Annotated in this window: 41 protein-coding genes; 34 read left to right on the forward strand and 7 right to left on the reverse strand. The window is 41.2% G+C overall.

The window, feature by feature from the left end; genetic code table 11:
• Positions 1–577 precede the first annotated feature (577 nt).
• From WJP93_RS03555 to WJP93_RS03565, 3 genes are all read left to right on the forward strand, one after another.
• Positions 578–1,033, forward strand: a complete 456-nt coding sequence (locus WJP93_RS03555; RefSeq protein WP_308732460.1) for a DUF2798 domain-containing protein — start codon at positions 578–580, stop codon at positions 1,031–1,033.
• 160 nt (positions 1,034–1,193) lie between these two features.
• Positions 1,194–3,836, forward strand: a complete 2,643-nt coding sequence (locus tag WJP93_RS03560; protein WP_308732459.1) for a hypothetical protein — start codon at positions 1,194–1,196, stop codon at positions 3,834–3,836.
• A gap of 38 nt (positions 3,837–3,874) precedes the next feature.
• Positions 3,875–4,921 carry a hypothetical protein gene (locus WJP93_RS03565; protein ID WP_308732458.1) on the forward strand — a complete coding sequence of 349 codons (1,047 nt, stop codon included), beginning with the start codon at positions 3,875–3,877 and terminating at the stop codon, positions 4,919–4,921.
• A 68-nt stretch (positions 4,922–4,989) separates the two neighbouring features.
• On the opposite strand, the gene WJP93_RS03570 is transcribed toward WJP93_RS03565, so the two are convergent.
• Positions 4,990–6,573 carry a glucose-6-phosphate isomerase gene (locus tag WJP93_RS03570; RefSeq protein WP_337546927.1) on the reverse strand — a complete coding sequence of 528 codons (1,584 nt, stop codon included), beginning with the start codon at positions 6,571–6,573 and terminating at the stop codon, positions 4,990–4,992.
• A gap of 234 nt (positions 6,574–6,807) precedes the next feature.
• On the opposite strand from WJP93_RS03570, the gene WJP93_RS03575 reads away from it, so the two are divergent.
• On the forward strand, positions 6,808–8,262 hold the full coding sequence (locus WJP93_RS03575; RefSeq protein WP_337546928.1) for a family 43 glycosylhydrolase: 1,455 nt from the start codon (positions 6,808–6,810) through the stop codon (positions 8,260–8,262).
• Positions 8,263–8,318: 56 nt separating this feature from the next.
• Here the strand turns inward: WJP93_RS03575 and WJP93_RS03580 are convergent, their stop codons facing one another.
• On the reverse strand, positions 8,319–10,343 hold the full coding sequence (locus WJP93_RS03580; RefSeq protein WP_337546929.1) for a TIM-barrel domain-containing protein: 2,025 nt from the start codon (positions 10,341–10,343) through the stop codon (positions 8,319–8,321).
• Between the two features lie 188 nt (positions 10,344–10,531).
• Between WJP93_RS03580 and WJP93_RS03585 the strand changes: the two genes are divergently transcribed.
• The 10 genes from WJP93_RS03585 to WJP93_RS03630 all read left to right on the forward strand — a co-directional run bounded on the left by WJP93_RS03585 (position 10,532) and on the right by WJP93_RS03630 (position 24,069).
• Entirely contained in the window at positions 10,532–11,413 is an 882-nt protein-coding gene (locus WJP93_RS03585; RefSeq protein WP_337546931.1) for an AraC family transcriptional regulator, read from the forward strand.
• Between the two features lie 44 nt (positions 11,414–11,457).
• Positions 11,458–13,239: a histidine kinase gene (locus WJP93_RS03590; protein ID WP_337546934.1), complete on the forward strand. Its 1,782-nt coding sequence runs from the start codon at positions 11,458–11,460 to the stop codon at positions 13,237–13,239.
• Positions 13,217–14,662: a response regulator gene (locus WJP93_RS03595; RefSeq protein ID WP_337546936.1), complete on the forward strand. Its 1,446-nt coding sequence runs from the start codon at positions 13,217–13,219 to the stop codon at positions 14,660–14,662. Before WJP93_RS03590 ends, WJP93_RS03595 begins: the two co-directional genes overlap by 23 nt.
• A gap of 141 nt (positions 14,663–14,803) precedes the next feature.
• On the forward strand, positions 14,804–16,441 hold the full coding sequence (locus WJP93_RS03600) for an extracellular solute-binding protein (protein WP_337546937.1): 1,638 nt from the start codon (positions 14,804–14,806) through the stop codon (positions 16,439–16,441).
• Positions 16,442–16,535: 94 nt separating this feature from the next.
• Positions 16,536–17,471, forward strand: a complete 936-nt coding sequence (locus WJP93_RS03605) for an ABC transporter permease subunit (RefSeq protein WP_337546938.1) — start codon at positions 16,536–16,538, stop codon at positions 17,469–17,471.
• Positions 17,472–17,492: 21 nt separating this feature from the next.
• On the forward strand, positions 17,493–18,401 hold the full coding sequence (locus WJP93_RS03610; protein WP_337546940.1) for a carbohydrate ABC transporter permease: 909 nt from the start codon (positions 17,493–17,495) through the stop codon (positions 18,399–18,401).
• 27 nt (positions 18,402–18,428) lie between these two features.
• Positions 18,429–19,331, forward strand: a complete 903-nt coding sequence (locus WJP93_RS03615) for a family 43 glycosylhydrolase (protein ID WP_337546942.1) — start codon at positions 18,429–18,431, stop codon at positions 19,329–19,331.
• Between the two features lie 472 nt (positions 19,332–19,803).
• Positions 19,804–21,234 carry an RNA-binding domain-containing protein gene (locus WJP93_RS03620; protein ID WP_308732540.1) on the forward strand — a complete coding sequence of 477 codons (1,431 nt, stop codon included), beginning with the start codon at positions 19,804–19,806 and terminating at the stop codon, positions 21,232–21,234.
• 374 nt (positions 21,235–21,608) lie between these two features.
• Positions 21,609–22,604 (forward strand): uroporphyrinogen decarboxylase family protein, encoded by a 996-nt coding sequence (locus WJP93_RS03625; protein WP_337546945.1) that lies wholly within the window; start codon positions 21,609–21,611, stop codon positions 22,602–22,604.
• 4 nt (positions 22,605–22,608) lie between these two features.
• Positions 22,609–24,069: a Sapep family Mn(2+)-dependent dipeptidase gene (locus tag WJP93_RS03630; protein WP_337546947.1), complete on the forward strand. Its 1,461-nt coding sequence runs from the start codon at positions 22,609–22,611 to the stop codon at positions 24,067–24,069.
• Positions 24,070–24,151: 82 nt separating this feature from the next.
• Here the strand turns inward: WJP93_RS03630 and WJP93_RS03635 are convergent, their stop codons facing one another.
• Positions 24,152–24,892 (reverse strand): DUF697 domain-containing protein, encoded by a 741-nt coding sequence (locus tag WJP93_RS03635; protein ID WP_337546949.1) that lies wholly within the window; start codon positions 24,890–24,892, stop codon positions 24,152–24,154.
• 585 nt (positions 24,893–25,477) lie between these two features.
• Between WJP93_RS03635 and WJP93_RS03640 the strand changes: the two genes are divergently transcribed.
• The 15 genes from WJP93_RS03640 to WJP93_RS03710 all read left to right on the forward strand — a co-directional run bounded on the left by WJP93_RS03640 (position 25,478) and on the right by WJP93_RS03710 (position 47,233).
• Positions 25,478–26,473 carry an ABC transporter permease subunit gene (locus tag WJP93_RS03640; RefSeq protein ID WP_337546951.1) on the forward strand — a complete coding sequence of 332 codons (996 nt, stop codon included), beginning with the start codon at positions 25,478–25,480 and terminating at the stop codon, positions 26,471–26,473.
• Between the two features lie 16 nt (positions 26,474–26,489).
• A complete protein-coding gene (locus WJP93_RS03645) occupies positions 26,490–27,410 on the forward strand; it encodes a carbohydrate ABC transporter permease (protein ID WP_066559688.1) in 921 nt (306 codons plus the stop codon).
• A gap of 69 nt (positions 27,411–27,479) precedes the next feature.
• Positions 27,480–29,051, forward strand: a complete 1,572-nt coding sequence (locus WJP93_RS03650; RefSeq protein WP_337546953.1) for an ABC transporter substrate-binding protein — start codon at positions 27,480–27,482, stop codon at positions 29,049–29,051.
• A 102-nt stretch (positions 29,052–29,153) separates the two neighbouring features.
• Positions 29,154–30,155, forward strand: coding sequence for a LacI family DNA-binding transcriptional regulator (locus WJP93_RS03655; RefSeq protein WP_337546954.1), 1,002 nt, complete (start codon positions 29,154–29,156; stop codon positions 30,153–30,155).
• 26 nt (positions 30,156–30,181) lie between these two features.
• Positions 30,182–32,641 (forward strand): glycoside hydrolase family 2 TIM barrel-domain containing protein, encoded by a 2,460-nt coding sequence (locus tag WJP93_RS03660; RefSeq protein WP_337546956.1) that lies wholly within the window; start codon positions 30,182–30,184, stop codon positions 32,639–32,641.
• Between the two features lie 110 nt (positions 32,642–32,751).
• A complete protein-coding gene (locus tag WJP93_RS03665) occupies positions 32,752–34,935 on the forward strand; it encodes a beta-galactosidase (RefSeq protein WP_337546958.1) in 2,184 nt (727 codons plus the stop codon).
• A gap of 82 nt (positions 34,936–35,017) precedes the next feature.
• Positions 35,018–35,911: an AraC family transcriptional regulator gene (locus WJP93_RS03670; RefSeq protein WP_337546959.1), complete on the forward strand. Its 894-nt coding sequence runs from the start codon at positions 35,018–35,020 to the stop codon at positions 35,909–35,911.
• A gap of 417 nt (positions 35,912–36,328) precedes the next feature.
• On the forward strand, positions 36,329–37,957 hold the full coding sequence (locus WJP93_RS03675) for a hypothetical protein (RefSeq protein WP_337546961.1): 1,629 nt from the start codon (positions 36,329–36,331) through the stop codon (positions 37,955–37,957).
• A gap of 157 nt (positions 37,958–38,114) precedes the next feature.
• Complete coding sequence (locus WJP93_RS03680; protein ID WP_337546963.1) at positions 38,115–39,074, forward strand: ABC transporter permease subunit; 960 nt, start codon at positions 38,115–38,117, stop codon at positions 39,072–39,074.
• 19 nt (positions 39,075–39,093) lie between these two features.
• Positions 39,094–39,996: a carbohydrate ABC transporter permease gene (locus WJP93_RS03685; protein ID WP_337546964.1), complete on the forward strand. Its 903-nt coding sequence runs from the start codon at positions 39,094–39,096 to the stop codon at positions 39,994–39,996.
• A gap of 63 nt (positions 39,997–40,059) precedes the next feature.
• Positions 40,060–41,841, forward strand: a complete 1,782-nt coding sequence (gene uidA, locus WJP93_RS03690) for a beta-glucuronidase (RefSeq protein WP_337546965.1) — start codon at positions 40,060–40,062, stop codon at positions 41,839–41,841.
• A 169-nt stretch (positions 41,842–42,010) separates the two neighbouring features.
• The gene (locus WJP93_RS03695; protein ID WP_337546966.1) at positions 42,011–43,108 is read left to right on the forward strand and encodes a GntR family transcriptional regulator; all 1,098 of its coding nucleotides are present in this window, start codon (positions 42,011–42,013) and stop codon (positions 43,106–43,108) included.
• A gap of 121 nt (positions 43,109–43,229) precedes the next feature.
• Positions 43,230–44,996, forward strand: coding sequence for an indolepyruvate ferredoxin oxidoreductase subunit alpha (iorA, locus tag WJP93_RS03700; protein WP_337546967.1), 1,767 nt, complete (start codon positions 43,230–43,232; stop codon positions 44,994–44,996).
• Positions 44,993–45,580, forward strand: coding sequence for an indolepyruvate oxidoreductase subunit beta (locus tag WJP93_RS03705; protein ID WP_337546969.1), 588 nt, complete (start codon positions 44,993–44,995; stop codon positions 45,578–45,580). The genes iorA and WJP93_RS03705 overlap by 4 nt, the downstream gene beginning before the upstream one ends.
• Positions 45,581–45,598: 18 nt before the next feature.
• A complete protein-coding gene (locus tag WJP93_RS03710; RefSeq protein WP_066559709.1) occupies positions 45,599–47,233 on the forward strand; it encodes a class I adenylate-forming enzyme family protein in 1,635 nt (544 codons plus the stop codon).
• Between the two features lie 92 nt (positions 47,234–47,325).
• On the opposite strand, the gene WJP93_RS03715 is transcribed toward WJP93_RS03710, so the two are convergent.
• Genes WJP93_RS03715 through WJP93_RS03725 form a run of 3 tightly spaced genes read right to left on the reverse strand, consistent with a single transcriptional unit; the run spans position 47,326 to position 50,394 of the window.
• Positions 47,326–48,408: an ABC transporter permease gene (locus tag WJP93_RS03715; protein ID WP_337546972.1), complete on the reverse strand. Its 1,083-nt coding sequence runs from the start codon at positions 48,406–48,408 to the stop codon at positions 47,326–47,328.
• Positions 48,395–49,723: an ABC transporter permease gene (locus WJP93_RS03720; RefSeq protein ID WP_337546974.1), complete on the reverse strand. Its 1,329-nt coding sequence runs from the start codon at positions 49,721–49,723 to the stop codon at positions 48,395–48,397. The genes WJP93_RS03715 and WJP93_RS03720 overlap by 14 nt, the downstream gene beginning before the upstream one ends.
• Positions 49,720–50,394, reverse strand: a complete 675-nt coding sequence (locus WJP93_RS03725) for an ABC transporter ATP-binding protein (RefSeq protein ID WP_308731243.1) — start codon at positions 50,392–50,394, stop codon at positions 49,720–49,722. The genes WJP93_RS03720 and WJP93_RS03725 overlap by 4 nt, the downstream gene beginning before the upstream one ends.
• 223 nt (positions 50,395–50,617) lie before the next feature.
• Here WJP93_RS03725 and rfbA point away from each other — a divergent pair, with 223 nt between their 5' ends.
• The 3 genes from rfbA (at position 50,618) to hisC (ending at position 53,223) form a co-directional block, all read left to right on the forward strand.
• Entirely contained in the window at positions 50,618–51,499 is an 882-nt protein-coding gene (rfbA, locus tag WJP93_RS03730; RefSeq protein WP_337546976.1) for a glucose-1-phosphate thymidylyltransferase RfbA, read from the forward strand.
• Positions 51,477–52,058, forward strand: coding sequence for a VanZ family protein (locus WJP93_RS03735; RefSeq protein WP_337546978.1), 582 nt, complete (start codon positions 51,477–51,479; stop codon positions 52,056–52,058). The genes rfbA and WJP93_RS03735 overlap by 23 nt, the downstream gene beginning before the upstream one ends.
• Positions 52,059–52,155: 97 nt before the next feature.
• Positions 52,156–53,223, forward strand: coding sequence for a histidinol-phosphate transaminase (hisC, locus tag WJP93_RS03740; protein WP_337546979.1), 1,068 nt, complete (start codon positions 52,156–52,158; stop codon positions 53,221–53,223).
• Between the two features lie 81 nt (positions 53,224–53,304).
• Here the strand turns inward: hisC and WJP93_RS03745 are convergent, their stop codons facing one another.
• The gene (locus tag WJP93_RS03745; protein WP_337546980.1) at positions 53,305–54,087 is read right to left on the reverse strand and encodes an AraC family transcriptional regulator; all 783 of its coding nucleotides are present in this window, start codon (positions 54,085–54,087) and stop codon (positions 53,305–53,307) included.
• A gap of 272 nt (positions 54,088–54,359) precedes the next feature.
• Between WJP93_RS03745 and WJP93_RS03750 the strand changes: the two genes are divergently transcribed.
• Both WJP93_RS03750 and WJP93_RS03755 read left to right on the forward strand, forming a co-directional pair.
• Positions 54,360–56,111 carry a heparinase II/III family protein gene (locus tag WJP93_RS03750; protein ID WP_337546982.1) on the forward strand — a complete coding sequence of 584 codons (1,752 nt, stop codon included), beginning with the start codon at positions 54,360–54,362 and terminating at the stop codon, positions 56,109–56,111.
• Between the two features lie 113 nt (positions 56,112–56,224).
• Positions 56,225–57,331 (forward strand): glycoside hydrolase family 88 protein, encoded by a 1,107-nt coding sequence (locus WJP93_RS03755; RefSeq protein WP_337546983.1) that lies wholly within the window; start codon positions 56,225–56,227, stop codon positions 57,329–57,331.
• The last annotated feature ends 340 nt before the right edge of the window (positions 57,332–57,671 follow it).

Consider the following 57,671-nt stretch of genomic DNA (forward strand, 5'->3'; position numbering starts at 1 on the left):
GTTTAACGTCAGGCTCTCCAGACGACAGGATGTTTCATTTGATAGTTACAATGGTGTTACTGTTCACGGATCAGACAATGTTTATGGCAAAGCCCTGAGGCGAATGGCTTTCACGAAGCCGAACGTTGAAGCAGGACTTTCAAAGTAACATAAGATAATAAATAACGTAACAGGTGCCTGCGGAAAAGAGAGGCTGACGAAACCATTGCGCCGATGGGCTTTTTTCAACCCATCCGTGAACTGTAACACAATGATTATTACTATGATATTCATTGTCAGTCACGTTCTTCATCCGTCAACTGGCATTTTCCTTTAATTTCTCAATGTGCAAGTTCAAAGAATGTGATTTTTTCCCGATTTAATAGTATAAATTTTTTAATTAAATGTGCCTTTTATGCTGTTAGATCTGTTATATTCAGAAGATATAGACATTAAAGATTTAGAAAAATATTTCTTGGCTTCATCCCAGGGGCAAGTCCCTGGGTTTTTGCCTAAAAATTTTATAACGAACAACACATGACGCAATTGCCGCCACGCAAGTTGTTTGTATCATTTTATCATACGGAGGGATTTTATTATGCCAAAAAATAAGTTTCAAGATGTTATTTTCACAGCAATCATGGCGACCATTATGGTTTACGGAATGATCGTTTATAATGTTGCGCTCAATATGGGAGGTGTGAGAGGGGAAACCTTTATAGCAGCACTTCACGAGATGCCGATAATGGTTCCAATTGCATTCATTTTAGAATTTTTTGTAGTAGGGAAACTTGCTAGAATGCTTGCATTTACTGTTATGAGACCAGATGATCGTCCGCAGTTTATTACCTACGCAATTTCAATTTGTATTTGCTGTATCATGTGCCCGATAATGAGCCTGATCGCAACGATTCTTTTTAAGGATACAAAGGACTTCCCAACATGGGTACAGACCTGGGGCATGAATTTTCCGATGGCCATTTTGTATCAGATGTTTTATTGCGGCCCGCTAGTACGACTGATTTTCCGTGCAATTTTCAGAGAAAAGAAATAATACTACTATAGAAAAAGGAGCCTGTCATGGGTATGCATCAATTTTACGCATACTTATGGCAGGCTCTTATGTTTGAGTAAAAATATCACTAGATGAAAATGAAAAGTGTGATATACTGAGATTACAAAATTTTACGAAGCAGAAAGGATTGCACAAGTAGATGGAACCGCGTTTAATGGATGTGCTACAGGGAAAGGAAGATAATTATATTTTACCCTTTTTCTGGCAGCATGGAGAATCAAAGGAATTATTAGAAGAGGGAATGCAGCGAATTTATGATAGTGGTATAAAAGCTGTTTGCGTCGAATCACGTCCACACCCAGATTTTGTAGGAGAAGGCTGGTGGAGAGATTTGGATATAATTATGGCAAAGGCAAAGGAATTAAATATGCGTGTCTGGGTTTTAGATGATGCACACTTTCCTTCTGGCTTTTGCAACGGAAAAATTGCACCAGATTCGCCATATGGTAAAATATATTTGACACAGTATGGTGTTGATATTGTTGGACCAAAGCAGGGAAGAAGTGTGCTTATTATACTGGAACAAGGGGAAGAATTAGTTGCAGTGACGATGGGAAAACGTGATCGTGATAATCAGGATAGCCTGACAGAAGTAAAGGATTTGACAAGTCAGGTGTCGGATGGAAGAGTGTTTGTAGATGTGCCGAATGGACTTTGGTGTGTCAATGTAATAAAAACAACTCGAAAAGGAACTGGAAGAAAAAATTATATTAATACGATTGATCATGATGCTGTGCGTTATTTTATTGATCAGATATATGAGCCTCATTATGCACACTATAAAGATGATTTTGGAAAAACATTTGCAGGATTTTTCTCTGATGAGCCTGAAATCGGAAGCTTTGGCGGCGAATATGGTCATGATGCTAATATTGGAAAATTCAATATGAAGATGCCGTGGAGTCAGACATTGCATGAAAGACTAAAAGAACTGTGGGGATCTGAGTTTGCAGAAAATTTAATGGCACTTTGGACAACACCTGATAGAAATTCAAACGAAAATAAAAGTGGATTGTGTCGTATGCAGTTTGCTGATATTGCAGCTCGTTTATATGGAGAGAACTTCTGTGAACAGATTGGAGATTGGTGTCGTCAACATGGTGTGGAATATATTGGTCATGTAATTGAAGACGGAGGAATGCATGCACATATGGGAATTGGAGCAGGTCATTATTTTCATGCGCTTTGGGGGCAGGATATGGCTGGAATAGATGTTGTGCTTCAGCAGATTCGTCCAGGATTGGATGACTGCAAATTCCATAGTGTTGGAGGAAATCTTGGCTATCATGGCGAGTTATATCATTATGCACTTGCAAAACTGGCAGCATCTCTTGCACATATGGATTCTAAAAAAAAGGGAAGAGCGTTGTGTGAGGTATTTGGTGCATATGGATGGGCTGAGGGATTGAAACTTATGAAATGGCTGTTGGACCATATGCTTGTTAATGGTATCAACTATTTTGTTCCACATGCATTTTCAATGAAAGACTTTCCAGATCCGGATTGTCCGCCGCATTTTTATGCACGTGGAATGAATCCACAATTCCCGTATTTTAAAAATTTGATGGAATATTGTAATCGTGTCAGTCATTTGATTTCAAATGGAGTACATATTCCTGCTGTGGCAGTTGTATATCCAGCTGAACAGGAATGGGCAGGAGAATATCTTCCAGTAGAGGCAATTGGAAAGCAATTGCTTAGAAATCAGATTGATTATGAGATTTTGCCAACCGATGTACTGTTGACAATGACAGTAGTGGAAGGAAAGCTTAAATGGGAAAATGAGCAGGTTCCAGTGCTTATTTTATCAGGAAGCAGATGTATTACAAAAATGCTGGCAGATTGGCTTTGCAAGGCAGCCGAAAAAGGTCTCAAAATAGTTGTAGTAGGACAAAAACCACTTGCAATGGATAATAATGGTATTTTAAGAGAGTGGACTAGTCAGATAAAAGACAATTTGACAATTTGTGAACAGGAAGATTTAGCAGATATATTATATTCATTTGGAGTTGATGAAATTAAAACAAAAAAATATGAACCGTGGCTACGCTATTATCATTATAAGCATCAAAACGGAGAATTTTGGCTATTTATGAATCAGTCAGAGACGGAAGAAATTAACACATCACTTTGTTTTGAAGATGGGATGATGGATTCACACAAAATGGATAAAGAATGTATCTGTTGGTATCAGGCATGGGAAAATACTGTTGAACCTTGTGAATGGGATGAAAACAATGATTTAAGTTTGCAGCTTGTGCCAGGTGAGATGAAGGTTTTGTATATGGGTGATTGTACACCTTATGCTAAAATTCTCGCAGAAAAACAGGAGATAATGAAGTTGAAAAAAGCAACTGATTTGCAGACTGGAAAAATTGAGATTACGCCAGCTGCATGGAAACTTTGGATAAAAGAGACGGGAACAGAAAAATATGTTTTGCAGGAGAGAGAAAAAACTGGAGATTTCTGCCGCAAACATCCTTATTTTTGTGGAGTCATGCGATATGAAACAACTGTATTTTTACCAAAGGTTAAAAGTTGCGAGTTAAATCTTGGGGAAGTATATGAAACTGCACATGTGCTTGTTAATGAAAAGGAGGCAGGTGTAAGGGTAGCTTTGCCATATAGTTTTGAGATTGGTAAGTTGCTTCATGAAGGAGAAAATCGTATACTTGTAGAAGTCGCAAATACATTGGCAAATAGACAGAGAGATTTCTTCTCAATGACAATGCCAATAGAGCCATCTGGTTTAATTGGACCAGTAACACTAGATTATTTTTAAAAACTACATAGATCATTAGATGATCAGGAGAGGTATATATGTATTACACAACATTAGAGACTTATAAGAAAAAATATCAAAACAGGTCGTTAACACACGCATATAGTGCGAAAACAAAAGGGGAACATGAGGCATGGAAAAAGAGTTTACGTGACCGTTTAAGGGAAATTACTGGCATGAATAAATGTGTGTATTGTGAACCAGATGCACAATATCTGCGCACTGATCGCGTAAACGATTTGATTGCGGAATATTGGGTTATAAAAACTGAGCCTGAAATTGAGATGCCATTTTATTTGCTGCGTCCAGATCAGCAAAAACCAGATTTTGAAAAGAAAAAACATCCGATATTGATTGTTCCGCATGGACATGGTGGAGGAAAGGAAAGCACTATTCAATCTCAGACTGCATTTATTCGTGATGCACTCGAGGATGGTTTTTTGGTAGTTTGTCCAGATGAACGAGGAAGTGGTGATCGCAGAGAGTTTCCAGAGCAAGGAGACGAACCAGAGAAAATCCGTATGAATTCACATCGTGAACTACTTCAGGTTTGCATTGGATTTGGACAAAGTGTAATTGGAATGGCAGTTTGGGATTTGATGCGACTTGCAGATTATTTACTTGCACTTTCAGAAAGTAATGGCTTTTTAGCTTGTGCAGGTATGTCAGGAGGCGGACAGCAAACTGTATGGTTTTCTGCTATGGATGATCGGGTAAAGGCAGCGATTACAAGTGGATATTTCTATGGATTTAAAGAATCACTAATTGAACTTCCACAAAATTGTGCTTGTAATTTTATTCCACATATGTTTGAAACAGCAGATATGGGTGAATTAGGGGCATTGATTGCACCGCGTCCGTTCTTCGTGGAGAGTGGAGAAAAGGATGGACTAAATGGAAAATCAGGATTGAATAATGTTATCACACAATTAGACGTTACTCGTAAGGCATATCATATTTTTAATGAAAATGCATATCCAATTCACAGTATACATTCAGGTGGGCATCAGTGGGTTGGAACAGGAATGAGGACGTTCTTAATAAAAGCAATGGAAAAAGAACGAGCTAATATTATTTCAATCTAAGAAGATAATCAGGATAATTCATAAAAGAAGACCAGCGAGAACTCCCGCTGGTCTTTTTTAAACGCAAATTAGATATTTAACAGATCACTGTAAGCCTTTAAAGCACCGTCTGTTTCATGTGCAAGAACGCGCTTTGCAAGAACCTTTCCAAGCTGTACACCTTCCTGATCGAAGCTGTTTAAGTTCCATACGAATCCCTGGAACATGATCTTGTTCTCAAAGTGAGCAAGAAGTGCACCTAAGGAAGCAGGAGTCAGCTTATCACCGGTGATGATACTTGATGGACGATGTCCCTTGAAGTTCTTGTTTAAGTTGTCATCTTTCTTTCCGCAAGCGAATGCAACGATCTGAGCAGCAACGTTTGCGCACAGCTTCTGCTGGCTGGTGCTGTTTTCGATGTCAACATCAACACCTAACTGGCTGTTTCTAAAGCCAATGAACTGTAGCGGAACGATGTCAGAGCCCTGATGAAGCAGCTGATAGAAGGAATGCTGTCCATTTGTTCCTGGCTCACCAAAGATAACAGGACCGGTTGGGTAGTCAACTGGCTCACCGAAGCGGTTTACGGTCTTACCATTTGACTCCATGTCACACTGCTGTAAATGAGCAGGGAAACGGCTTAATGCCTGAGAGTACGGTAAAACAGCAGTAGCCGGATAACCCTGAACGTTTCTCTCGTAAATACCAATCAGTGCATCGAGCATATCTGGGTTCTGGAAGATGTTCTTGTTTGCTGCGAGCTTGTCTTCCTCGGCAGCACCGTCAAGCAGCTGTGCGAAAACTTCTGGTCCAAATGCAAGAGACAGGATTGCACCGCCAACACCAGAAACGGAAGAGTAACGTCCGCCGATGTAGTCATCCATGAAGATAGCAGTCAGATAAGAATCACTCTTTGCAAGAGGAGATGTCTCACTTGTAACAGCTAACATATGCTTGGATGGATTTAATCCAGCCTTTACAAGTGCGTCCTTTACGAATGCCTCATTAGTTAAAGTCTCAAGTGTTGTTCCAGACTTGGATACAACGATAAATAAGGAATGTGCAAGATCAACGCTTGCTAAAACTGCTGCTGCGTCATCTGGATCAACATTGCTGATGAACTTTGCTTCCATCTTGAAGGTGTTGTTTGCCTTTGCCCAGTTCTCAAGTGCGATATAAAGAGCACGAGGACCAAGATCACTTCCGCCGATACCGATCTGAACAACGGTGGTGAACTTCTCGCCATTTTCATTGGTGATCTCACCTGCGTGAACCTTGTTTGCAAAATCAGCTGCCTTCTTCTGCTGTGCTACATAAAACTCGCGCTTGTCAACGCCGTCTGCAACAACAGCCTTTCCAAGCTGTACACGAGCAAGGTGATGAAGAACCATACGGTTTTCTCCAGTGTTGATAACGGCACCGTTGTAAAGCTCCTCAAATTTTTCAGAAAGCTCAGCCTCGTTAGCCAGCTTTTCAAGAGCGGCAAGAACAGTCTCGTCAACCTCTTTTGCAGCGTAATTGTAGCATAATCCAGCTGCCATCGGTACGCTGTATTTTGCGACACGCTCAGCTCCGTTTTCTCCAGACATTGCCTTGGCGATATCGACATGATTTTTCAGTTTGGAAAGCTCGCCATAAGAAGCAAGTGTATCCAGATTTTTCCATGCTGCCATAATAAAATCCTCCTTATATAGGTGGCACCGTACATGACGCGTTGTATGTGGTCATGCCAAAGGCCATCTCCAAGACTGATTATACATAAAAACATCAAGGATTTCAACTTGCTTTTTACTTGCGTTTTTAATTTGTGTGTGATAAGCTGAGTGCAGAGACTGGCAGCAATCCAAGAAGATCGTACAGATAAAGATTGCTCTTGGTTTTATCGGAAATTGAAAGGGAGAAAAACAATGGAGGAGAGAAAAAAAGAAGTTCTTAGGGTGTATAACAGAAAGACGGTAAAAGGACAGTATCCGAATGGGTTAGCATATAGCGTACATCTGTCGGTAAAGGAAAATGAAGAGGAGTGTCCGCTGCACAACAATTATGGTTTGGTATTTCCAAAAGCATGGGTGAATGAGGATAATGTGATTGTACCAAGCTTTGTTGGCAATTTAAAAGTAGCAGCAGTAAAAAAGGATGGGGCAGTTACCTATTTAATTACGGGAGAAGACTGGAAATCTGATGGAAGTGTGAACAGCGAAAACAAGGGATCTTTTTGGAGTTGGAGCACAGCTGATTTTCTGACTTTTGACGAATGGGGGATTTGCTCAGGGGCACAGCTGTGTGAAAAAACAGGCTTGACGCTTGAGGCAATTCGAATGACCGATCAGATTGCAATACCGGATGAAATGGCACAATGTATAAAGCATCATTGGAATGCACTTCATGCAAAAAGGCAGATGACAGAGCCCAAATTAAAATTCCCACTTGCGCGGGGACTTGCTGATCCGGTGGTTTTGTTATGGAAGGATGACTATTATTTTATTGCAACGAACGACAATGAGAATGACATTGGTTTCTATGTGAGAAAAGCGCATGAGCTAGAGGATTTGTTTGCAAAAGATGTAAAGACGTATAAGATTTTGGATAAGGATACGGAAAATGGGTTTGTTCAGCTGTTTTGGGCACCGGAATTTCATGTGCTGAATGGAAGTTTGTATTTGCTGTTTACAGTCAGTGATTCTGAATGGAATCCGCAGTGCCATATTATGAAGTTAAAAGAAAATGGCGACATCTTAAATCTGAAAGATTGGGAAAAGCCAATCCGTGTAAGAAGGGCAAATGGAGGCCTTTTGTCAGAAAAAGGCATTAATATTGATATGACACCTGTAAAGTCGGGAGAACGCTATTTTTACGTGTGGTCTCATCGAAAGAACATTGGAACACCGCTTGATACAGGCTCGATGTTAATGATTGCCGAATTTGATCCAGTGCATCCAGAACGGCTGATTAGCGAACCTAAGTGCTTGTCCAGACCACTGTATGGCTTTGAAAATACGGAGCATACAATTAATAATGAAGGACCGTATGCATTTTATTACCATAACAAAATTTATTTGGCCTATTCGGGAGGCGATGCGAGAGGATACCTGTATGCAATCGGCATGTTGACGGCAAATGATGGAGATGATCTTTGTGATTTGTCTGTGTGGGAAAAAGCGAAGACACCGGTAGCTAGCTTTGCAACCATTCCAGGCGAGTATGGTCCGGGGCACAATTCATTTTTCTGGGATCGGGATCAAAATTTGTGGATCGCCTATCACGCGGTTACAAGCTTTGAGGAAAAGATTGTGTCAAGTGGAATGAGACGTGTCTATTTTGAACAGGATAAAACACCGAGATTTGATGTCATCGTTGAATAAGGAAACAATAAAAAGTGGAGGAGCGAATGAGCTTCTCCACTTTTTGTATGAAAAAATTAAATGCGTTTAAATACTGGCATCGAATCAAGCGGTGCGTCTGCGGTGATTATCTGGCCACCATTGTAAACCTTATGGTCTCTTGTATCTTCCCACTTTCCGGATGGCAGATAAACCTCACGCTCAAACTGATTTAAGTGGAAGATTGGAGCAACCAGGTAGTCGCTTCCAAACATGTACTGATCCTGCAGCTCCCAGCACTTTGAATCCTCTGGGAACTCATAGAACATTGTACGAATTAATGGAGAGCCGTTTGATGAAGCTTCTTCGTAGAGCTGCTTGATGTAATCATGCATCTCGATACGGATATCATAATATTTCTTCATGATGCGGTAATTTTCCTCACCGTAGCTCCATAGCTCATTTGGCTGTCCTGTATGAAGGTAGCCGCCGCCCCAGTCGCGTGTATCAAGCGGTGGAATGTTGTAAGGACCACGATCACCGTGCATACGAAGAACTGCGGAGTAAACAGCAAACTCATACCAGCGAATTAAAAGCTGCTGGAAATCTGGATCATTTACATCATCAGTCATGAAGCCGCCGACATCAGTTGTCCACCACGGGATTCCGGCAAGACCCATATTTAAGCCTGCCTGAAGTTGGTCATAGAATGCCTCAAAGGTACTAGGAACATCGCCAGACCATACAACATTGCCGTATTTTTGGCTGCCGGCCCATGCACAGCGAAGTAAATTAACAACAGTGCCGTCGCCAAGATCCTTCATGTTGTCATAGAAAACGCGGCTGTACAGCTGCGGATAAATATTAGAGCAGGAGAGAGCAGGACCTGCAATGTAGCGGTAATGGTCGAAATCGTATACACCGTAATCAGGCTCGGAGTTGTCAAGCCAGAATGCATCGATGCCAAAATCATAATAATTTTTCTTGCAGATTTCCCATACGTATTTTCTTGTTTCAGGATTAAATACATCAATCTCAACACAGTCACCCTGATAGTCGTAAGTTTGTGCTGCACCGCGCTCAGTGCGGATCAAAAGACCGCGATCCATCATTGGCTGGAAGTTTTCGCTCTTTCTGTCAACTGATGGCCATACAGAAACTATTACCTTAATGCCCATGGAGTGGAGTTCATCTACCATTGCCTTAGGATCAGGCCAGTAGGTGGTATCAAATTTCCAGTCACCCTGAACAGTCCAGTGGAAGAAGTCGATTACGATCTGGTCAATATGGATGCCTTCCTTCTGGTACTGACGTGCAACGCTAAGAACTTCATCCTGTGTGCGGTAACGAAGCTTGCACTGCCAAAGTCCCATACGGTCCTCAGGAAACATCGGTGCGCGTCCTGTCACGGCTGTATAATTTTCCAAAATCTGCTTTGGTCCGTCAGCAACTGTAAGCCAATAATCCATCTGCTTGGTGGAACGTGCAGTCCATTCAGTATAGTTCTTTCCGAATGTAACCTGTCCGACAGCTGGATTGTTCCACAGCATACCATAGCCGAGATTTGATACAGCAAAAGGAACACTTATCTGGGAATTTCTCTGAGCAAGCTCAAGGGTACATCCCTTTAGATCCATATATGGCTGCTGATATTGTCCCATACCGAAGATCTTCTCACCGTCATTGCTGTCAAATTTCAGATTCAGACTGAATTCGCTTCCGCCGATGATGCCCTTCCACTCGCGGTTTACAGTTTTTAAGCAGCGGCTTTCGCGGCTTAATGTGCCATCGTAGCTGCGATAATACTCGCGTAAAAACTGTCTGCCGTCACGGTAAAATGTGATAACACCTGCAAAGTTAACAACTGCGCATATGCGTCCATTTGTGATAGAGGCAGACTCACGCTTATCAATAGTGCCGTCACCAACCCAGTGGTCAACTTCGTGACACTCAACCTCAGCATGTGAGCTCTCTGGTGTTTCTGTAAGTGCCCAATCTTGATTTGATAATTCTGGAAGCATGGTTGCACGAACACGAAGAGAATTTTTGCCCCACGGCTCAATACGAAGCATTTCGCCGCCGTTTCTGGCTATTAGAACGCCATTTGCTGTTTCAAATTGCATAAAAAACCTCCTTATAAATAGTGCGATAAGTATCGCAAATTTCTTCTGATTGTATTATACTAACAAAAGAAAGAAAATACTTGACCATTTTTCACAGATTCTGACACAAAATTGATTTTACAGTTCACACGTTGTGTGCGATTTTGCGAATGAGCGTCTTGTGAACTGCAACAAAGGAGGAGAAACATATGAACCAACTAGAATTTGCTCGTATTCATGAAATGCAGTTTCACGGAGACATTCGATTTCATCTGCGTCTTCATGAAATGACAAAGGAACCTCTCTGGCCAGAGCCAGTACCGCCGCATTGGCATGAGGAGTATGAATTTCTGGTGATTACAAGAGGTACTGGAACGGCTTGTCTTAATACAAGAACAATGCATATTGAGCCTGGGGATATTTTATTTATTAATGCTGGGATTGTACACTCCTTTAGGGGAGATGAAAAAAATCCACTGGCTTTTTATGCGCTTGATTTTGGAAGAGAGCTTATAAGCAGCTATGGCAATGATGACATTCAGCAAAAATATATCAGCCGTCAGGCAAATGGTGAGCTTATTTTCAGAGACCATTTCAAAAAGGATGATGCTATGTGGCCGCATATCGAAGAACCGCTTGAAGAAATACGTGCTCTTTGCAGCCAGGAAATGGCAAAAAATGAGCTGCTGATTAAATCAAATCTGCTTCGTATATGGCATTATCTGTGCTTGGATGCAGAAGCAACGTCATTTACTCTAAAGAAAAAGGATGATGAACGAGTGCGTATGATCAAGCAGATTTTGCAGTATATACAGGAAAATTATGCAAGGAATTTAACTTTGTGTGGCCTTGCAGCATATTTCCATATGAGTGAGGGACAGTTTTGCCGTTTCTTTAAATCACAGATAGGAATGACTGCAATTGAGTATTTAAATTATTATCGTATCGGTGTGGCTTGTGACATGTTAAAGGATGGCATTTTGCCAATCAGTGAGATTGCGACAGAATGCGGCTACAATAACATTAGCTACTTCAACAGGACATTTAGGAGGTACATGCACTGTACACCAGGAGAGTATCAGAAACGGTAATTGAGACTAATATTTTGGAAATAAGTATTGAGAGGAAGAAAAAAATGAAAAACATAAAAAGTAAATTTAAAGCATTACTTGATTGTTTGGGAAAAGTCCGTTTTTTGACTATGTATTACTGGATTTTAGCGATTACGATTCTTTTATTTGTGGGATCGTTGTCAGTAACAAATGCAATTGCCAAGAAGGGTGTAAAGAGAGAATATCAGGAGTATAATGAATCACTGTTTAAGCAGGCACAGGCAGAGATGGAGCGAAGCATTCAGGAATTGATTCAAATTGCGTATAATATTATGTCAGACAGAGAGGTAAATGCATATCTGAATACAAAATCATTGAGTGAGAGAAGCAGGCTTTTGGAAGAGGTGATTCGTCCGGAGTTCAGCAGCATTCAGGCGATTAAAAGCAGCATTGAGACTATTTCTCTGTATGATGGAGATGGAAAGCTAGTCGCAAATATGGGTACTTTCTATAAAGATATGATTCCAGAGACAACAGAGGATGCTATTACCTTTTCAAGCTTGATTCAAATTGGAACGAAACGCTATTTTGGTATTTCAATCCCTCTGTATAATATTAATAAGACACAGATTAAGGGACGATGTGGAGAATGCTTTATTTTGATAAATATGTTATATCTTGATGAAATGCTTGAAGGTCGTCTTCCAACGAGTGATTCCAGCTTTGTATTAAAAGGCGGAGATAATCAGGTTATGGTGCAAAGAGGTTTGGTGGCTGATACTTCTATAAATGGATCTGGTGAAAATGAAGAATTTGATCGAGGATGGAGCATTTATAAGGGGGGAATTAAAAAAACAAGCTGGGATTTGATTCTTAGTGTTCCAAATCATACACTGTATCAAAATTTAAACTATATGCAGCGAATAAATGGCATTACTTATGTGATTATAGGATTGCTGTTACTGTTATTTTTTGTTGTGATCTATGTGAGTATTCTTCGCCCAATACGTGAGCAGACATTGTTTATGAATTATTATGCAAAAAACAGAAAAAGCCGTATGGAAGTAAAATCACATAATGAAATGGGAATTTTGGCAGAAAATCTTAATGCAATGCTTGATGATATTGACATGTTGACAGAGGAAAATTTAAAAAGCAAGGAGCAGGTGCTAGAAGCCAATTACCAAAAGAAACAATCGGAGCTGTTGGCATACCGCAATCAAATTAATCCGCATTTTATGCATAATACATTTGAATGCATCAGAGGAATGGCACTTTTGTATGAGGTTCCGGATATAGCAGAGATTTCTGAAGCATTGTCTCGCTTTTTCTCTTATAATGTGCGAGGAAAGGGCTATGCAACGATTCGTGAAATTGCAGATCATATTCATGATTATGCATCAATTATTGGGTATCGTTTTATGAACAAATATACTATTTCAATTGAAATTGAAGAGGATGTGATGGAGCAGTGCATGCCAAAAATGATTATACAGCCATTAGTTGAGAATGCTGTATTTCATGGATTAGAGCCAAAGGAAGAAAGCGGAACAGTCGGTGTTTTTGTGGGAAAGGAAAAAGAGCGGCTTGCCATTCGTGTGTGGGACAGCGGATGCGGTATGGATGAAAAAGAGCTGGAAACGCTTAAAAATAAGCTTAAGGAATTTGACAGGACGAGTCTTCTTCCTATGCAAAAGCATGGAATTGGTATGGTCAATATTTATCGAAGACTTAGGCTGTTTTATTCAGATCAGTTAGAATTTAATGTAACAAGTAAAAAAGGCGAAGGAACGAGGATAGAGATTCTTGTTCCGCTTGACAGGAAAATGGAAGGAGAGGAACATGTATCAGGTATACTTGATTGATGATGAGCCATGGGTGCTGATAGGGTTAGAACGCCTTATTTCATGGGAGGAATATGGATTTTGTGTAGTGGGAAAATCGACATCAAGCAAGGAGGCATGGGGTCAGATTACACAGTTAAAGCCAGATGTAGTGGTTACTGACATTCGTATGCCAGGTTTAAATGGACTAGATTTGCTTGGAAAGATACGGGAAGAAAATTTAAATACAAAGGTAGTGCTTGTGAGCGGTTTTGCTGAATTTGAGTATGCGCGTATTGCAATTCGGGATGGCGCATTTGAATATTTAGTCAAGCCAGTGAGTAAGGATCAGCTGTCAGATTGCATGAAGCGGCTTAGTAAGGAGTTAACAGCTCTGAAAGCAGAAACAGATACCCTAGCGGTGTCGGAAATGATCGATATGATCTCCAAATATAAAAACGCAAGCAGTGCATGGGCATTTCTTTGTGATATGCATAAGGCAAAGATCAACAAGCGACGCTTTTATATGGCTTGTCTGTATCGCTTTGAAGATGATCAGAAATTGATTTGCGCAAAAAATATTTCAGAGACGGTATTTGATGCAAGTATTGTTCCGATTGCAAAAAATGAATTGTTTGCTGTAATTGGAAGTGATTTTTGCGAACTGCCACAGTATCATGCAAAGCGTATTCTTGATTATGTTCAAAAAATGTGTGATGCATCTTCAACTTTAATTTTCTGTGGATGCAGCCAGATTTATGAGGAAGAAATTCAAGTATATAAAATGTTTGGACGAGCAAAGAATGCCTGTGACAGTGCGCAATTTGTAAATCTGGAGATGATGGTAGATCACAAGGAAGTTGAGTGGGAAGGAAAAAATGAACTGCTTCGTCAGATAAGGTATCAAAAAAGCAGTATATCAGAATCAATTGAAGCACTTGAGCATTTAGTGATTTCGGGAGAAATTTTGATTGATGAGCTGTGGAAGTATTTTGTACAGATGAACCGCATCTATGCAGAGTCACAAAATGGAAAGTATATAGATGAGCGAGAGTGTGAGAGTGCTGAGGAGCTTCTTGTGGAGTACAAAAATGCTAGTATGTTTTTTGGAATGCTGAAAAATAAATTAGTTTTTGATGAAGCTGCTAAGCTTATGGAGCAAATTCGTGAATATATTGACTGCCACTATATGGAAAATCTTACTGCGGCGGCGCTGGGAAACGAGATTGGTATCAGTCAGGGCTATTTAAGCCAGCTAATTAAGAAAGAGACTGGAAAAACGTATTCAGAACTGATCCAACAAAAGAAATTGGAAAAAGCAAAGGAGCTGCTGCGATATTCAGAAAAGACAGTGGGAGAGATTGCACAGGAGACGGGATATTCAGATTATTATTATTTTACAAAGACATTTAAACGCCTGACTAAAATGACACCTAGCGAGTACCGCAAAAAGTATGGATTGTAAAAAATCACAGTTCTTAGCAGAAAAATGAAAGAGTAATCAAATTACCATACAAAAAATGAAAAAATACATATTAAAAAGTTGAGGAAAATGTATAATCTAGAACAGAAACAAAGAGACCTTGAAAAAGGAAAGGAGATTTTTATGAAAAAGAAATTGGTATCATCAGCGATTCTTGCAGCAGCACTTGCTGTAACTTCTGTTGTTCCGGCATTTGCAGAAGGTGACACTAGCGAAGTGTATTGGTATTCAGATGTGGCAGGATATGGTCCGGCAAATTGGAATACAGATTCCTCACCAGCACTTGATTACATCAGAGACAATATTGGACTTACATTTAATCTGGAGCAGCCGCCGACAGATGCAGCGACAAAGCTTGGACTTATGTTAGCAACAAATGATCTTCCAGATATCATTTCTATCACAAACAGCGACAGCATGAAGGACTTGATTAATGCAGGAGCTGTATGGGATATGCAGGAATTTTTAGAGAAGTATGATCCAGATTCATGGCTGCTAGAGGGTTATCCAGAAGATCACAAGCAGGCTCTGATTGATCGTTTTGGCGGATGGTACAGCCTTGCATCTCATATTGAGACAGCGGATAACAGAAAGGTATTTCCACCAGATGATGAGTGCTGGGTAGATGTAGTAGAAAAAGGAACAAACAGCTGCATCATGTTTGATAAGAGCATTATGGATGCACTTGGTATTACCGAGGAGATGGTTTCCACAGAGGAAGGCTTCTATGAGGCTTGCGAGCTTGTAAAGAACTCCGGCTACACAACAGAGAATGGTGAGAGTGTTATTCCAGTTGCACTTCATGCAGATGGATGGATTGATACATCACTTGATGGTATTCTGTCATGGAATTTTGGTGCTGTTCCAGTTGATGAGGAAGGAAATTATCGTCATAAGGAGCTAAGCCCGGGATATAAGAATGCACTTAAATTCATAAATAATTGTATCCAGAAGGAATATCTGGATGTAAATATTCTGACACTTGATGAGGCTGCTTTAAAGACATATCTGGAAGCAGGAAGAGTATTCTGCTGGATTGGAAATCAGGCACAGATCAATAAGGAGAATACAAGCTGGGTATCTTACGGTGCAATCGCGCCAGAAAATGAAGCAAAGGGTGCACTTCCGATAAATCAGTCAGCAGGAACAGGTTGGATTCAGACATTTGTTTCTAAGAGCTGCGATGAGCCTGAGAAGGTGGCAGAGTTCTTAAGCTGGGTTACAAGTGAAGAAGGTCTGATGATGGATTACTATGGAATCGAAGGAGAATATTACACAGTTGATGATAAGGGAATTGTAACAAAGACTGAAAAGGGTGAACAGGAATTAAAGGATTTATATGAGAACAATATCTTATTCTGGCCATTTGCTAATACCTCTTTTGAGCGTCATACAGAGCCAGTTCCGGATCCGACAAGCAACCGTGGTGTTGAGATTGCACTGATGCCTGCATTTGGTAGGGAAGAGACTACTTATATTTATGATTCTTCTTTAGTTGATTTCCCAGATACTGTTCTGGAGCCATCAAGTGATCTTGGAATCAAGCTGTCTCAGGTAAAGAGTTATCTGGAGTCTCAGAAGGCAAAGATTGTTACTGCAAAGACAGATGAGGAATTTGAGACAGAGTACAACAATATGGTATCTACGCTGGAAGATTACAGCATCGCTGACATTGATGCAGCTTACGATGAAGTATATAAGACAAACTGCGAGAATACCGGAAATAAAATTGAAGATATCAATGCAGACTTGTACAAATAATTAAGAAATAAATAACGGAGAGGGAGGATGCAAAGAAATTTGCATCCTTTTTCTATAAATTTTTTATAAAAGCATGTGGGAAATGAGGCTAGCTATGAATAAAAAGAAAAGTTTTACATTGGGAAAAGATCGTGCAACACAGTTCCAGCTGCATACGCTGATGCTGCCGGGAACGATCTGCATCATACTGTTCAGCATTCTTCCATTGTTCGGATTAATTCTGGCATTTAAGAATTATTCAGTTGTGGAGGGCGTTGCGGGAATTTTTACAAGCAAGTGGTATGGATTCCAGAATTTTAAAATTATTTTTGGAAACCACGATTTTACCAGAATGTTAGTAAATACACTTGGAATTAACCTGCTTGGCAATCTGGTAAATATTCCAGCGGCATTGTTTTTTGCGCTTTTGATCAATGAGATTGCATCTCCATTTTTGAAAAAATCTGTTCAGACGCTGACCTACATGCCGCATTTTATTTCATGGGTTGTATTTGGTGGTATTGTTATCACACTGTTAAGTTCAGATGGACCAATCAATAATTTCCTTGTAAATACAGGAATATTTAAAAATCCAGTTGTTTTTATGGCACAGCCGAAAAAATTCTGGGCAATTGCGATTATATCCAACTTAATTAAGGAGCTTGGATGGAGTACAATTTTGTATACGGCAGCTATTGCTGGTGTAGATCAGGAATTGTACGAGGCAGCAGAAATTGATGGTGCAGGACGTTTCCGCAGAATGATCAGCATCACAATTCCATGTATTAAGGGAACTGTGATGATTATGGTAATATTTGCAGTTGCCGGTATTTTAAATAACAACTTTGATCAGATTTATGTACTTCAAAATTCCTTTAACCTGGAGCGAAGTGAGGTAATTGATACTTATATTTATAAGATTGGTATTCAGCAGCTTCAGTTTGGAATGGCAGCAGCAGTTAACATTACAAAATCCTTCTTCTCTCTGGCATTGTTGTTACTTGCAAATGGAATTGTAAGCAAGCTGTCAGATGGATATGGTTTATTCTGATGAAAGGATTGGGTTTTCGGCATGAAAGTAAAAAGCAACAAATCAAAAACATTCAATTTGATTCTTGGAATCTTTATGATTCTTATTACAATTATAACTTTATATCCAGTATGGTTCTCTCTGATTAATTCACTTAACAGTGCAAGTGCTATTGCAAAGCATGGTTATGCAATGTTGATTCCAGATGAATTTTCGACAGCCAGCTGGCAGGCAGTGTTAAAGAATAATGAGATTGTAAAAGCTTTTTTGGTAACACTGGCAAGAACAATTATTGTAACAGCAGGACAGACAGTGATAACATCTATGTTTGCTTATGGATTCTCCAGAAACTATTTGTGCGGTAAGAAGTTTTATGCCACAATTGGATTTATCAGCATGTATTTAAATGGTGGTGTTATTTCCTACTTCCTGTTGTTTACAGGAATGAAGATTTATAACACCTTCTGGGTTTACATCATCCCAAGCTTATTTGGCGGATTTTATAATGTAATCATCTACAATGCAAACTTCAGAGAAATTCCAGTGTCACTTGTAGAATCTGCAAAGCTAGATGGTGCAAGCGAGTATTCAATTTTCTTTAAGATCTTTATGCCTCTGTCAAAGCCAGTACTCTCAGCACTTGCAATTTTTACTGCTGTTGGAACATGGAATGATTACACACAGACCTTGTATTACACAAGATCAACAGATCTTCAGACATTATCCTACTATATGCTGACCGTAATTAAGTCTAGTCAGACTGCAGAGAATATGAGCAAAATGGGAACTGCGGCTTCTTCTGTTTTAAGTACAATGTCGGAGCAGGCAAGCAATTATAAAACAATTGAATTGGCATGTATGGTATTATCATCTATTCCGCTTATTGTTATGTATCCGTTTGCACAGAAATTCTTTGAAAAAGGACTTATGGTTGGTTCCGTAAAGGGTTAAAACTTTTGCAAAAGAAAGGAAAAGAATATGGAAACAAAAATGGAAAAGGGGTTTCCAGCACCGTTGTTTCGCGATCCTATTTTTGATGGAGCATCAGACCCAACGGTGATTTGGAACAAAAAGGAAGCGTGCTACTATATGTTTTATACCCAGAGGCGTTCTACATCGGTGCAGGTTGGATTTTCATCAATCCATGGAAGTAAGATTGGAGTGGCAACGTCAACAGATAAAAAAGGCTGGCTTTATCGCGGTACATTAGAAAATCTTGATATTGAGCATGGTCATAATACCTTTTGGGCACCAGAGATTTTTGAGGCAAATGGAACATATCATATGTATGTATCCTATATTACAGGAATCCCAACAACATGGGAGTATCCAAGACACATTCTCCACTATACATCTGAAAATCTTTGGGACTGGACTTATCAGTCAACATTGCAGCTGTCATCTGAGCGCGTGATTGATGCATGTGTGTATGAGGTTTGTCCGGGTGTTTACAAGATGTGGTATAAAGATGAAAACCATGACAGCCATATTTATGCAGCACAGAGCACTGACCTGTATCAATGGGAGGTAGTTGGAGAGGAAATTTCTGACTGTTCACAGGAAGGACCGAATGTATTTGAGCTTGGTGGAAAGAAATGGATGATATGTGATTGCTGGAAGGGTCTTTCAGCGTATGTATCAGATGATTTTACTAATTGGAAACGTTGCCCAGGTAATCTTCTTGTAGGGCCAGGCAAGGATCCATCTGATCAGACAAATGGTCATCATGCCGATATTCTAGTAGAAAATGGTGAAGCAGAGATTTATTATTTTACTGGACAGTATCCGGAAGACTGTGCGGATGTAGGACTTCGTGCATTGACTGCTGTGCAGGGGTGTAGGCTGTATGCAGAGGATGATAAGCTTTGCTGTGTGAGATGATCGGGAATTAAAAGAAATGCAGGAATACCTGATTGCAAAGCAGACAGTTCAGCATATTTTTGGAATTGACTGGAAAAATGAAGAAGAAAAAAGACAGAAAGAACAGGAACAGCAAGCACAAAATCATACTCGCTGATAGCTGCTACGGCGAATGAAAAAATTGTGCAGACGCCGTCTGCACAATTTGAAAGCCACGGTCTGAACCCCCATTACTCGGAGAAACAGATCGTGGCTTCTTTTTTTATGGAAGTGTGAATCTCCAGCAAAAGATTAAGTGTATGAATTTGCTTAATGATCTTTTGTAAGATTTTGTATGAACCCTGTTGAATAGTTAAAATTTCACAGGTTGTTCTCTTTTTGAATATAACGGTTCTCTGTTCAAAGGGGATAGCCTGTGGTAAAATATTATAAGGATAATGCCTATGTGTTACTTTAGAGAGATACGGGCAAACTAAATATGGGAGGTGGCAATATGACCATAGAGGAAATTCTTGCAGGGGAATCCAAGAACGTAGAGTTCAAGGTGCAACGCCCGGATAAGAGTATCAAATACATGAAAACTGTTGTTGCTTTTGCAAATGGCAAAGGCGGGCGGATTGTATTTGGCATTGATGATAAAACCAGAGAAGTAGTTGGAATTTCGGAAGATGTTGTTTTTCTGGAAATCGACGCAATTACCAATGCGATTTCAGATAGCTGTGAGCCAACAATTATCCCAGATGTGTATTTGCAGAACATAAATGGAAAAACAGTAATTGTTGCCGAAATTAGAGCTGGACGACAGAAACCATATTATATTAAAGCGGATGGTTTGGAAAATGGTGTGTATATTCGTGTGTCTGGCACTACTCGTCCAGCTGATCGTGAGATGTCTAGAGAATTGTACTATGAATGCGAGGGACACGCTTTTGATTCTGTGATTCGCAGAGACTTGAAGGTGACAGATGAAGATATAGATACGCTTTGTAGGCAAATGAAGAAGGTTGCTATTGCAAACAGCAAGTCTGATCTTCAGAGAGCAGCCGTAAAAGATGTGACAAAAAATGTTTTGATCAGTTGGGGCATTTTGAAAAGAAGTGAAGATGGAAATGTCTATCCAACCAATGCGTATGTTTATCTGACAGGGCAAGGCGGCTTACGTTCCATGATACAATGTGGTGTGTTCAAAGGAACAACCCGTGCAGTATTTTTGGATCGCCGGAATTACGAAGGACCACTTTGGGAACAAGTAGACGAAGCGGTAAAATTTGTTCTGCGAAACATCCGTATGGGCTGCCGGTTGGAAGGTGTGTATCGTCAGGATATTTATGAACTACCACCGGATAGTATCCGTGAGTTGATAGTAAATGCGATTATGAATTGCAGTTACATTCAGGCTTCAAACATTCAGGTGGCAATTTATGATGATCGACTGGAAATTACATCTCCGGGTGGTCTGCTTCCTGGTGTTACGATTGATCTGATGAAAGAGGGATTTTCAAAAATCAGGAATCGGTCGCTCGCCAATGCTTTTGCATATATGAATCTTGTTGAAGCCTGGGGCAGTGGTATTCCGAAACTTATGCAAGCGATGAAGGAATATGGTTTGCGTGAGCCGGAATTTATCGACATGGAAGTTGCGTTCCGAATCAATCTTTATCGAGGTCAGAATGTGGTCAATGATCTCAATCGTGACCTCAATGACCTCAATCATGACCTCGTTGACCCCAAAGTTGACCTCGAAACTCGATTAGAAGAAGTGATTCGTAAATCTCCTGAGCTTACCTATAAATCACTTGGAGAAATACTTGCTGTTTCAGCGGCAACGGTGAAACGTACTATGGCAAAAATGCAGCAGGAAGGCAAGATCATCCGTGAGGGGTCTAATCGAAAAGGAAAATGGATACTAACAGATAAGAAGTAAATGACATAGGATTTATGGGATGAATGACACGACAAGAAGTTATTGGATTTGAGCTTTGAACTGACTGCACCAAAGAAAAAAGGACACAATAGCATAAAGAAAAGAGAAGCCTACATAGCCGGTAGAATGAATCGGTTATGTGGGCTTTTTATACGCTTGATTAAGGAAGGCATTTTGCCAATCAGTCTGGGGGTCTATTCCATTTTTACATCAGAAACACTGCCCTTTTGAACAAAATAAACTGGCAAAAGCAAGAATAATAAGCGATTTTGCACAGAAACAAACGGAAAATGGATGGAAATGGAAGAAGTGCTTTGTTATAATTGTTTCAAACAAAAAAGTTAAGGGGCAAAAAGGCCAGAAAGGGAAGAATAATGACAAAGAAAGAACGTGTACTTCATGCATTTCACAATGAACCGGTGGATCGTGTTCCAATCGCATTTTGGTATCATTTTTCACCAGACGATGATTTTGGACAGGAGACGATTGATGAGCATTTGAGATTGTACCGTGAGGCAGATTTTGATCTGATTAAAGTTATGTGCGATGGATATTTTAATTATCCAAATCCGGGAATTGCTCAGATTAAGAACCCAGAAGACTGGTTTAACTTAAAACCGATGGGAGCAGATCATCCATATATCCGTAAGCAGATTGCTCGCGTAAAAGGTGTAGTTGAAGCGGTAAAGGATGAGTGCTGCGTATTTTATAATGTATTTTGTCCAATGTCTTTGATGCGCTTTGGTACAAGCGAGGAGCTTCTTATGAGCCATTTAAAGGCAAATCCAGAAGCAGTATGTCATGCATTTGAGGTAATTGGAGAAGATATTCGATCTCTGATTAAAGGTGTGATTGAAGAAGCAGGATGCACTGGTATTTATTATTGTGTTCAAAATGCAGAGGAGTTTCGTTTTACGGCAGAGGAGTACAAGAAAATCGTAACGCCGGCTGAGTTAGCTGTTTTAGAGTATGCTAATACATTAAGTGACAACAACATTTTACATTGCTGTGGCTGGGCAGGAGATAAAAATCGAATTGAAGTATGGAAAGACTATCCAGCAAGAACTGTCAATTGGGCAGTTTATGTTGAAGATTTGAGCTTGAAAGATGGCAAGAATTATTTTGGTGGACGTTGTGTGTTAGGAGGATTTGACAACCGCAAGATGGGCGTTCTTTATAGTGGAAGCAAGCAGGCCGTAAAGGATGAAACAAAACGTTTGCTTGAGGAAACAGGAACAGTTGGAGTAATTCTTGGAGGCGACTGTACAGTACCTAGTGATATTGACCATGAGCGTTTTAGCTGGGTAAGAGAGGCTGCTGATGAGTTTATGGGACTTTTGACTGATAAGAGTATTCGTTCGGGAAGGTGATTGGATGAGTTTGGGAGAGTTGCAAAGAGAACAGATGACAGATGAGGACAAGGAGATTGCATTGTGGGTTTCTGATAAAATGCCGCAGCTAGTTAAGGATCTGACTAGAATTTGCCGCATCCCAAGTGTGGCGGTCGTGACAGAAGACAAAAAGCCGCCATATGGTCCAGAATGTGTCAGAGTATTAGATGAGATGCTGCAGATTGGCAAGGAGTATGGACTGGACACAAAAAATTTTGACTCTTGTGTCGGTAGAATCCGATATGGAGATGGAGAAAAGTCTATTGGAATCTGGAGCCATCTTGATGTTGTCCCAGTAGGAGGCTACTGGGAGCATGACCCGTTTGAGCCTGTTGTGGAGCAGGGATATATGATTGCCAGAGGTTGTCAGGATAATAAAAGTTCAGCGGTAATGGCGCTATATGTTCTTTTATATATGAAGGAACACAAAATCAAGCTTCCGTATAGCCTTGATGCATATATGGGTACGAGCGAAGAGGTTGGCATGTTTGATATTGATCATTTTGTGGCTCATTATCAGTGTCCAGAGCTGTCTCTTGTACCAGACAGCGGTTTTCCAGTATGCTGTGGAGAACGCGGAAGTTTCAATGGTGAGCTTACGGCAAATGACAGCGTTAGTGAAAGGCTGATTTCTTTGTCATGTGACTGTGGTTTGTATTCTGTTCCTAATATTGCGGAGGCTGTTGTCAGGGATGCACCGCGTATTAAAGAGCTTATATCATCAAGGAAATCATCAGTAACGGTGGAACAAATGCAGACAGAAAATGGAAAGTGTGCTTGGAAACTTACAGCTTGCGGCATAACAGCTCACGGTGCATCGCCAAAATCCGGAAGCAATGCATTGACGATTCTTTGTGAAGCGATTTGTCGATATGAACTCGCCTCAGAGAATGACTGCAAAGTGTTGTCATGGATTACTTCGATTAATAAAGATGGTAATGGAACACAGCTTGGTGCATTTTTTGAGGATGAAATTTCAGGACCGACTATATTGACTGTGACACAGGGATGGATTAGGGATGGTCACTTGGTATTTGGCTTTTTGTCAAAGTATCCGGCAGGCTGTAAAGAAGATCTTGCAGTGATAGCAGAAAAGAAAGCAAATGAAAATGGATTTTCGCTTAGTGTAACAAGAAATACAAAGCCAACATTGTTTGATCCGAAGCATCCAGCAGTGACTATTATGACGGACACCTACAATCGCTTGACAAAAAATCATGAGAAGCCATTTGTTATGAGTGGCGGAACTTATGCAAGAAAGCTTCCAAGAGCCTTTGCATGCGGAACAGGTATGCCGCTGCCGCCAGCTCCAGAGGGACTTTTCCAAAAAGGACATGGAGATTATCATCAGCCAGATGAGGCCATCTCGTTAAAACGTGTTGAGATGGCACTTGTGATTTATATCAAGGGAATCCTTGAGATTTGCAGAAAAGTAACATTATGATAGCAGAGTCAAAAGGTCAGAAATACGATACAAAAGGATTTTTGATCTTCTGACTTGCCAAAAACACAAAAATCCCACCGCTTTAGGTAAGCGGTGAGATTTTTGTACTTTTAAATACTTTTTTTACAGATGCAGCAGCGGCTTCTTTTGCGCCTTGCACTGTTTTTTTAGCAATTGCAATCACATCTTTATGTAATTCACATTTTTTTAGAAAATCAATTGCTTCCTTATAGGAGTCTTTTCGTGCCTGCGGCATTTCAATTGGTCCATCAGCACTGAAAAGATATTTTTTTGTTAAAATACCAACACGGATTGTCATAAATGCATTGACGGTACCTTGTGCGGCAGAGGCAAAGACAAGGCCGGGAAGCTTCATAGCAGCGTTTCCAGTCACAAGTGGAAGCAATTCTTCAAGATCCATCTCCTCAAGACCGCCTGCTAAAAATGTTGCCTTTAAGATGCGCACATAGAGTCCAAGGAGTGATGCACCGCTTGGGCGATAGCCGCAGGATTCTACTATGGTGCGAATCAGGTGGAGATTGACAGAAAGCATAGAAAACATATCGTAAAAAGCTGTCTGAGAGATTGCTGTTGTAACAAAAGCTGTCTTTGCGGCACTTTTTATCTCGCTGTCTATGACAGGAGAGAACTTTTCTGTAAAAAAGTCAATCAAAAGATCATCGGCCTGATTGCCTTGTTTTAAGAAATCCTCAAGCGGCGCAGTTTCTTCATTTGTAAGTTCGGTGTTTTTCTTTAAGTTATCGGTAAGCTTGCGGCACCAGTAAAAGCGGGCACGTCCATCACGGTAGCGAAGCATGTACATAGAAAAGATGGGGCGCCTCCAAACACTTACAATAGGCCATATAATACCTGCACCCAAACAGGCAAGAACAATTAGCCCGTACAGCCAGGCAAGAATGGGACTGACAGAATTAAGCTGCTGCCAAAGAGAGATTAGACCGCTGAGCAAAAAGAGAAACAGTAAAAGAAAAAGTGAGACAGCGGGGATTATGACAGAAAGAGTTTGTGTCCTTTTAGAACGCTGCATTTGTAAAAAGCTCCTCTCCTGAATCAATGTGTATTTTGTCATATTGATTCATGCTGTAATAATGATGTGGTTTATTATACACCAAAATGGAAAGAATATAAACAAAAAAATAATGCATTTTGTGGCAAAGTGTATTTTGAGTAAACACATTGATAGTGAATATTTACTTGTTGCGCAAAGAAAATACAAAAGTTGCGCAAAAAAAACCGCCATAAATTATAAAAATTAAATAAAGCAAAAATAAAAACGCTGTTTATTGTGCAAATAGACAATAAAAGCAAATGAGAATATAATGAATACATAGTCAAAAACAACAAAGACAAAAACGACACAAAAAACTAGAACAAAAAATGCAGTAAAATGCGCAAAAAAAGCCGCAGAAGCGGCAGAATGGAGGAAGCGATGGGAAAAGAAAAGAAAACGAGTCAGCCAGCTGTAAAAAGTGAACCTTTCTTTAAGGTAATCAAAAAGCATTGGATGCTTCTTTTGATGCTGGCACCAGCTGTATGTTATGTAATTGTATTTTCCTACATACCAATGACAGGAGTCATTCTTGCATTTAAGCAGTATCAGTATAAGGGAGGAATTTATAATTCTCCATGGATCGGACTTCAGAATTTTAAATCACTGATGATTGCTGGAAAGTTGGGCATGGTAACGAGGAATACGCTTTTATACAACATTGCCTTTATTTTACTTGGTGTTGTATTTGAGATGGGAAGTGCAATTTTGATCAATGAGCTTACGAGTAAGTATTTCAAGAAGATTGCGCAGTCCTTCATGTTTCTCCCATATTTCATCAGTTGGGTTGTAGCTGGTGCGATTATGTACAACTTCTTCAACTATGAGCGTGGTATCGTGAATCACGTAATCAAGGCATTTGGAGGAACTCCGTTTGATTTGTACAATACTCCACATGCATGGCCGTTTGTACTGATCTTCTTAAAGATTTGGAAACAGACAGGATATGGCTCCGTTGTTTATCTGGCAGCGATCACAGGACTCGATCAGGAAATGTTTGAGGCTGCATCCATCGATGGTGCGAGTGCATGGAAGAAGATCCGTTATATCACCATTCCTTGTCTGAAGCCAACCATGGTAATTTTGGTGCTGTTGGCAATCGGAAATATCTTTAGAGGAGATTTCGGACTGTTTTATCAGACAGTAAAATCAAATGCACTTCTTCAGCCGATGACTGATGTAATTGATACATATGTATTCCGTCTTTTGATTACAAACAGCGATATCGGTGTATCAGCAGCAGCTGGTTTGTATCAGTCAGTTCTCTGTTTTGTTACCATTATGGTCTGCAATGCGCTTGTAAAGAAGGCAGATCCTGATTACGCACTGTATTAAGAGGGGAGGAAGCATAATGGCTAAGAATTTTGATGAAGAACTCACAGGCGGAAGACGAGTTCGTGGAAAAGATGATATCGCAATTCGTGCGGTCGGCTATATATTGATTGGTGTGTTTGCCCTGATCTGTGTGATTCCGTTTTATCTGATTATTGTGGCATCCTTTACCGATGAGGCATCACTTATTCGAAATGGTTATCCGTTAATTCCAACTGATTTCAGTATTGAGAGTTACCGGCTGTCACTGAAAAATCCAACAAGTATCCTGATGGCATATGGTGTAACGATTGGAGTAACATTCTTTGGAACATTACTTGCTGTTTTGCTGGCATCCATGACAGGATACGTTCTTTCAAGAAGAGACTTCCCGTGGAGAAACAAGTTTTCATTCTTCTTTTTCTTCACAACACTGTTCAACGGTGGTCTTGTTCCGTGGTATATTCTTTGTGTGCGCTACCTGCACATGAAAAACTCCATCTGGGCATTGATTCTTCCACTTATGTTCTCTGTATGGAACATGATTATTGCAAAAACCTTTATGAGCGGAATACCAGCAGCAATTACAGAATCGGCAAAGATTGACGGCGCAAATGATATCGTAATCTTTATAAAGCTTATCCTGCCGCTTAGTAAACCACTAATTGCAACACTTAGCTTGTTCTCAGCACTGGCATACTGGAATGACTGGTATAACTGTATGCTGTATATCACAAAAGATAACATGTTTACACTTCAGTATTATCTGCAGAGAATGCTTGGAAATGCCGAGGCGATGCGACTTGTCGCGGAGAAATCGGGTATCGCGCTTGATACAGTGCCACTTGAGAGTATGAAGATGGCTATGACTGTTGTTGCAACGGGACCAATTGTTTTATTGTATCCATTTGTACAGCGCTATTTTGTAAAGGGTCTTACAATCGGTGCAGTAAAGGGCTGATAAATAAAAAACATAAACAAAACTCAAAAAACTCAAATAGAAAACATAACAAACAAGGAGGAACTTATTATGAAACGAAACGCAGTATCACTCACAATGGCAGCAGCTATGCTTACAGGAATGCTTGGCAGTGCACCGGCATTTGCAGCAGATCTTTCCAATCTTCCAGATAAGGTGGGAGAAGGCACTATCACCGCAACACCAGAGATGTACGCAGATACCGACTTAAGCGATTCATATACCGTAAATATGTATCTGATTGGTGATACACCGAATGACTGGGATATGGTAGAGGAAAAGATCAATGAGTATCTGGAGCCATTCAACACACAGTTGGACGTTACTTTCATGAGCTGGTCTGATTATAAAACTATGTACACACTTGTTTTAGCAGGTGGTGAGCAGGTTGACTTAATCTTTACTGCTCCGTGGTGTTACATGTATACAGAGGCTGCTAAGGGTTCTTTCTATGATCTGAGCGAGGACTTCATCAATACTTATATGCCGCTTGCTGCAAAGTATCAGGCAAAGGAAAGCTGGGATGAGACAACACTGGCAGGAAAAACAATCGCTGTACCTTCTAATGTTGCACAGCCACAGGGAAAGATCGTTGCAGTACGTCAGGACCTGATGGAAAAGTATGATATGACCGAGTTAAAGAACTGGGATGATTACAAGCAGTACATGCTGACAATTGCCGAGAAGGAGACACCGGAGAGTGGTATTTATGCATTGGCAGCATCTGGTGATAACAACGAGCTGTGGGATGTATACCGTCAGCAGACTAACACAATGCTTGCACTTGATTCCAACTACATGGATTTCATTTATGAGTACAAAGAAGGCGAGCTGCCAAGCGCAGATGATATCAAGTTTGTCTATGAGTATGAGCCATTTAAGGAGTACGCACATGACATGAAGGAAATGGCAGATGCTGGCTGCTGGAGCCGCAGCGCACTTACAAATACTGTAACAGATGATGACGCATTTGGTGCTTTACAGGGCGCTTCTATTGCATGGAATGCATCTGTATTTACTTATATGAAGCAGGCTGAAAAGTCCGAGGGCGTTGAGTGTATGGCATATGATCTGACGACTGACAATCTTGTAAATGCAGAAGCTTACTCTAATAACGATATGGCAATCACAGCAGGATCCGAAAATCCGGAGCGTGCTGCAATGGTTCTTGATCTGTTAAAGTTTGATACCACATTAAATCGTCTGATCATCTTAGGTGTTGAGGGTGTTCACTATAGCATCGATGATGCTGGCAATTACACCAAGTTAGATAAGACTGGAGATTATGCTCCGAACTGTATATCAGCAGCATGGGCAGTTAAGAATGGTGATTTGACAGAGGCTGGTACTCCAGAGCGTGAGTTAGCAATCACTGATGCATGGAAAGAGCGTGTTGTATCCAACCCGACAATTACCTTCGTATTTGATGATGCGAACATTAAGCCATATGAGGATGCTGTTATCTCTGTATTGAATGACTATGTTCCAATGCTTGAGCTTGGTCTTGTAGATGATGTAGATGCAACCATCGATGAGATGAATCAGAAGTGCTATGATGCAGGTCTTCAGAATGTAATGGATGAGTTTACATCTCAGTATAATACATGGCTTGAGACGAGATAAGAATCGTTAGACTAGAAAGGAGTCGGCCAAATGGCCGGCTCCAGTTTTTTTGAATGATTTATTAGTTACCAGTTTTTACAATAAGACAGCGGGAGGAGAGAAATGACAATAGAGCAAATGGCAGAGCAGCTGGGTGTATCGAAAAGTACCGTATCCAGAGCGCTGTCGGGAAAAGGAAGAATTGGGAAGGAAACAAGGGAGCGCGTGCTTGCGCTTGCAGGAAGCGAAGAGCGAAAAAAGAAGAAAGTACCGGAAAAAACGGGAAATATAGCAGTTGTTATGCCGACAGATGCATATCGCACAGGGGGAGAGTATTTTCATGAATGTTTGATTGGAATTTGTGAGGAAGCATCTGCACGTGACTATGATATTATGATTACAGATGTAACAGGAAATGATTATTCTGGTGTAGATAGACTGATTCGTAAAAATAAGATTGATGGAGTAATTCTGACAAGAACTATGGAGCATGATCGGACGATTCAAAATCTGGCTGCAATGCAGTTTCCTGTAGCAGTGACAGGAAGTGTGGATAATGATTTTGTAATTCAGGTCGATGTAGATAATGAGCGTGCGTCAGAAGATCTGACTACGTATCTGATTTCAAGAGGATATCGTCGCTTTGCAATCGTGCTTGATTATATGGAGTATGCTGTAAACAGAAATCGTTACGATGGATTTTGCAGAGCGCTTTATCAAAAAGGAATTCCGTATGAGTGGAGTCCGCTGGAGTTTGGAATTACAAAGTATGGAATTATTCAAAATCTCGTGCGTGAGCTGATGGCAAAACGAATTGACTGTGTAGTCTGCGGAGATGATATTATCTGCACAAGTCTGCTCTCAGCATTTTTAGCAGAGGGCTATAGAATTCCAAGAGACATTGGAATCGCATCCCTTTATAATAGTTCAAATCTAAGCTGCTTCTCGCCAGCGGTTACGACAGTGAATGTCCAGACAAGAAGAGTAGGGCGAATGGTTTGCAATCAGCTGCTTAATGCATTGACAGGAAAAGAATATCAGAAAAAAAGTTATGTCGATTATGAACTTCTGGTTCGTAAATCAACTGATCGGATTGATATGGAGCAGGAATGTGAATCATTATAAAATTAAGAAAGGGCATGATTAGAAATATGGAAAAATATAGATTACATACTGGGTGGACATTCTGCCTGGATGAGAGAAATGAAAAAGAGGAAACAGCACCATCTGAGGGATTTCGCGCTGTAACGCTGCCGCATGACTGGAGTACAGACTATCCGTTTGATCCAGAATCAGATACATGTGGATCTGGCGGTTATGCGAAGGCTGGAATAGGCTGGTATAAGAGAACAATCACCATTTCAGAGGTTGATATTAAAAACAGACAGATTATTTTGTATTTTGAGGGCGTTTACATGAAGAGCAGCGTCTTTGTAAACGGCACCTATGCAGGTGGTCACATCTATGGTTATACTCCATTTGAGGTGGATATCACTGCGCTTGTGCATGAAGGAGAAAATGAGATTCTTGTTCGCGTGGATAACTCTATGCAGCCGGGATCACGCTGGTATTCTGGTTCTGGCATTACAAGAGATGTGTGGTTGGAAAAGCGTCATCCAATCCACATTGCTCGCTATGGAATGTATTTGACAACAGATGAAGGAAATCTTAATATCAGCACAACGCTTCACACATCAGAATGTATGAAAGATGATGATTCATTAAGTCTGACATTTATGTTAAAAGATCAGGATGGAGAAGAGGCTGCAAAAAAAGATATCACATTGAAAAATGATTGGACAGAAGCTGATTTGGATGCGGCTATTTTATCAGGAATGGACGCAGATGTGCCGAAGACGCTTTGCCAATTGACAACGTCACTTTCTATTAAAATCGAAAATCCAGTGCTTTGGGATCACGAAACACCGTATTTATATGAGCTGACAACCATTTTAAAGAAAAATGACACTGTAATTGATGAGCGCACTGATAAAGTGGGATTTCGCAATATCGAATTTGATGCAAAGAAGGGATTTTTAATCAATGGAAAGCATGTAAAGCTAAACGGTGTTTGTCTGCATCATGATGGAGGATGTGTCGGTGCTGCAGTGCCGCCAGAAATTTGGAGACGCCGCCTCGAAAAGCTAAAGGATATGGGTGTTAATTCTGTGCGCTGTTCACATAATCCGCCGGATGAAGCACTTCTTGATCTTTGTGATGAGCTTGGATTTTATGTTATGGACGAAGCATTCGATGAGTGGAGATTGATGAAGGCAAAGGAAATTGGCTCAAATACTCATGAAAGTCATGGATATTCTATGTATTTTGATGCGTGTCATGAATGGGATTTAAAGACAATGCTGTATCGTGACCGTAATCATCCGGGCATCGTGCTTTGGAGCATCGGAAATGAGATCCCAGAGGAAGTTGTAGTGGGCGGAGAGGAGCTTGCAGTCGAATTGAGCGGCTACTGCCATACTATTGATCCGACCAGAAAGGTGACTCTTGCCCATGACCAGATTGCGGCAGAACCATATTCGGCTCGCGATGCATTTATGGATAAAATTGATGTAGTCGGCTACAATTATGTAGGCAGATGGAGAGAGCGCGCAGAGCTTTTGTATGATGCAGACCGCGAGGAGCATTTGGATCGCTGCGTGATCGGAACAGAAAATCCATCGGCTGGCTATATTCGAAGTGACTACAACTTTGAGGTGGATCCGGGATCTTTTTGGAACAAGCCATATTATACAGCGGCAGTGACTGTAGGCAAGCTGCTTCGCTATACGATGGTTCATGATTTTGTTGCCGGCGATTATATGTGGACAGGCATTGATTATCTGGGTGAAGCAAACTGGCCTCAGCGTTCAGCAGGCTGCGGCTGTCTGGATACTTGTGGTTTTGAAAAAGATGCATTTTATTTTTATAGAAGTGTGTGGAACCAGAAGGAAAAATTTGCATATCTGTGCCCGCATTGGAATTTAAAGCTGGAAAAGGGAACAGTGCTCCCGGTCATTTGCTATACGAACTGTGAGGATGCAGAGCTTTTTGTAAATGGCCGTTCTTTTGGTATGAAGTCAAAGGGATTTCCATGCTACGGAATGACTGAGCGCTATGGTCATTTTGACAGATATAGAAGACCAGCCAATACAGATGATCTGTTCTTGAGCTGGGATGTTCCATATGAGCCTGGAAAAATCGAGGTAGTCGGATATCACGATGGAAAAGAAGTATGCTGCTATAATGTGGAGACAACAGGTGAGGCAGCTGCAATTAAGCTGACAGTTGATAAGACAAGTGTAAATGCCGATGGAAGAAGTGTTGTGCAGGTTGAGGTTCGCATTGTGGATAGTGAGGGCCGTCTTGTTTTTGATGCATGCCCAGAGCTAGATTTTACACTGGAGGGTGATGCAGAGATCATCGGAATTGATAATGGTGATCCAGCGTGTCATGAGCAGTGGAAAGAAACCAAGGGCCGTCATGCATTTAATGGAATGGCTTATGCAGTAATTCGTGCAGGACAAAGTAAAGGAGAACTGACACTGACAGTACAGGCATCAGGTATTGATGCAGCTATTGGAAAAGCTAGTGTGACAATTAGTCAAAAATGAAAGACCGCAATATTTTGAAAGAGAAAAGCAAGTAAACGTAATGCTTTTTTTCTAATATGGTAGTATAGTCAAAGCAATAATGAAGAACCTATAAAAGAAAGGCGGATAACATGGACACAACTTATGGTTTTACAAATAAATATCTGACGAAGGATGAAAAGCCGTGGTTTCCGGTTATGGGCGAGATTCATTTTAGCCGCTACCGTGCAGATTTATGGGAGGAATCTCTTCGCAAGATGAAGGCGGGTGGTCTGTCAATTGCATCCGTCTATATCATCTGGATTCATCATGAAGAAGAGGAAGGAAAATTTGATTTTACAGGAAACAGAAATCTTCATGATTTTTTGGAGGCAGCAAAGAAGGTGGGAATCTCTGTATTTCTTCGACTTGGTCCGTGGGTACATGGTGAGGCAAGAAACGGAGGTTTCCCGGATTGGCTGCAAAAAAAGCAGGATGAAATTGATTTAAGAAGCAATGATCCTGCATATCTTGCATATGTGAGACGCCTTTGGGAGAAGGTTTATGAGCAGGCAAAAGGTTTTTTGTATCAGGATGGCGGCCCTGTGATTGGCATGCAGATTGAAAATGAGTATGGTCATGTTGGCGGATACAATGGAGAAAAGGGTGAGCAGCATATGCGCACACTTACAGCAATGGCACGAGAGATCGGCTTTGATCTGCCGCTTTGCACGGCAACAGGCTGGGGCGGTGCTGCGACTGGAGGACTTCTTCCGGTAATGGGCGGCTACTGCGAAGCACCTTGGGATCAGCGCATTACCGAGATTGAGCCAAACACAAATTATGTATTTAGTCATATCAGAAACGATGCACTTATTGCAAGTGATCATCATGTGGACGATACAGTTACATTCAATCAGGATGATTTTCCGTATCTTACAGCAGAGCTTGGTGGCGGCTTACAGGTGACAAAGCATAGACGTCCTATTGTTTCTGGAAATGATGTGGGTGCGATGTCGCTTACAAAGCTTGGAAGCGGTGTTGGACTGCTAGGATACTACATGTATCATGGTGGCAGCAATCCAGATAGCAAGCTTTCCACACTTCAGGAGAGCCGTGCGACAGGATATTCAAATGATCTTCCAGAGATTAACTACGATTTTAATGCACCGATTCGCCAGTACGGAACGATCTCTGACAATTACCGTGAAATTCGTCTGCTTGCATACTTTTTGCAGGATTTTGGCGCTGATTTAGCTGTTCTGCCAGCTGATATTGATCCAGACTTTGTTAAGCCGGGAGATACACATACACTTCGCGTGTCAGTTCGTCATGATGATACACATGGCTATGTATTTGTTAATAACTATCAGAGACGATTGACAATGGATGATCATAAGGGTGTTGTGTTAGAAGGAAAGACTGCTGGAGCACCTGTTGTTTTCCCTGCAACCGATATCGAGTCTGGTGAGTATGCATTTTATCCGTATAATATGAAGCTTGGCGAGCATCTTCTTGTAAGTGCGCTTGCAACTCCTCTGTGTAAACTGACTGTCGACGGTGAGAATGTCTATGTATTTTATGGCGATAAAGATCCTCAGTTTACTTGGGGTACAACACCGGCAAAGGTATTGATGCTCACAAGAAAGCAGGCATTATCGGCTGCAAGAGTTTCGTTAAAGAGCAGTGAGAATCAAGCAACACAGGAATATCTGATCTTCTCCGACAACTTTGTCTGGGAAGAAGATGGCAAACTGACCGTGGTTGGCGGTGAAAAAACGGAAATTCGTACCTTTCCAAAGTTAGAAGAGAATGTGATTCCAGAAGGATTTGTAGAGTCAGGAGTAGAAGGTGATCTTACCATCTATACAAGAGACCTCACTCAGAGTGGTTCAAATACACAAGGTGTAACCGTAACCTTTAGCGAGTCTGCACAGACATCAGAGTCTCTTTCAGGAAAGCTTGTCAACAGCTGTGGAAAGCCACAGGCATTAAATGGCGATGAGAAGATCTATGAAATCAGTGTCCAGTATGCAAATGCTGGAAAACCACTGACAGGGAAAGAACGCGCAGATGGATATGACAGTATTCTCATCTTCGACTATGCATGCGATACGATGGAATTGTATGTAGACGGTCGAAAGATAAATGACTATTTCTATACTGGTCAGAAGGCACTGCTTAGTCTTGGATACTTTGATTTTCCAACAAAGATTACAGCTGTGCTTCATCCTCTGCATGAGGGCGCTCATATTTATCTTCAGGAGTGGCCAAAGATGGAGAATGGAAGTGCCTGCCGAATCGAGGCGATTGAGGTAGACGAGCAGATATTATAGTTAATTTGCCTTTTTCTTTGAAAATTTGTATAATGACCATAGCAATGGCAAAGTGCAAATTTTCGAGGAAAGGGGTTTTTTTATGGATGCATATATAGCTAGGAAGACCTGTCAGACCTATGAAGTAGATGATTTTCAACACAATTTTGAAGTCAGTCGAAATCGCAGTGAAAATTTAGAAAGTCAGCGATGGGGATTACATATCCACTCTACCTACTATGAAGTGCTTGTGTTTGTCAGTGGAAATGTAGACTTCTGGATTGAGGGAAAACGGAAAAAGCTTGAATATGGCGATGTCGTGATTGTCAATCCGCGTGAACTCCATCGGATTTATGTGTATGATACATCTTTGTATGATCGCATTGTAATTCATGTGTCAGACAGTACATTAAAGGATATGTCGACAGCACAGACGAATATATTACGGGTATTTCATAAAAATAAGGCGCATATTCTTCATTTTTCAAAAGAAGAAATGGAACAGTTTTTAAGCAATCACCATCAGATGCCCAACCTTTGGAACAAAAAAGAATTTGGTGCGGATATCTTGGGAGATGCGTGGCTTCAAATTTTAATGATCCAGATTGCACAAAAGATGCGCCAGGCAGAGGGCGAGGGAGAACAGGAAGTCACGATTGGATTAGTTGGAAGGACGCTTGAATATATCAATGCAAATTTGACAAAGGACATTTCTGTTCAGGACATTGCCGATGCACAAAACGTCAGCCGCTCTTATCTTAGCCATGCATTTAAGAAGAGTACCGGTTATGGATTGTGGAATTATGTGATAACCAAAAGATTGGTTTATGCGCAGAAGTTACTATGGGGTGGATCTTCTGTGACGGAGGCATGCTATGAGAGTGGATTTCGCGATTATGCCCACTTTATTAAGAGCTTTACAAAGACGTTCGGATGTTCACCAAAACAGTGTAAGAAAGAGGATTCAGACGTATATATGATGAAATTAAATCTTTGATCCGTTAGTGATCAGTTAGTTGTATTTGGAGGCAAGGCTGAAACAAGTTTGCAAAAGACAAACTGTTTGAGCCTTTTGTTTTTAGCCAAAATGTTTTTTTAAGAGCACAAAAACACATATTTTGCACTGAAAAAGCAAAGTTTTATCTAAAACAGCTGATATAATAGAATCAAACAAAACGTTTTGGAAAAATCGAAGTATGTTTGTGAAACATACACAACTGCAACAATTGCAACAATAAAAAACAAAAAATATATGACAAGAAAGTGCTCAAAAATATAAAAAACAGAGAAAATTTTTGAACACGAGATAGTAATGTCTGAGGAAGATAAATGTTGTCTGGTGCTTTCTGCCAGAAAACGAAAAATTTTTGTCGGATAGAGGCCAATTCTTGTCGAAGCAAAGGGAGGAAGAAACATGAAAAGAAATTTGAAAAAGGTGTTCGGTATCGTGACGACAACAGCAATGGCAGCGTCCGTGTTTGCAATGCCTGCAGCAGCAGAAGAGAAGACAAGCAGCATCACTTATCCTCTTGAGACAGATATTGAGAGCGTTTCCTGGTATGCACAGGAAGGTATTGTGCCTCACGAAAAATTTAAGGATGCATCCGAATCTCCATTCCATATCGGTCTTGCAAAGCATCTGGGCGTAACGATTGACTGGAGCTTCCCAACAACTGGTTCTGATGCCAATACATTCACAAATACGTTGATGGCAGATCCGTCAAGTCTTCCAAATATCATGCAGTGCTATGTAATGGATAATGCATCTCAGTATATTGATGATGGCATTATCTGGGATTTAACCGATTATATTCAGGAGTATGCACCTGATTATTATGCATTCCTTCAGACAAACCCAGTATATGATAAGGCTATGAAGGATGATGAGGGTCGTTACTATACATTTGGATTCTTCCGTGAGGACGGTGGTTGGAATGACAGCTACGAAGGCCCGGTTGTTCGTAAGGACTGGCTGGATGAGTGTGGTCTTGAAGTTCCGAAGACTATCTCTGAGTTCGAGAACGTAATTCGTGTATTCAATGAGAAGTATGGTGCAACATTTGATACCTCCTGCAGCGTGCGTTTCAACGATATGGGAATTTCTGGTGCATTTGGCGCTTACGCAGGCGTTACTGTAAATACAAATTATGGCTACTATGTAAAGGATGGCAAGGTAGGCTTAGGTGCAGCTGAGGATGAGTGGCGTGATTATGTCAGCTGGTTAAACAAGATGTGGGAAGAGGGTCTGCTCGATCAGGATATGCTGACTGAGGATGACACAACAATCAAGGATAAGATTCATAATGGCAAGTGCGGAATCAGCTACACTTCTATGGGACAGTTGAATATATGGAACAAGGAAGAGGAAGCAGCTGGCAACGAGGGAACATGGATTGGTATTCCATATCCGACAGCAGATGATGGTTCCTTATCAAGTATCTTTGGTGGTCCTGGAATCGGAAAGCACACCACTGTTATCACAACAACAGCAGATGAAGATACCATGAAGCTTTGCTTAGAGATGCTTAATTATGCATATACAGAAGAGGGTATGCTTTACTGGAACTATGGCGATGAGGGTGTATCATGGGAGTATGATGAGGACGGTGTTCCACAGTTCACAAGCCTTGTAAAGGATGATCAGGATACTGACCCTATGACAAAGTACAATGGCGCGACATGGGGCAGCTGCTGTATTCAGGCTACAAACCTTTTGTATCAGAAGAACAGCCAGAGCGCAATTGATGCAAATGATGCTTGGTATTACATCTATGATGATGAAGAGAAGAACAGAGAAGTTACCAGCGGTTGGAGATTCCCAGTTGGTGTAAGCTTCACAGTAGAAGAGTCTGATGAGCTGGATGAGATCGCTCAGAATATTCCGACTTTCGTTTCTGAGAGCTTTGCTTCCTTCTTGACTGGATCTCAGGATATTGATGATGATGCAGTATGGGAGCAGTATAAGAATGATCTGGAGTCCTACAACCTGTCTCGCGTTCTTGAGATTCGTCAGGCTGCATATGACAGATATCTGGAGCGTTAATCTAAGACTTAATTTTATTACAGAATAGGTCGGATGAGTAAAAGTGTATTTTGAAATGAAATAGAGTGCCTTTTCCGGCAGTGGAAAAAGTAATTTTCCACTGCCGGTACTATTAGGAGAAAAATTAGACTTTTGCAAATCCGAAAAGGAGGCGCTTATGAAAGCAAATGCAGTAGTGAAAAGGCCAAAGCCACCGTTATCAAAACGACTAAAAAGAGACTGGAATAAAAATAAATGGAAGTATATTATGTTGCTTCCGGTTTTGATTTATCTGTTACTTTTCTGTTATAAGCCGATGTATGGACTCGTAATCGCATTTAAGGATTATAAGATTACCAGAGGAATTGAGGGATCAAATTGGTCCAATCCGTGGTATAAATGGTTTTTGAATTTCTTTACAGATCCGTACTTTGGACGATTACTGAAAAATACATTTTTAATTAGTGGTCTTACGATTTTGTTCGGCTTCCCAGCACCAATTATTCTGGCGCTTATGATTAATGAAGTAAGAAACAGTGCATTTAAGAGAACGGTTCAGACAATCACCTATATGCCATATTTTATTTCTATGGTTGTTTTATGTGGACTGTTAAAGACCTTCTGTATGCAGGATGGTATGTTCTCTCAGATCGTGGAGATGTTCGGAGGAAGAGGACAAAACTTCTTGGCAAATCCGAGATATTTTAGAACCATCTATGTATTATCCGATATCTGGTCTGGTATTGGTTGGAACTCCATTATCTATCTGGCAGCTCTTTCAAGTATTGATCAGGAGCAGTATGAGGCAGCCCGTGTAGATGGTGCAAACCGTTTCCAGCAGATGCTTCACATTACACTGCCAGGTCTTGTTCCGACCATTATGATTCTGTTTATCCTTCGTATGGGTAATATCTTGAATGTCGGCTACGAGAAGATTCTTCTTCTGTACAACTCAGCAACCTATGCAACTGCCGATGTTATCTCTACCTATACCTATCGTCTGTCATTTGGTGGAAGTGGAAACCCGATGTATTCGAAGTCAACTGCAATCGGATTGTTTAATACAATTATTAATGTCTGCTTCTTGATGCTGACCAACCTGATCAGTAAGAAGGCAACCGATGCAGGCTTATTCTGATGAGAGGAGGAATTTAAAAATGAGAACAAAAGTAAAAAAACAAAAAATGAAGACCTCCTTGGGAGATAAGATATTTGTCATTATCAATAGTGTGATTTTGATTTGTCTGTGTATTATCACTCTGTATCCGATCTGGTATGTACTCTGTGCATCATTGACATCGAATACTTATCTCGTTTCCCATCCGGGTATTTTGCTGTGGCCACATGAAATGACATTTGGTGCTTATAAGTTGGCATTTTCTCATCCACTTCTTCTTTCTGGATATACCAATACGCTGATTATTCTGGCAGTATCATTGCCGATCAATATTTTGATGACATTGTTTGCCGGATACTTTATGGCATCAAAGGATGTTATGTTTAAACCGCTTCTTCAGGGCTTGATTATGTTTACAATGTTCTTCTCAGGCGGTATGATTCCTGCTTATTTGAATATTCGTGATTTGGGACTGTACAATTCTTTATGGGCATTGATTCTTCCTGGTGCGCTGAGTGTGTACAATTCCATTATCTGTAAGACAGCGATTGAGTCAGTTCCGGAATCTTTAAAGGAATCTGCCTATATCGATGGTGCAAATGATGTAATTATTCTATTCCGTATCATTGTTCCGTTAATTAAGGCAACTCTGGCTGTACTTCTTCTTTACTATGGTGTTGGACATTGGAATGCATGGTTTAATGCATCTATTTATTTGAAGGATAATGAGAAGCTTCCGATTCAGAATATCATGAGAGCAATCTTGATTGCAAACTCCAATGTTTTGAATTCAGCAGCTGCAGAAAATGATCAGGTCAATCAGTTTGCAGAGGCAATTAAGTATTCAACCATTATTTTGACAACTGTTCCTGTACTTTGTATCTATCCATTTATTCAGAAATACTTTGTAAAGGGCGTTATGATCGGTGCAGTAAAAGGTTAACGAACAAATGCTCCTTTTGGGTGATTGCCTGAAAGGAGCTGTTTTAGAAAGGAGAAAAAACAAATGCTATATCCAGTTGATAATGAGATCCGTCAGGTAAAGAGCTTAGACGGCATCTGGCGATTCAAAAAAGAAAATCGCATGGAAGAAGGTTTTGAGGAAAAGTGGTATGAAAAGCCACTTTCGAATTTTATCGATATGCCAGTTCCAGCAAGCTACAATGATATCACAACCGATAAAGAGTTACGCGATCATGTCGGTTGGGTGTGGTATGAGACCGATGCTGTGATTCCTCGTGCGTGGACAAAGGATCAGCGAATTGCAATTCGTTTTGGCAGTGTTACTCAGCATGCAGTTGTCTATTTAAACGGTGAGGAAATTGCACGTCATAAGGGTGGATTCCTTCCATTTGAGGCAGATATTACAGACAAGGTACATGAGGGAAAGAATCGTTTGACTGTTGCAGTCAGCAATCTGCTTGATTGGAGCTGTATTCCAAGTGGTGAGTACAAGTTCGTAAAGGATTGGCTGTATCCAGAAGGTCACTGGGAGCAGGATTATTTCTTTGATTTCTTTAATTATTCTGGTATTCACCGCCCGGTTCGTCTCTACACAACGCCTCTGTCATATGTATCAGACGTTACTGTAAAGACAACAATCGAGGGTACGGACGGAATTGTATCATATGAAATCGAAACAGCTGGAGCTTCTAGTGAGCAGCCAGTACATGTTGTGATTCGCGACGAACAAGGGGAAGTAGTTGCGCACGGTGAGGGTCAAAAGGGAAAAATTATTATTAACGATGCTCATCTGTGGGAACCAGGTGCAGCATATCTGTATCAGTTTGATATTACATATGGGGAAAATTCTGCTGAAAATACAGATCATTACACACTGCCATTTGGTGTGAGAACAATTGAAGTTACTGAAAAAGAGTTTAAGATCAATGGAAAGCGCTTCTACTTCAAGGGCTTTGGTAAGCATGAGGACAGCGATATCCGTGGAAAAGGCTTGGATCAGGTGTTGAATGTAAGAGATGCCGAGCTTCTTAAATGGATTGGCGCCAATTCGTTCCGTACCTCCCACTATCCGTATTCAGAGGAAATGATGCAGCTAGCAGACCGTCAGGGCTTTGTGATTATAGATGAGGTTCCGGCAGTTGGTATGAATCTGTTTATTCCGAATGCACCGGATGTCTTTACACCGGAGCGCGTCAATGAAAAGACATTGGAGCATCATAAGACCGTTCTAAGAGAGCTGTATCAGCGCGATAAGAATCATCCATGTGTTGTAATGTGGAGTGTGACCAATGAGCCTCATTCAAGTGAGGAGAGTGCGCGGACGTATTTTACAGAGGTAGTAAAGCAGATTCGCTCACTTGATGATACACGTCCAGTTACAGGCGTTATGTGTGTAGATGTGCAGGAAGACAAGATCTCTCAGCTGTTTGATGTTGTCTGCATCAACCGTTATTTTGCTTGGTATCTGCAGACTGGCAAAATTGAAACCATCTATCCAATGATGAAAAAGGATCTTGAAGATTGGCATGCAAAATATCATAAGCCAGTAATTGTTACTGAGTACGGAGCAGATACAATTGCCGGAATGCATAAGCTTCCAGAGGTAATTTTCTCAGAGGAATATCAGGTATCCTATCTAGAGGAAAATAATCGTGCAATTGATTCCTGCGATTTCGTAGCAGGTGAGCATATTTGGGCATTTGCAGATTTCATGACGAGCTTCGGTCTTCGCCGTATTGATGGCAACAAGAAGGGAATCTTCACAAGACAGCGTCAGCCAAAGGCAGCAGCATTTGCAATTAGAAAGCGTTGGCTGGAAAAATAAACAGCGCAAGTTAAAAAGGAAAAAGAATAAGATATAAGAATGAATAAAAGAAGCGCCAAGGACAGGCAAAATCGTAAGGTTTTAGTTTGTCTTTGGTGTTTTTTTGTTGCAAAAAGAAAGGACAAATGATAAGCTAGAAAAAAAGTGATTGTTTGAAGGAGAAAATAATATGGCAAACCCAGACAGCCAGGAATCTAAATACTGGAAGTTAATGAGTGAACTGAAACAAAAAATAGTAGATGGTACTTACCAGGCAGGTGATAAAATGCCGTCGGAGAATGAACTGGCTGCTTTTTATCAGGTGAGCCGTCATACAGTTAGAAAGGCACTCGCAATTTTGGAGCATGAAGGCTATATTTATGCTGTTCACGGCAAAGGAACATTTTGTTCGGAGATGGGACGTCATACAAAGACATCTCGCAATATTGCTGTTGTGACGACATATCTGTCAGATTATATTTTTCCGTCTGTTATTCAGGGAATTGATCAAGTTATGACAGAGAATGGATACAGTATTATCTTAAAGAATACAAAAAATTCCTCCAGCGCAGAAGGAAAATGCCTGGAGGAGCTTCTTTCAAAGGATATAGAAGGTCTGATTATTGAACCAAGTAAGAGTGAGATTTACTGTCGTCATATTGCTCTGTACAAAAAATTAGACGAATTCCATATCCCATATGTGTTTATTCAGGGAACAATGGAACAATTAAGTGACCGCCCATATGTGATGATGGACGATTTTAAAGGTGGATATTTAATCACAAAATATTTGCTCTCCTTGGGACATCGGAAAATACTTGGTATGTTTAAGGCAGATGACAGGCAGGGAATAGAAAGGCATCGCGGGTATGCAAAAGCGCTTCAAGAGTACGGAGTTTTCTACGATCCCGACAGGATCATTTGGTTTCACACAGAAGATCGAGCTGTTAAACCATTTGCAAGACTGCGTGCAATGGCAGCGTCAGGAATAAAGTTTGACAGCGTTGTCTGCTACAACGACCAGATTGCAATCAAGACAATTCAGACATTGTCTCAGCTTGGCATTCGCGTCTCAGAGGATGTATCAGTAACGGGATATGACAATTCCTTTCTGGCAGAAAATTATCAAGTTGGCCTGACAACCATCGCTCATCCACACGAGAGATTAGGTGAGATCGCAGCAAAGCTCTTACTCGATTTAATGCAGGAAAAAACACTCTCCCTCGCCGACCGTCAGATCGTCATCGAGCCGGAGTTAATCGAGAGAGAATCTTGCAAACCTAGGTAAAAATTTCAATACCACTTTACGCAAGCCGCGAAAAGTGGTATTATTGTATCTAACGGCATTTACTGATTTAAAGTGCAATAGTTTACTGCGTCAATGCGGCAATGAAAGGAAAAATAGATAAATGAGACAGCTAATGTTAGGAAACAAGGCACTCGCAAGAGGTCTGTATGAGGGCGGCTGCAGTATTGTATCAAGCTATCCGGGAACTCCGAGCACAGAGGTGACAGAGGAAGCGGTCAAGTTTGAAGAAATTTACTGCGAGTGGGCACCAAATGAAAAGGTTGCGCTAGAGACAGCGTTCGGCGCATCGCTAGCAGGAAAAAGAAGCTTCTGTGGTATGAAGCATGTAGGTTTAAATGTTGCAGCAGATCCGCTTTTTACTTGCTCCTATACCGGAGTAAACGGTGGATTGATTATCTGTGTGGCAGATGATCCAGCGATGCATTCATCTCAAAATGAGCAGGATTCTAGACACTATGCAATCGCAGCAAAGGTGCCAATGCTAGAGCCAGCAGATTCTGCAGAAGCCTGTGAGTTTGCAAAGGCAGCTTATGAAATTTCAGAGGAGTTTGACACACCAGTTATCATTCGCATGTGCACAAGAATTGCGCATTCACAGAGCATTGTTGATACGAAAGAGCGTGTCTGTCCGCCGACAAAGCCATACGAAAAAAATGTCAGAAAGTATGTCATGACACCAGCCAATGCGATTGCGCGTCACCCGTTTGTTGAGGAGAGAACGGCACGTCTGGCTGAGTTTGCCAATACCAGCTCGCTAAATCGCGTGGAAAAGGGAAGTGAGCCAATCGGAATCATCACTTCTTCAACCTCCTACCAGTATGTGAAGGAGATTTTTTGCGATCACGTCAGTATTTTAAAGCTGGGAATGGTCAATCCGCTTCCAGAAAAGTTACTATTAGACTTTGCCAAGGGAAAAGAGCTGTTGCTGGTTGTGGAAGAGCTTGATCCAGTGATTGAAACCTACTGCAAGATCTTAGGTCTTTCGGTTCACGGAAAAGATGTACTTCCGATGACAGGTGAGTTTTCACAAAATCTGCTTGCAGAAAAGCTAAGTAAAGCATTTCCAAAGCTTGCTGAACTAATAGGAACAATTCCGTCAGGAAGAAAACTTGATGAAGAGATTCCAGGTCGTCCGCCGGTGATGTGCGCTGGATGCCCACACCGTGGATTATTCTATACATTGTCAAAGAATAAATGTACCGTGCTTGGCGATATCGGCTGCTATACACTTGGTGCAGCTGCGCCGTTATCTTCCATTGATATGACACTTTGCATGGGTGCATCTGTCAGCGCAATCCATGGCTTTAACAAGGCGCTCGGAGAAGAGAGCGAGAAGAGAACAGTTGCAGTAATCGGTGATTCCACATTTATGCATTCTGGAATGACTGGACTTGCGAATATCGCATACAATCAGAGTAACTCCACCGTTATCATTTTGGACAACTCAATTACTGGAATGACTGGACATCAGCAAAACCCGACGACAGGCTATAATATCAAGGGTGATCCGGCCGGAAAGATTGATTTGGAAAGTCTGTGCCGTGCGATGGGCATTCGCCGTGTCACTGTTGTCGATCCATACGATTTGGATGCGTGTGACCGCGCTGTAAAGGAAGAGCTTGCAGCCACAGAGCCGTCTGTTATCATCAGTCGTCGTCCGTGTGCACTGTTAAAATATGTAAAGCATAAGCCTGCTCTTGTTGTCGATCAGGACAAATGTGTTGGCTGTCGCGCCTGCATGAAGCTAGGCTGTCCGGCAATCAGCATTAGAGGCAAAAAGGCAATGATTGATGCAACACAGTGTGTTGGCTGTGGTGTCTGCAGTAAGCTGTGCCGTCCGGGTGCATTAGGGGAGGTAACAAAATGACAAAGAATATTATGATCGTCGGTGTCGGCGGACAGGGATCGTTACTGGCAAGTAAGCTTTTGGGATGGCTTTTACTAAATGAAGGCTATGATGTAAAGGTTTCTGAAGTGCACGGTATGAGCCAGAGAGGCGGAAGTGTTGTCACCTATGTGAGATTTGGCGAGAAGGTGTATTCACCGATTATAGATAAGGGCGAGGCAGATTTGATTGTCTCCTTTGAAAAGCTTGAGGCAGCCCGCTATCTGGATTATTTAAAGCCAGATGGCACAGTGGTTGTCAACATACAGCAGATTGATCCGATGCCGGTTGTGACAGGGGCAACTTTCTATCCGCAGGACTTAATCGAGAAGATGAAAGCAGCTGGTGCAAATGTGGATGCGATGGATTGTCTGACACTTGCAAGAGAGGCAGGCTCTGAGAAGGCTGTCAATTTGGTCCTTCTTGGTCGCCTATCAAGACACTATGACATTCCACTAGAACATTGGCAGGCTGCGATTGAGGTATGTGTGCCAAAGAAGTTTCTTGAGATCAACCAGAAAGCCTTCCTTCTGGGACGAAATACAAAGCTGGATGGCGAAAACTAAACAAAGGGGAAAAAGAAAATGCCTGTAACTGATTTGCTGGAGCGAAATCATAAATTGTACGGAGATGAGGTCGCTTTGGTGGAGCTAAATCCGCTGATGAAGGATACAAGAAAGACAACTTGGAAGGAGTATGATCTAGTTCAGCAGACCTCTCCAGTTGCCTATCGAAGAGAGATTACATGGAGCGTTTTTGATGAGAAGGCGAACCGTGTTGCCAACATGCTTTTAGGCCGTGGCATCAAAAAAGGAGATCGCGTTGCGATTTTGATGTTCAACTGTCTGGAATGGCTTCCGATTTATTTTGGAATTTTAAAGACGGGCGCAATTGCGGTTCCGTTTAACTTCCGTTTCTCAGCAGACGAGATTCAATACTGTGCCGATTTGGCTCAGGTTCATATTCTGTTCTTTGGCTCTGAATTTATTGGTCGAATTGAGTCAATTGCCGATGAGCTGCAAAAAGGTCGTCTGCTAATCTATGTCGGAGATGGTTGTCCAACCTTTGCAGAGAGCTATAGGGAGCTGGTTGCAGACTGCTCAAGCCAGGCGCCTCTTGTTCGACTTGAGGAAGAGGACGATGCGGCAATCTATTTTTCATCTGGTACGACCGGATTTCCAAAGGCCATTTTACATAATCACGAGAGCTTGTCTCAGGCGGCACAGATGGAGCAAAAGCACCATTTGACCAGCCGTGATGATGTCTTTTTGTGCATCCCGCCTCTGTACCATACCGGAGCAAAATTTCACTGGATGGGCAGCTTATATGCAGGAAGTAAGGCAGTCCTTTTGAAAGGTACCACACCAGAGATTATTCTCGATGCTGTCTCAAAGGAGCAGTGCACAATTGTCTGGCTTTTGGTTCCGTGGGCTCAGGATATTTTAGCCGCTCTTGATAGAGGAGATATCAAGCTAGAAGACTATAAGCTTGACCAGTGGAGACTGATGCACATTGGTGCCCAGCCGGTTCCACCGTCATTAATTCGCCGCTGGAAGCAGTATTTTCCACACCACAAGTATGATACCAATTATGGCTTGTCTGAGTCCACCGGTCCTGGCTGTGTGCATCTTGGACTTGATAACATTGATAAAGTTGGTTCCATCGGTATTCCAGGCTATCGCTGGTCCTGTAAAATTGTTGATGAAAATGGCAACGAGGTCAAGCAGGGCGAGGTTGGTGAGCTTTGTGTCAAGGGTCCTGGTGTGATGACTTGCTACTATAACGATCCGAAAGCGACAGCTGAGACACTCAAAAACGGTTGGCTCTACACTGGAGATATGGCAATGCAGGACGAGGATGGCTTCTACTTCCTCGTTGACCGAAAGAAAGATGTCATCGTCAGCGGTGGTGAGAATATCTATCCAGTTCAGATTGAGAATTTCCTAAGTGCCTATGAGAAGGTGCAGGATGTCGCAGTCATTGGACTGCCTGACAGCCGTCTTGGTGAGATCACGGGAGCTGTCATTCAAGTAAAAGATGGTATGGAATGCACAGAAGAAGAGATTAATGAGTACTGTCAGAAGCTGCCTCGCTATAAGAGACCAAAGAAAGTTATCTTTGCCGAAGTGCCGCGCAATGCAACTGGAAAGATCGAAAAGCCGGCCCTTCGAAAGAAATATGGTGCCGAGCATCTGGTTGCACAGCAGAATTTGGCCTAACCGGAGGTATAACAAGACCATTCGGGGAACGCCATGGGGATGGGGGAATGCGGCCCTTTAGGGCCACTTGCCCTGTCCCCGTGGCTGACCAGTTACAAAATGAAATTGTGTAGCGCAAAATACCATTTCGTCGGCGCAAGCCACGACAAAACTTTGTACCCTGGAATGAAATCTCTAAGATCCATTAAAACCGGAGAGTACAAAAGACAAAATAGTAAAATCACTGGAATCAGCGCATCAAAGGCGAGAGATGATTTTATGATCTGGCCTAAAAGTGTACAGAGGATGCTACACAGCGCAGAAAAAACAATCAAAAGTGCAAGCTCTGCGATAAGCGTTACATTTACTGGGGCGACAGAGCCGATGATAAGTGCAAGCAAACCAAAAACAGAAAGAAACAGAGCTGGAAGATAGCTATACAAAAAAGGGACAAACCATTTTTCATCTGGGCGGCGAAGCAGAAAGCGCCCTTTTTTTGCGTCATGACGATACTGGGAGCTGCCTGCAAGTGCAGTCAGCATTATAAAAAGTACGGCAAGTCCGCGAACTGGAATTTGAAATAGTGCCTGATCATCATAGAAATTTTCTGGAATATCCTCATATACAACATGAAAGACTGGTGTATTTTCCTTCTCATATTCATAGTGCTCATCGACAAGTGCTTTTAGTTCATCGGCTTTTTTTAATGAGACGACATCGTAAGATGCAATAAAATCAGCAAGCATTGTCTTTGCATATTCTTGAAAAATTGCATTGTAGACAGCTTCGTTTACAACAGCCGTAAGAACAGTTGAAGGAGAAGTGTAAACGCTGATACATCCGTCTTCGCCAGCCTGCATCTGTGACTCTAAATCATTTGGAAATTCATAACCGCACTCTGCTTTTCGAAGATTAATATCTTCCTGCATGTAATCTAGTGATGAAGAACGGTAAAAACGATACAATCCATCATCAAGTGATTCAAGATTAGTAAGCACAGCTTCGGTCATTTCATCAGGATTGGCACAGTATAATCCAATGCGGATGATTTCGTGGCGGTCTGCATTTTGTGCCGCAGCAATGCCAATAACAAGAAGAATAGCGGCCATACACCAGAGTGATTTTTTCTTTCTTGTATAGCGGGCAAGGAATGAGAACCAGGCACGAAGTAATTTTAAATTTTTATTTTTCTTCATACTTGCTCCTTTCTCTGAGAGAATGCGTCAGCTTACCTTTTTTGAACGTGCCAGCAAGGAGCGCAGCGATTATCAAAAGGATTCCTTCTATAATCAGAATAATGATGTCAAAACTGGAAACGCTTTGACCAAATTGCCAGAATATCATATTTTTTAATTGGCTTCCAGGCAGTGTGGCACTTATGCGGCGAAGCATATCCGGCAAAAATGCAGAAGGAATCAGACAGCCTGAGGCATACATTACAAGAAGAGATACAGCAAATGTGGTTATCATACAGGCCTGCTTGCCATGGCAGATGCGGCAGATAAAAAGTTCAAGTACACATGAAAAAAATGCACATACAAAACATGAAACGAGAGTGCGTCCAATCAAAAAGGCAGGAACAATATGTGCTGCGCTTCCAATTGTACCGATCAAAAGACAGATGGCTGAAAAAATGAGCCATTGACATATTACTGCTGCTGAAAAATCTGCCAGCAGACAAAAAGAATCAGAAAGGCCAAGGCGCGAGATTGCAGGCAGTACGGTACGGTTTGGAGCAACAAAGAAAAAGCACAGATTTATGCCAGACAGCAAGAACAAAAGAGCAAGTCCACTGCATAGATAGCCAACAAGAACGAAATCTGTGGCAGGCGCATTGTCAGAAGAGATTTCTTCCTTTTCAAGACTACTCTCTTCGATGTCGCTTCCAACAATTTGAAACAGTGCATCACGCTTCAAAACAGCATTGATATACAAATCGTTTAGTTGTGTGTTTGCTTTATCCTGCTGTTTTTCGGTAGCATCAAAGTCATCATAGATTTCATACAGCGCATAGACTCCAGTTTGAGAGCTTGCTACCATCTGGGAGAGGCTGTCAACAATTTGACGAAAGATTACTGTCTCAATGCTTGGCTCACCAGGATAAATGATGCGGGCAGGAAGATCATTCGTGCCGCTCATGATAGTGTGGATCATGCCTTCTGGGATAATGACGGCTGCCTTAACCTCACCTGAATCGAGCATGGCTTTTGCTTCGTCCTCAGAGGTGGTTTGTTTAATTGTGACCATCGAGGATAAGCTTTCCATGTTTGAGACCATGCCGAGTGCAAGTGAGTAATGAAGTCCTGCATTTTTGGGCATAACGAAGACAACGTTAAAGTGAGAAGCGGCTGAAGTGTCGTTTTTTTGATTGACGAATGAAAGGCCATATATGGCTGCTGCGCAGATGATGCCTAAAAGAGCGAGGCCGCAAAAAAGCTTTCCGAGTCTTCTAAAGCAGCGCTTCCAGGTAAAAGCCAGATAACAACGACGCAAATTTAAAGTAGAACTCATGATAAGTATTCAATAATCTCCTTTACTGGTGTGTCGGCTGCAAGCGTTCTTGCATGACCGTCCTTTAACAGAATCAGTTTGCTGCACAAATCAAAATCAGCCTCCTCATGCGTAGCAAGAAGAACGGTATTTCCCTGAGCACAGTACAGACGAATATATTCGCGTATATCCTCCTTGCAGACAAGATCTAGCGCAGCATCAGGCTCATCGAGAAGTAAAAGCGTTGGGCGCGATGCAAGTGCGCAGGCAATGCTTAGGCGCTTTTGCATGCCGCCGGAGAGAGCCTTTGCCTTTTTGTGGAGGAAAGGTTCAATTTTTAATATGGATAGAAAACCATCCTTTAAATCATCCTCAATGGAATATTCGGTAGCGCTGTACCATAATTTTAAGTGATCCATGGCAGTCATATCAGGGAAAAGTGGGTTATTTTGAGCCACATATCCGATTTTTGTGGACTGCAGAGACGGATTTTTTAACAGATTCTTTCCATCAAATAGAATAGTTCCGCTGTCTGGCGTATCTGTTCCTGAAAGAATATGCAAAAGTGTAGACTTTCCGCAGCCGTTAGGACCGAGTAAGCCAATGCATTCGCCAGGTGCAGCATCAAACGATACATTTTGCAAAACCTGCTGTTTTTTATAAGATTTTGAAATAGATTGTATAGATAACATAAGACTCCATTCTGCTGCGAGGCATTTTGCAGCAAACTTGTTGACTGTAACAAAAACAGTATAGCACAAAATGAAAAATCAGAAAAGATAAGCATCATGTTTTTTCCTTTACAACCAGTAACGCTTATGCTATACTGCGAATAGAAGCTGTCCGGCAGATGTTGGCTTAAATGCTATCGTTTGCCAAAGAGAGCACCACAAAAAAAGAAAGGTAAATGAAACAATGAAGGGAATTATTTTAGCAGGCGGCAGTGGTACAAGACTGTATCCGCTGACCAGAGTAACATCAAAACAGCTGCTTCCGATTTATGATAAGCCGATGATTTATTATCCGCTGTCTGTTCTTATGAACGCAGGAATCCGCGAGATCTTAATCATCTCTACACCAGATGATACACCGAGATTTAAGGCACTTTTAGGTGATGGTCATCAGTTTGGAATCGAGCTGTCTTATGCTGTGCAGCCAAGCCCAGACGGACTGGCTCAGGCATTTATTATCGGCGCTGATTTTATTGGCAATGATAATGTAGCAATGGTTCTTGGCGATAACATTTTTGCAGGTCATGGTCTGACAAAGAGATTAAAGGAAGCAGCAGACCGCAAAGTCGGTGCTACTGTATTCGGCTATTATGTAGACGATCCAGAGCGTTTTGGTATTGTTGAGTTTGATAAGAATGGAAAGGCAATCTCTATCGAAGAAAAGCCGGCACATCCAAAGAGCAACTATTGTGTAACTGGTCTTTATTTCTATGATAACCGTGTTGTTGAGTATGCAAAGAACTTAAAGCCATCTGCAAGAGGAGAGCTTGAAATCACTGATCTGAACCGCATTTATCTGGAGAACGGTGAATTAAATGTTGAGCTTTTGGGACAGGGATTTACATGGCTTGATACTGGTACACATGAGTCTTTAGTAGATGCAACTAACTTTGTGCGTACCGTTGAGACACATCAGCATAGAAAGATTGCTTGTCTGGAGGAGATCGCATACTTAAATGGATGGATCACAAAGGAGCAGTTAATGGAGATTTATGAGATCTATAAGAAGAATCAGTACGGTGCTTATCTGTTAGATGTCATGAATGGAAAGTACATCGACAAATAAAATAATGATGAAAAGAAAATATCGTGTGATATTGCTGGCAGCGCTGGTGCTTGGATGGATGGGCGTGATTTTCATGTTCTCCAGTCAGGACGGCGCTGCGTCGTCTGAGACGAGCGGTCGGGTAGTAGAACGGGTGATTGCCGTAGTAAAACCTGATTTTAACAGCCTTGCAAAGAGCGAACAGATCAGATTTCGGGAGATGGTCACATTTTTTGTACGCAAGGGAGCGCATTTTACAGAATACATGATTCTGGGCGTGCTTCTTTTTTTATTTTATTATGAGTGGAGACCGAAGATTTTTCTGGTGCCGCAAAAGGAAAATATGCATATAATGAAGCTTCGCCTACGCCGCATCTGGTTTATTGCTTGGATCACAGGTACGCTTTATGCAGCAAGTGATGAGTTTCACCAGATGTTTACCGGAGAGCGTTCCCCGCAGGTAAGAGATGTGTGTATAGACAGCTCAGGAGCAGCAGTTGGATGTCTGCTTGCACTGATGGCCATGGTGCTTATAGTAAGAAAATTTGTAAGAAAAATGCAGAGGCAGACAGAAAAGTAATATATAAAAGTAAGACAAAATAAGGCATCAAAGCAAAAAAATGAAAGCGAAGATGCCAAAGACAAGACATCATATAGGACAGCAGGAGGAATAAAAAATGACAGAAGCATTGGAAAAGAATATCAGAAAAGTAGTGCCGTATGTTCCGGGAGAACAGCCACAAAATCCAGACGTGATAAAGCTAAACACAAATGAAAACCCATATTCACCTGCACCTGGCGTAGCGCGTGTGTTAAAGAGCATGGACGCAGATCTGTTGCGTCTTTATCCAGACCCGACAAATGGCTGTCTTGTAAAAGCACTGGCAGATTACTATGAGTTAGCAGAGGATCAGGTCTTTGTGGGAATTGGTTCTGATGATGTTTTAAGTATGAGCTTTCTGACATTTTTTAACTCTGGAAAACCAATTCTGTTTCCGAATGTGACGTATTCTTTCTATGATGTGTGGGCTGATCTGTACCGTATCCCGTATGTGACATGCGCGCTTGATGATCAGATGATGATCAAAAAGGAAGACTATTTCAAAGAAAATGGCGGTATTGTCATTCCAAATCCGAATGCACCGACTGGAGTGTATGAGCCGCTTGAGACATTTGAGGAAATTTTACAGAAGAACACAGATGTTGTTGTCATTGTCGATGAAGCCTATGTGGATTTTGCAGACGGCCCATCAGCACGCACTCTGATTGAAAAGTATCCAAATCTGCTAGTTGTTCAGACCTTCTCTAAGTCACGTTCCATGGCTGGAATGCGTATTGGATATGCGATGGGAAATAAAGAACTGATTAAAGCACTTAATGATGTAAAATATTCTTTTAATTCCTATACAATGAGCCGTGTGGCGCTTCTTTGCGGTGTTGAGGCTGTAAATGATAAAGCTTATTTTGAGGAACATGTAAAAAAGATTTGTGAAACTCGTGAAAAGACAAAGAAAGCATTGGCAGCGCTTGGTTTTTCTTTCCCAGACTCTCAGTCAAACTTTATCTTTGCAGCACACAAGAGCATGCCTGCAAAGGAGATTTTTGCAGCATTAAAGGCTAGAAATATTTTTGTTCGCTATTTTAACAAGCCAGGTATTGATAATTATCTGCGTATCACGATCGGTACTGATGAGCAGATACAGGCACTTGAGGCAGCATTGAGAGAAATCTTGCTGCAGGCATAAAGAATATACGAAATAAAATAAATTAGATAAAAAGTCAGAGACAAAATCGGTAAAATGATTTGTCTCTGTTTTTTTGCTTTTTTAAAATGGGTGCTTCCTATAGTATGCAGGTGTTACACCAGTTAATTTCTTGAATTGGCGATAGAAATGAACTTCATTGTTATAGCCGCAAAGTTCTGCAATCTGGGAGAGCGACAGATTGCTTGTAGACAGATTGAATCTTGCTCGTGTCACACGCATAAGAATCAGATCTTGCTGAAAGGAAACGCCAAACAGTTTTTTATAGATAAGTTGAAAATAAGATTCACTTATATTAAGCTGCTTGGCACATCGTGCAATTGAATGCTTTTGCTCAAGTGAATTAGAAATTTCAAGGTGAAGCTGTTTAAGCTGATTTTCAAGAGGTGTGATATATGTACGGCTTTTGAAAGATGCATGTGCTGTAGAAAGGCTGTTAAATAAAAAGGTAAACAGAGCACGCATATTTTCATCCTTTAAGTCAGGCTGTCCAAAGGAAAGTTCTAGTAGAATATGACGGATGCAGAAGGAAAAAATATCAGTGTCTTCAACTGAGAACGGATGGTTGCTGATCGCATTTAAGCGTTCAATGAGCTTGGGTTCATCAGTATCAAAGTGAAGCCAGTCATTTACATAATCACCGTCTGGATTTCCATAATAATTTGGTGTGTGTGGTGCTAAGATAATTATTTGCGGAGGCTCAACGGAAAAATGCTCTGAACCGATATCAAAGCTTCCGTGTGAACGAACAACGAGCAGTACAAAATGAGGTAGCCCTTTTGGACGGCTCATTCGAAAAGTGCTTGGGTGAATGTTAATATATCCTCCTGTGATTGCCTTGATCATGAAACATATACCTCCTTCTGAATAGTTACATGATAGGATATGTTAGTTTTCTTACTAGTTTATGTTATTGCATCAAGTTTGTCAATGATGTATGATAAAAGAAAATGAAAAAAGAATACTGTTTGAACATAACATACAAACAGATGACTAATATAAATACTTTATATAGGAAAAAATATACAATAATCAAAAGGGGAGGATGAAAAATACAGGACATAGTTGATTGATGCAATGCATAAAAACAACAGTCTTGTGTTGAATATGTTTGAAAAATGAAAATGCTTGATAAAATCAAGAATTATGCTGAACATTATGAAAACGAAGTGCGCGACATTTCAAATCAGCTAAGAGATGAAATGATGCCAGAGCTTTCAAGAGAATTGTTTGACGAATATGAGATTACTGGAAATCGTCTGCGCTATGAGGAAGGCTACTTCAAGAGAAGAGAGTTTTTATCTACATTTGGCCTTGCAAGTGTGATCTGGCATAAGAAAGAAGATATTGAAAAGCTTGAGTATGTTATAAAAGGAATTTGCTCAGAGGAATGCTGGGCACTCTCTGCACACGTAAAGCGTCTGGAGAATCCAAACTGGCGTATGACTATTGATCTTACTGCAAGTGAGACAGGACATACGTTGGCACATCTATATATGCTGCTTAAAGATGAGCTGTCTGAGGAGACAAAGGAATGTATTCGCAAGGAAGTATTTCGCCGTATTCTGACACCGTTTATGAGTGCGAAGGCACCGGCATATTGGTGGGAGGATGCAACAAATAACTGGAATGCAGTCTGCTGCGGAAATATCGGAAGCACAGCGATATATCTGTTAGAGGATGGACCAGAGAAGGATGCTTTTTTAGAACGTATTCGCTATGCTATTGAAACTTATTATCTTGCTGGCTTTGGCGAGGATGGTGTCTGTGAAGAAGGTCTTGGCTACTGGGTATATGGCTTTATGAACATGGTAGTCTTTGCTATGGATCAGAGATTATATAATCCGACTTATGATATGATGGCATTAAAGAAGGTAGAGAAAATTGCTCATTTCCAGGAAATGTGTTATTTTTCACATGGCCGCACGATCAGCTTTTCAGATGGAAGCAGCAATGGAGAATATCCAATTGGATTGACATGCTGTCTGGCAAATCTTTACAAGGATATTAGGTTCCCGGATCCAATCTACGCAAGAGGCTTTTCAGGAGATCGTTGCTGGAACTGGAATGAGCTGTATACAGGATGGTATTGGACTAAGAATTATCTGGAAGATGTTGAAAAGAAGATAGTAGAGGAGCCAAAGCCACTTTTAGAAGAAGGTACTGATTTTTTAAAGGATGCGCAGTGGTGTATTCTTAGAGGTAAAGATAATACAGCATTGGTTGCTAAGGGTGGAAATAATGATGAACCTCATAACCATAATGATGTAGGAAGTTTTTTATATCTGGCAGATGGCGAGGCACTTTTAGAGGATTTAGGTTCAGGTGAATACACAAAGAAGTATTTCTCAGATGAACGCTATGAAATTTTCTGTACACGCGGAAAAGGCCATAACATGCCAATTATCGGCGGTGTAGACCAGAAGGCTGGATCAAAGTATCGCGCAGATGCATTTGAGCGAAAGGATGAGAATACTATTTTAATTTCCTTTGCGAAGGCATATGACGTATCTAGTGTGGATACTGTTTTGCGAGAAATATCATTTGAAAAAGAAACAGGTTCATTTACTGTAAGAGATCATGTTGTATGTGATGCAGATGTTCCAGTTTTTGAAAATCTGGTAACACGCTATCCAGTAACAGTACACACAGGTCAGGATCACAAAAATAAAGTGGTAATTCATGGAGAAAGACACAAACTTGTTATTGAGTTTGGCGAGGCAGCCGGAGCTGTTTTAGTTACAAAAGAGCCGCACGTCAACCATGAAGCACAAGATGAGCTGGTTAATCGCATCAGCTGGGAAGTTTTGCATAATGAACAAAATGTAGATTGCAAAATGTATTTTTATCTGGAACAGCCAGATAAGTAATTGCCTGGGTGGTAAAAATTTTTACGCTAGAAAGCAATAGCGATATAATCTGGAATAAAGAAAGGTTTGCTGTTGCTTTTAATAAAAAATAGAGATTAAAAAGGAGAAACGTTATGGATAACAAGGCATGGGCACAGGGAGTTGCCAAGAAGATTAAGGAAAAAGAAATTGAAGTAATCAAGAGAAGTGTAAACAAGGTTCCTTATATCGCAAAGAATGGTGTATTTGATGATCTTTCTGAGACAAGACTCGGATGGTGGACCAATGGTTTCTGGGGCGGTATGATGTGGCAGTTGTATCAGGCAACAAAAGAGCCGATTTATAAAGAGGTTGCAGAAAATCTTGAGAAGAAGATGGATTCTGTATTACTTGATTCTAGCGTAATGGATCATGATAGTGGTTTCCGTTGGCTGCCGACTGCAGTAGCAAATTATCGTCTGTTTGGCTCTAAGGAGTCCAGAAACAGAGGTATGATCGCAGCTTCTAACCTTGCAGGACGTTACAATGCAAAGGGTGAGTATATCGTTGCATGGAACTCAAGAGCAGATTGGGCAATCATCGACTGTATGATGAACCTTCCGCTTCTGTACTGGGCATATGAGGAGAGCAAAAATCCGAGCTTCTTACATATCGCTATGAATCATGCTGATACCGCTGCAAAGGTATTTATCCGTCCTGACGGTTCTTCCCGCCATATCGTTGAGTTTGATCCTGTAACAGGCGATTGTAATGGTTCTTACGGCGGACAGGGTATGTCCTATGGTTCTTCTTGGACAAGAGGACAGGGCTGGGCACTGTACGGCTTTACCTTAAGCTATATGCATACAAAGAAGGAGCGTTACTTAGAGACAGCAGAGCGTGTTGCTGATTACTTCATCTCATGTATTCCGGAGAGCGGCCTGATTCCGGTAGACTTCTATCAGGATCCGTCTTGTGATTGGAGAGATGATACTGCAGGAGCGATTGCAGCATGTGGTCTTATCGAGCTGAGCAAGGTAACAAAGAACTGGAAGAAGCAGAAGTACATGGACGCAGCAATCAGACTTCTGAAGGCAATTGATGAGAAGGGCTGTAACTACGATCCAAACGTAGACGAGCTTCTTGAGAAATGTACAGCAGCTTACAACGAGCCAGATCATAACTTCCCAATGATCTACGCAGATTACTACTTCATCGAGGCAATCTGGAAGCTGACAGGAGACGAGCTGTTCATCTGGTAATTTTTTACAACTGAATATTAAAGTAAGCGGTCCGGGGTGGAAACCCTGGGCCGTTTTTTTACAGTTCACGGATCAGTCAATGCTTATAGCAAAGCCCTGAGGTGAATGGCTTTCACGAGCCGGACACTTGGAGCAGGTCTTTCAAAGTAATGTTTGATAATAAAGAATGTAAAAGGAACCTGCGGAGTTTGGTCCGGCGACGAAACCATTGCACCGAAGGACTTTCGTAACATGGTAGCATAACGCGCGAACTGCCTACAGTGCCTCAAGCGGCTTATTGACTTTAAAGAACGTGAATGATATAATCGTAACGAAAAAAGCTAGAATCTACAGGTGGTCT

The sequence above is a fragment of the Anthropogastromicrobium sp. genome (genome assembly GCF_037349415.1).
In the GTDB taxonomy this organism is placed as follows: domain Bacteria; phylum Bacillota; class Clostridia; order Lachnospirales; family Lachnospiraceae; genus Anthropogastromicrobium; species Anthropogastromicrobium aceti.

Coding starts and splice junctions, on each gene's coding strand:
- WJP93_RS03665 (WP_337546958.1), top strand. CDS start 32,752: ATGGACACAACTTATGGTTTTACAAATAAATATCTGACGAAGGATGAA.
- WJP93_RS03625 (WP_337546945.1), top strand. CDS start 21,609: ATGACAAAGAAAGAACGTGTACTTCATGCATTTCACAATGAACCGGTG.
- WJP93_RS03595 (WP_337546936.1), top strand. CDS start 13,217: ATGTATCAGGTATACTTGATTGATGATGAGCCATGGGTGCTGATAGGG.
- WJP93_RS03565 (WP_308732458.1), top strand. CDS start 3,875: ATGTATTACACAACATTAGAGACTTATAAGAAAAAATATCAAAACAGG.
- WJP93_RS03605 (WP_337546938.1), top strand. CDS start 16,536: ATGAATAAAAAGAAAAGTTTTACATTGGGAAAAGATCGTGCAACACAG.
- WJP93_RS03735 (WP_337546978.1), top strand. CDS start 51,477: ATGGAAAGTACATCGACAAATAAAATAATGATGAAAAGAAAATATCGT.
- WJP93_RS03670 (WP_337546959.1), top strand. CDS start 35,018: ATGGATGCATATATAGCTAGGAAGACCTGTCAGACCTATGAAGTAGAT.
- WJP93_RS03575 (WP_337546928.1), top strand. CDS start 6,808: ATGGAGGAGAGAAAAAAAGAAGTTCTTAGGGTGTATAACAGAAAGACG.
- WJP93_RS03580 (WP_337546929.1), bottom strand. CDS start 10,343: ATGCAATTTGAAACAGCAAATGGCGTTCTAATAGCCAGAAACGGCGGC.
- WJP93_RS03750 (WP_337546982.1), top strand. CDS start 54,360: ATGAAAATGCTTGATAAAATCAAGAATTATGCTGAACATTATGAAAAC.
- WJP93_RS03640 (WP_337546951.1), top strand. CDS start 25,478: ATGCGCAAAAAAAGCCGCAGAAGCGGCAGAATGGAGGAAGCGATGGGA.
- WJP93_RS03555 (WP_308732460.1), top strand. CDS start 578: ATGCCAAAAAATAAGTTTCAAGATGTTATTTTCACAGCAATCATGGCG.
- iorA (WP_337546967.1), top strand. CDS start 43,230: ATGAGACAGCTAATGTTAGGAAACAAGGCACTCGCAAGAGGTCTGTAT.
- WJP93_RS03600 (WP_337546937.1), top strand. CDS start 14,804: ATGAAAAAGAAATTGGTATCATCAGCGATTCTTGCAGCAGCACTTGCT.
- WJP93_RS03560 (WP_308732459.1), top strand. CDS start 1,194: ATGGAACCGCGTTTAATGGATGTGCTACAGGGAAAGGAAGATAATTAT.
- WJP93_RS03650 (WP_337546953.1), top strand. CDS start 27,480: ATGAAACGAAACGCAGTATCACTCACAATGGCAGCAGCTATGCTTACA.
- WJP93_RS03655 (WP_337546954.1), top strand. CDS start 29,154: ATGACAATAGAGCAAATGGCAGAGCAGCTGGGTGTATCGAAAAGTACC.
- WJP93_RS03745 (WP_337546980.1), bottom strand. CDS start 54,087: ATGATCAAGGCAATCACAGGAGGATATATTAACATTCACCCAAGCACT.
- WJP93_RS03695 (WP_337546966.1), top strand. CDS start 42,011: ATGGCAAACCCAGACAGCCAGGAATCTAAATACTGGAAGTTAATGAGT.
- WJP93_RS03675 (WP_337546961.1), top strand. CDS start 36,329: ATGAAAAGAAATTTGAAAAAGGTGTTCGGTATCGTGACGACAACAGCA.
- WJP93_RS03645 (WP_066559688.1), top strand. CDS start 26,490: ATGGCTAAGAATTTTGATGAAGAACTCACAGGCGGAAGACGAGTTCGT.
- WJP93_RS03715 (WP_337546972.1), bottom strand. CDS start 48,408: ATGAAGAAAAATAAAAATTTAAAATTACTTCGTGCCTGGTTCTCATTC.
- WJP93_RS03710 (WP_066559709.1), top strand. CDS start 45,599: ATGCCTGTAACTGATTTGCTGGAGCGAAATCATAAATTGTACGGAGAT.
- WJP93_RS03620 (WP_308732540.1), top strand. CDS start 19,804: ATGACCATAGAGGAAATTCTTGCAGGGGAATCCAAGAACGTAGAGTTC.
- hisC (WP_337546979.1), top strand. CDS start 52,156: ATGACAGAAGCATTGGAAAAGAATATCAGAAAAGTAGTGCCGTATGTT.
- WJP93_RS03635 (WP_337546949.1), bottom strand. CDS start 24,892: ATGTACATGCTTCGCTACCGTGATGGACGTGCCCGCTTTTACTGGTGC.
- uidA (WP_337546965.1), top strand. CDS start 40,060: ATGCTATATCCAGTTGATAATGAGATCCGTCAGGTAAAGAGCTTAGAC.
- WJP93_RS03615 (WP_337546942.1), top strand. CDS start 18,429: ATGGAAACAAAAATGGAAAAGGGGTTTCCAGCACCGTTGTTTCGCGAT.
- WJP93_RS03630 (WP_337546947.1), top strand. CDS start 22,609: ATGAGTTTGGGAGAGTTGCAAAGAGAACAGATGACAGATGAGGACAAG.
- WJP93_RS03725 (WP_308731243.1), bottom strand. CDS start 50,394: ATGTTATCTATACAATCTATTTCAAAATCTTATAAAAAACAGCAGGTT.
- WJP93_RS03685 (WP_337546964.1), top strand. CDS start 39,094: ATGAGAACAAAAGTAAAAAAACAAAAAATGAAGACCTCCTTGGGAGAT.
- rfbA (WP_337546976.1), top strand. CDS start 50,618: ATGAAGGGAATTATTTTAGCAGGCGGCAGTGGTACAAGACTGTATCCG.
- WJP93_RS03705 (WP_337546969.1), top strand. CDS start 44,993: ATGACAAAGAATATTATGATCGTCGGTGTCGGCGGACAGGGATCGTTA.
- WJP93_RS03660 (WP_337546956.1), top strand. CDS start 30,182: ATGGAAAAATATAGATTACATACTGGGTGGACATTCTGCCTGGATGAG.
- WJP93_RS03755 (WP_337546983.1), top strand. CDS start 56,225: ATGGATAACAAGGCATGGGCACAGGGAGTTGCCAAGAAGATTAAGGAA.
- WJP93_RS03585 (WP_337546931.1), top strand. CDS start 10,532: ATGAACCAACTAGAATTTGCTCGTATTCATGAAATGCAGTTTCACGGA.
- WJP93_RS03680 (WP_337546963.1), top strand. CDS start 38,115: ATGAAAGCAAATGCAGTAGTGAAAAGGCCAAAGCCACCGTTATCAAAA.
- WJP93_RS03570 (WP_337546927.1), bottom strand. CDS start 6,573: ATGGCAGCATGGAAAAATCTGGATACACTTGCTTCTTATGGCGAGCTT.
- WJP93_RS03590 (WP_337546934.1), top strand. CDS start 11,458: ATGAAAAACATAAAAAGTAAATTTAAAGCATTACTTGATTGTTTGGGA.
- WJP93_RS03610 (WP_337546940.1), top strand. CDS start 17,493: ATGAAAGTAAAAAGCAACAAATCAAAAACATTCAATTTGATTCTTGGA.
- WJP93_RS03720 (WP_337546974.1), bottom strand. CDS start 49,723: ATGAGTTCTACTTTAAATTTGCGTCGTTGTTATCTGGCTTTTACCTGG.